54 protein-coding genes and 1 tRNA gene (2 of these 55 only partly in view) are annotated in these 57,671 nt (G+C 38.0%); 43 read left to right on the forward strand and 12 right to left on the reverse strand.

Annotated features, from left to right (window positions below; all coding sequences use genetic code 11):
• Both CSP5_RS01450 and xerA read left to right on the forward strand, forming a co-directional pair.
• Nucleotides 1-2,228 carry the 3' portion of a S41 family peptidase gene (locus tag CSP5_RS01450; RefSeq protein WP_148689522.1) on the forward strand. It extends 835 nt beyond the left edge of the window, so the window shows 2,228 of its 3,063 coding nt (coding positions 836-3,063); its start codon lies beyond the left edge, outside the window; the stop codon is at nt 2,226-2,228.
• Between the two features lie 91 nt (nt 2,229-2,319).
• The gene (gene xerA, locus CSP5_RS01455) at nt 2,320-3,192 is read left to right on the forward strand and encodes a site-specific tyrosine recombinase/integron integrase (RefSeq protein ID WP_021789222.1); all 873 of its coding nucleotides are present in this window, start codon (nt 2,320-2,322) and stop codon (nt 3,190-3,192) included.
• Between the two features lie 157 nt (nt 3,193-3,349).
• Here xerA and CSP5_RS01460 read toward each other — a convergent pair whose 3' ends face one another.
• On the reverse strand, nt 3,350-3,559 hold the full coding sequence (locus tag CSP5_RS01460; protein ID WP_021789221.1) for a CDGSH iron-sulfur domain-containing protein: 210 nt from the start codon (nt 3,557-3,559) through the stop codon (nt 3,350-3,352).
• A gap of 101 nt (nt 3,560-3,660) precedes the next feature.
• On the reverse strand, nt 3,661-4,728 hold the full coding sequence (locus CSP5_RS01465) for a polyprenyl synthetase family protein (protein ID WP_077075868.1): 1,068 nt from the start codon (nt 4,726-4,728) through the stop codon (nt 3,661-3,663).
• A 74-nt stretch (nt 4,729-4,802) separates the two neighbouring features.
• On the opposite strand from CSP5_RS01465, the gene rnhB reads away from it, so the two are divergent.
• The 5 genes from rnhB (at nt 4,803) to CSP5_RS01490 (ending at nt 9,275) form a co-directional block, all read left to right on the forward strand.
• Nucleotides 4,803-5,435: a ribonuclease HII gene (rnhB, locus tag CSP5_RS01470; RefSeq protein WP_083705175.1), complete on the forward strand. Its 633-nt coding sequence runs from the start codon at nt 4,803-4,805 to the stop codon at nt 5,433-5,435.
• 63 nt (nt 5,436-5,498) lie between these two features.
• Nucleotides 5,499-6,197, forward strand: a complete 699-nt coding sequence (locus CSP5_RS01475) for a tetratricopeptide repeat protein (protein ID WP_021789218.1) — start codon at nt 5,499-5,501, stop codon at nt 6,195-6,197.
• On the forward strand, nt 6,194-8,086 hold the full coding sequence (locus CSP5_RS01480; RefSeq protein WP_021789217.1) for an ATP-dependent DNA helicase: 1,893 nt from the start codon (nt 6,194-6,196) through the stop codon (nt 8,084-8,086). The genes CSP5_RS01475 and CSP5_RS01480 overlap by 4 nt, the downstream gene beginning before the upstream one ends.
• Before the next feature lie 39 nt (nt 8,087-8,125).
• On the forward strand, nt 8,126-8,767 hold the full coding sequence (locus CSP5_RS01485) for an MBL fold metallo-hydrolase (protein WP_021789216.1): 642 nt from the start codon (nt 8,126-8,128) through the stop codon (nt 8,765-8,767).
• Entirely contained in the window at nt 8,745-9,275 is a 531-nt protein-coding gene (locus CSP5_RS01490) for a GNAT family N-acetyltransferase (RefSeq protein WP_171970409.1), read from the forward strand. Before CSP5_RS01485 ends, CSP5_RS01490 begins: the two co-directional genes overlap by 23 nt.
• Here CSP5_RS01490 and CSP5_RS01495 read toward each other — a convergent pair.
• The 3 genes from CSP5_RS01495 to CSP5_RS01505 all read right to left on the reverse strand — a co-directional run bounded on the left by CSP5_RS01495 (nt 9,267) and on the right by CSP5_RS01505 (nt 12,252).
• Nucleotides 9,267-10,205 (reverse strand): nucleotidyltransferase family protein, encoded by a 939-nt coding sequence (locus CSP5_RS01495; RefSeq protein WP_148689523.1) that lies wholly within the window; start codon nt 10,203-10,205, stop codon nt 9,267-9,269. The two genes, CSP5_RS01490 and CSP5_RS01495, sit on opposite strands and share 9 nt — an antisense overlap.
• Nucleotides 10,206-10,301: 96 nt before the next feature.
• Nucleotides 10,302-11,483 carry a glycine C-acetyltransferase gene (locus CSP5_RS01500; protein ID WP_148689524.1) on the reverse strand — a complete coding sequence of 394 codons (1,182 nt, stop codon included), beginning with the start codon at nt 11,481-11,483 and terminating at the stop codon, nt 10,302-10,304.
• Nucleotides 11,484-11,523: 40 nt separating this feature from the next.
• On the reverse strand, nt 11,524-12,252 hold the full coding sequence (locus CSP5_RS01505) for an alanyl-tRNA editing protein (protein ID WP_083705177.1): 729 nt from the start codon (nt 12,250-12,252) through the stop codon (nt 11,524-11,526).
• Nucleotides 12,253-12,345: 93 nt separating this feature from the next.
• On the opposite strand from CSP5_RS01505, the gene CSP5_RS01510 reads away from it, so the two are divergent.
• Nucleotides 12,346-12,915 (forward strand): hypothetical protein, encoded by a 570-nt coding sequence (locus CSP5_RS01510; RefSeq protein WP_077075872.1) that lies wholly within the window; start codon nt 12,346-12,348, stop codon nt 12,913-12,915.
• A 59-nt stretch (nt 12,916-12,974) separates the two neighbouring features.
• Complete coding sequence (htpX, locus tag CSP5_RS01515; protein WP_077075873.1) at nt 12,975-13,919, forward strand: zinc metalloprotease HtpX; 945 nt, start codon at nt 12,975-12,977, stop codon at nt 13,917-13,919.
• Between the two features lie 73 nt (nt 13,920-13,992).
• On the opposite strand, the gene CSP5_RS01520 is transcribed toward htpX, so the two are convergent.
• A complete protein-coding gene (locus tag CSP5_RS01520; protein WP_148689525.1) occupies nt 13,993-14,604 on the reverse strand; it encodes a hypothetical protein in 612 nt (203 codons plus the stop codon).
• A 192-nt stretch (nt 14,605-14,796) separates the two neighbouring features.
• Between CSP5_RS01520 and carA the strand changes: the two genes are divergently transcribed.
• Nucleotides 14,797-15,843, forward strand: coding sequence for a glutamine-hydrolyzing carbamoyl-phosphate synthase small subunit (gene carA, locus CSP5_RS01525; RefSeq protein ID WP_021789206.1), 1,047 nt, complete (start codon nt 14,797-14,799; stop codon nt 15,841-15,843).
• Entirely contained in the window at nt 15,827-18,823 is a 2,997-nt protein-coding gene (gene carB, locus CSP5_RS01530; RefSeq protein WP_148689526.1) for a carbamoyl-phosphate synthase (glutamine-hydrolyzing) large subunit, read from the forward strand. Before carA ends, carB begins: the two co-directional genes overlap by 17 nt.
• A 14-nt stretch (nt 18,824-18,837) precedes the next feature.
• Here carB and CSP5_RS01535 read toward each other — a convergent pair whose 3' ends face one another.
• On the reverse strand, nt 18,838-20,283 hold the full coding sequence (locus CSP5_RS01535; RefSeq protein WP_148689527.1) for an NAD(P)/FAD-dependent oxidoreductase: 1,446 nt from the start codon (nt 20,281-20,283) through the stop codon (nt 18,838-18,840).
• A gap of 266 nt (nt 20,284-20,549) precedes the next feature.
• Nucleotides 20,550-21,239: a DNA/RNA nuclease SfsA gene (gene sfsA / locus CSP5_RS01540; protein ID WP_148689528.1), complete on the reverse strand. Its 690-nt coding sequence runs from the start codon at nt 21,237-21,239 to the stop codon at nt 20,550-20,552.
• 205 nt (nt 21,240-21,444) lie between these two features.
• On the opposite strand from sfsA, the gene CSP5_RS01545 reads away from it, so the two are divergent.
• The 8 genes from CSP5_RS01545 (at nt 21,445) to sepF (ending at nt 28,526) form a co-directional block, all read left to right on the forward strand.
• Nucleotides 21,445-22,290, forward strand: coding sequence for a CBS domain-containing protein (locus CSP5_RS01545; RefSeq protein ID WP_148689529.1), 846 nt, complete (start codon nt 21,445-21,447; stop codon nt 22,288-22,290).
• 30 nt (nt 22,291-22,320) lie between these two features.
• Nucleotides 22,321-23,790, forward strand: coding sequence for a glycine--tRNA ligase (locus CSP5_RS01550; protein WP_148689530.1), 1,470 nt, complete (start codon nt 22,321-22,323; stop codon nt 23,788-23,790).
• Nucleotides 23,791-23,978: 188 nt separating this feature from the next.
• Nucleotides 23,979-24,650, forward strand: coding sequence for a glycosyltransferase family 2 protein (locus CSP5_RS01555; protein ID WP_241810767.1), 672 nt, complete (start codon nt 23,979-23,981; stop codon nt 24,648-24,650).
• Nucleotides 24,651-24,840: 190 nt separating this feature from the next.
• On the forward strand, nt 24,841-25,590 hold the full coding sequence (locus tag CSP5_RS01560; protein WP_077075876.1) for a proteasome assembly chaperone family protein: 750 nt from the start codon (nt 24,841-24,843) through the stop codon (nt 25,588-25,590).
• Nucleotides 25,591-25,600: 10 nt separating this feature from the next.
• Nucleotides 25,601-26,614, forward strand: coding sequence for a type II glyceraldehyde-3-phosphate dehydrogenase (locus tag CSP5_RS01565; protein ID WP_077075877.1), 1,014 nt, complete (start codon nt 25,601-25,603; stop codon nt 26,612-26,614).
• Nucleotides 26,614-27,609 (forward strand): DNA repair and recombination protein RadA, encoded by a 996-nt coding sequence (gene radA, locus CSP5_RS01570; RefSeq protein ID WP_021789197.1) that lies wholly within the window; start codon nt 26,614-26,616, stop codon nt 27,607-27,609. Before CSP5_RS01565 ends, radA begins: the two co-directional genes overlap by 1 nt.
• A complete protein-coding gene (locus tag CSP5_RS01575; RefSeq protein ID WP_021789196.1) occupies nt 27,599-28,141 on the forward strand; it encodes a hypothetical protein in 543 nt (180 codons plus the stop codon). Before radA ends, CSP5_RS01575 begins: the two co-directional genes overlap by 11 nt.
• 52 nt (nt 28,142-28,193) lie before the next feature.
• Nucleotides 28,194-28,526 carry a cell division protein SepF gene (gene sepF / locus CSP5_RS01580; RefSeq protein WP_077075878.1) on the forward strand — a complete coding sequence of 111 codons (333 nt, stop codon included), beginning with the start codon at nt 28,194-28,196 and terminating at the stop codon, nt 28,524-28,526.
• 112 nt (nt 28,527-28,638) lie between these two features.
• On the opposite strand, the gene CSP5_RS01585 is transcribed toward sepF, so the two are convergent.
• Nucleotides 28,639-28,899 carry a hypothetical protein gene (locus CSP5_RS01585; RefSeq protein WP_021789194.1) on the reverse strand — a complete coding sequence of 87 codons (261 nt, stop codon included), beginning with the start codon at nt 28,897-28,899 and terminating at the stop codon, nt 28,639-28,641.
• A gap of 338 nt (nt 28,900-29,237) precedes the next feature.
• On the opposite strand from CSP5_RS01585, the gene CSP5_RS01590 reads away from it, so the two are divergent.
• From CSP5_RS01590 to CSP5_RS01675, 18 genes are all read left to right on the forward strand, one after another.
• Entirely contained in the window at nt 29,238-31,817 is a 2,580-nt protein-coding gene (locus CSP5_RS01590) for an ABC transporter substrate-binding protein (RefSeq protein ID WP_172399372.1), read from the forward strand.
• A gap of 59 nt (nt 31,818-31,876) precedes the next feature.
• Entirely contained in the window at nt 31,877-32,869 is a 993-nt protein-coding gene (locus tag CSP5_RS01595) for an ABC transporter permease (protein WP_021789192.1), read from the forward strand.
• A gap of 23 nt (nt 32,870-32,892) precedes the next feature.
• The gene (locus tag CSP5_RS01600) at nt 32,893-35,160 is read left to right on the forward strand and encodes an ABC transporter permease (protein WP_021789191.1); all 2,268 of its coding nucleotides are present in this window, start codon (nt 32,893-32,895) and stop codon (nt 35,158-35,160) included.
• 1 nt (nt 35,161) lies between these two features.
• Nucleotides 35,162-37,669: a dipeptide ABC transporter ATP-binding protein gene (locus CSP5_RS01605; RefSeq protein WP_148689532.1), complete on the forward strand. Its 2,508-nt coding sequence runs from the start codon at nt 35,162-35,164 to the stop codon at nt 37,667-37,669.
• Nucleotides 37,670-37,672: 3 nt separating this feature from the next.
• Nucleotides 37,673-38,059: a DUF3040 domain-containing protein gene (locus CSP5_RS01610; protein WP_148689533.1), complete on the forward strand. Its 387-nt coding sequence runs from the start codon at nt 37,673-37,675 to the stop codon at nt 38,057-38,059.
• Nucleotides 38,060-38,142: 83 nt separating this feature from the next.
• Entirely contained in the window at nt 38,143-40,638 is a 2,496-nt protein-coding gene (locus CSP5_RS01615) for a penicillin acylase family protein (protein WP_172399373.1), read from the forward strand.
• Nucleotides 40,628-41,011, forward strand: coding sequence for a hypothetical protein (locus tag CSP5_RS01620; protein WP_148689535.1), 384 nt, complete (start codon nt 40,628-40,630; stop codon nt 41,009-41,011). The genes CSP5_RS01615 and CSP5_RS01620 overlap by 11 nt, the downstream gene beginning before the upstream one ends.
• Before the next feature lie 132 nt (nt 41,012-41,143).
• The gene (locus CSP5_RS01625) at nt 41,144-44,761 is read left to right on the forward strand and encodes a hypothetical protein (protein WP_148689536.1); all 3,618 of its coding nucleotides are present in this window, start codon (nt 41,144-41,146) and stop codon (nt 44,759-44,761) included.
• A gap of 32 nt (nt 44,762-44,793) precedes the next feature.
• Nucleotides 44,794-45,408 (forward strand): hypothetical protein, encoded by a 615-nt coding sequence (locus CSP5_RS01630; protein ID WP_172399374.1) that lies wholly within the window; start codon nt 44,794-44,796, stop codon nt 45,406-45,408.
• Nucleotides 45,409-45,462: 54 nt separating this feature from the next.
• Nucleotides 45,463-46,020: a UbiX family flavin prenyltransferase gene (locus tag CSP5_RS01635; RefSeq protein ID WP_021789184.1), complete on the forward strand. Its 558-nt coding sequence runs from the start codon at nt 45,463-45,465 to the stop codon at nt 46,018-46,020.
• Complete coding sequence (locus CSP5_RS01640; protein ID WP_277868665.1) at nt 45,935-46,471, forward strand: Mut7-C RNAse domain-containing protein; 537 nt, start codon at nt 45,935-45,937, stop codon at nt 46,469-46,471. Before CSP5_RS01635 ends, CSP5_RS01640 begins: the two co-directional genes overlap by 86 nt.
• Complete coding sequence (locus tag CSP5_RS01645; protein ID WP_077075887.1) at nt 46,452-47,474, forward strand: mRNA surveillance protein pelota; 1,023 nt, start codon at nt 46,452-46,454, stop codon at nt 47,472-47,474. The genes CSP5_RS01640 and CSP5_RS01645 overlap by 20 nt, the downstream gene beginning before the upstream one ends.
• A 66-nt stretch (nt 47,475-47,540) precedes the next feature.
• Nucleotides 47,541-47,625, forward strand: a tRNA-Leu gene (locus tag CSP5_RS01650).
• 461 nt (nt 47,626-48,086) lie between these two features.
• The gene (locus CSP5_RS01655) at nt 48,087-48,311 is read left to right on the forward strand and encodes a hypothetical protein (protein WP_021789181.1); all 225 of its coding nucleotides are present in this window, start codon (nt 48,087-48,089) and stop codon (nt 48,309-48,311) included.
• 9 nt (nt 48,312-48,320) lie between these two features.
• On the forward strand, nt 48,321-48,662 hold the full coding sequence (locus CSP5_RS01660; protein WP_077075888.1) for a type II toxin-antitoxin system PemK/MazF family toxin: 342 nt from the start codon (nt 48,321-48,323) through the stop codon (nt 48,660-48,662).
• 450 nt (nt 48,663-49,112) lie between these two features.
• Nucleotides 49,113-49,724, forward strand: coding sequence for an MBL fold metallo-hydrolase (locus CSP5_RS01665; protein ID WP_148689537.1), 612 nt, complete (start codon nt 49,113-49,115; stop codon nt 49,722-49,724).
• Between the two features lie 110 nt (nt 49,725-49,834).
• Nucleotides 49,835-50,191 carry a glyoxalase superfamily protein gene (locus CSP5_RS01670; protein WP_148689538.1) on the forward strand — a complete coding sequence of 119 codons (357 nt, stop codon included), beginning with the start codon at nt 49,835-49,837 and terminating at the stop codon, nt 50,189-50,191.
• Nucleotides 50,192-50,299: 108 nt separating this feature from the next.
• Nucleotides 50,300-51,067 carry an SDR family oxidoreductase gene (locus CSP5_RS01675; RefSeq protein ID WP_021789177.1) on the forward strand — a complete coding sequence of 256 codons (768 nt, stop codon included), beginning with the start codon at nt 50,300-50,302 and terminating at the stop codon, nt 51,065-51,067.
• Nucleotide 51,068: 1 nt separating this feature from the next.
• Here CSP5_RS01675 and CSP5_RS01680 read toward each other — a convergent pair whose 3' ends face one another.
• Complete coding sequence (locus CSP5_RS01680; RefSeq protein WP_021789176.1) at nt 51,069-51,755, reverse strand: endonuclease III domain-containing protein; 687 nt, start codon at nt 51,753-51,755, stop codon at nt 51,069-51,071.
• A gap of 47 nt (nt 51,756-51,802) precedes the next feature.
• Here CSP5_RS01680 and CSP5_RS01685 point away from each other — a divergent pair, with 47 nt between their 5' ends.
• Nucleotides 51,803-52,738 (forward strand): FAD-dependent oxidoreductase, encoded by a 936-nt coding sequence (locus tag CSP5_RS01685; RefSeq protein WP_077075893.1) that lies wholly within the window; start codon nt 51,803-51,805, stop codon nt 52,736-52,738.
• On the opposite strand, the gene CSP5_RS01690 is transcribed toward CSP5_RS01685, so the two are convergent.
• Both CSP5_RS01690 and CSP5_RS01695 read right to left on the reverse strand, forming a co-directional pair.
• Entirely contained in the window at nt 52,735-54,096 is a 1,362-nt protein-coding gene (locus CSP5_RS01690; RefSeq protein WP_148689539.1) for a signal recognition particle protein Srp54, read from the reverse strand. The two genes, CSP5_RS01685 and CSP5_RS01690, sit on opposite strands and share 4 nt — an antisense overlap.
• Nucleotides 54,097-54,108: 12 nt before the next feature.
• The gene (locus CSP5_RS01695) at nt 54,109-54,414 is read right to left on the reverse strand and encodes a transcription factor S (protein ID WP_021789173.1); all 306 of its coding nucleotides are present in this window, start codon (nt 54,412-54,414) and stop codon (nt 54,109-54,111) included.
• A gap of 117 nt (nt 54,415-54,531) precedes the next feature.
• Between CSP5_RS01695 and CSP5_RS01700 the strand changes: the two genes are divergently transcribed.
• From CSP5_RS01700 to CSP5_RS01720, 5 genes are all read left to right on the forward strand, one after another.
• Complete coding sequence (locus CSP5_RS01700) at nt 54,532-55,221, forward strand: ribosome assembly factor SBDS (RefSeq protein WP_021789172.1); 690 nt, start codon at nt 54,532-54,534, stop codon at nt 55,219-55,221.
• 164 nt (nt 55,222-55,385) lie between these two features.
• The gene (gene rrp4 / locus CSP5_RS01705; protein ID WP_241869829.1) at nt 55,386-56,060 is read left to right on the forward strand and encodes an exosome complex RNA-binding protein Rrp4; all 675 of its coding nucleotides are present in this window, start codon (nt 55,386-55,388) and stop codon (nt 56,058-56,060) included.
• Entirely contained in the window at nt 56,044-56,796 is a 753-nt protein-coding gene (gene rrp41 / locus CSP5_RS01710; protein ID WP_148689541.1) for an exosome complex exonuclease Rrp41, read from the forward strand. Before rrp4 ends, rrp41 begins: the two co-directional genes overlap by 17 nt.
• Nucleotides 56,797-57,582, forward strand: coding sequence for an exosome complex protein Rrp42 (gene rrp42 / locus CSP5_RS01715; RefSeq protein ID WP_021789169.1), 786 nt, complete (start codon nt 56,797-56,799; stop codon nt 57,580-57,582).
• 1 nt (nt 57,583) lies between these two features.
• Nucleotides 57,584-57,671: the beginning of a 50S ribosomal protein L37ae gene (locus tag CSP5_RS01720; RefSeq protein ID WP_021789168.1), read on the forward strand. The gene runs 173 nt beyond the window's last position; only the first 88 of its 261 coding nucleotides appear in the window; the start codon lies at nt 57,584-57,586; the stop codon falls past the right edge of the window.

The following is a 57,671-nucleotide window of genomic DNA, read 5'->3' on the forward strand; positions in this document are numbered from 1 at the left end:
ACACTGTGGCCGAGAATATAGAAAGGATACACCTCTTCGATGAAGAAAATGTTTCTATAGTATCACGGGGAAGAGGTATTCTGAAGGGCAAATATATGAATGCTCCCGTAACTCTAAACTCAACTTTTCATGGAAGGATCAGAAACATAGATAGGCTAGATGGCGAAAGGTTTGCAGCCGTACAGGAGATAGACGGAGAAGATGGTGTAGTAATATACAGAAGGAATGGGAAAGAAGAAAAGTCAATTCCAATGGATATTGGAATTATTATGAATATGAGAGCAATAAAAGGATCAGAGAATGTTATAATATCTAATAACAGACATGAACTTTACATCATTGATCTGAAGTCAGGCTCAAAAACCCTTATTGATAAGAGTCCAGGAGGAAGGCTGAACGACTTTGACATTAGCAATGATTCTAAACTTGTAGCATATTCATTTGGACTTTCTTCAAATCGTTCACAAATTAGGATCTATAACATAGAGGAAAAGAAGATATACGAGGCAACATCAAAATCTGCATATGATTTTTCTCCGTCTTTTGACAGTTCAGGAGCATTTCTCAACTACCTCACGAACAGAGCTCTCGACCCAACCTATGATAATCTTATATTTGACCTTGGTTTCATGACAGTATTCAAACCATACTCAATTGCAATAAAGAAGGGAGGCAAAAATCCATTTCTTGGAATGCCTCCAAAGTTCTCCAAGGAGGACGAGGAACTGCCATATGACCTTGAAAACCTTAAGATGAAATCTCAGGCCTTCCCCATTGAACCAGATAATTATGTGGAGCTGAAGGCTGGAAATTCAGTCGTTTTCTACACAAGGTCTAAAATTGAAGGTTCAACCAGGCACTATAGTTTAGGAGGTCAAAATAAAAAGAAATCAACCTTACTATGTTATGATTTCACGAAGCGGGAAGAGAGAATGGTCATTGATGGTATCAACAGCTTCAGTCTATCCGAGGACAGAAAGAAGATTCTCATTGGACGAAACGGTGACTATTTCACCATAAACTCTGACTCGACGGCTGAAAATCAAAAGGACCTTGAAAAAGGAAAGTTAGATCTGTCAGGGCTGACAATCAGAAAAGATCGTATGGAAGAGTTCAGACAGATGTTTAATGAAACCTGGAAGCTTATGAGGGAAGGTTACTGGAGCAGTGAAAAATTATCCAGATGGGGAAAGGTGAAGCAAAAGTATGAAGGCCTTATTTCAATGATAAATACAAGAGCGGAATTATCTGATATTCTTAAGAAGATGCAGGGAGAACTTGGGACATCCCATTCCTATGAGATAGGTGGAGATCTTACAAATGTAGACTATTACTCATCAGCCAGACTGGGTGCATTCACAGAAGAAACTGAAAAGGGAGCGTATATACGTAAGATATACTCCGGTGATCCATCAAATGAAGGAGAAAAGTCACCATTACTAACAACAGGGCTTGAAATTCATGAGGGAGATCTTATAAAAAGAATTGACGGAATGGATATTAATCTTGATTACGGCGTGTTTGAGGCACTTCTAAATAAAAAAGAGGATACTGTTAATATTGTGGTTTCAGGTAAGGACAAGAAGGAAAGTGAATATGAGATAAAACTCCTAAGTAACCATAGAAATTTAATTTACCGGGACTGGGTTGAAAGCAAGAGGAGATATGTTCATGAGAAGAGTAGGGGTAAGGCTGGGTACATACATATTCCAGATATGGGTCCAGCAGGCTTTACAGAATTTTATAGATTATTCTCAGAAGAGACAACTTACGAGAATTTGGTGGTAGATGTCAGGTATAACGGAGGTGGACATGTTTCACAGCTTATTCTTGATAAACTAGGAAGAAAATTCCTCGGGAAAGATATCTCAAGATTTGGTGAACCAGAACCATATCCAAGCTACAGCATCAGGGGTAAGATGGTTTGCGTAACCAATGAGTATGCAGGATCTGATGGCGATATATTCAGCCACGCATTCAAGTTGATGAAGCTTGGAGAACTCGTGGGTACCAGAACATGGGGAGGCGTTATTGGTATTAACCCAATGACAAGACTCATAGATGGAACCGTTGTCACTCAACCGGAATATGCATTCAGCTTTATTGATGTGGGTATGGGTGTTGAAAATTACGGAACAGATCCAACAATAGAGGTTGAAGTTTCTCCAGAAGAATTTGCTTCAGGCAAGGATCCACAGCTGGACAGGGCACTAAAAGCACTTCTGTAGATAAAATTCAACATTTTATTATTTCAAATGTAAATGTTTCTAATCTCTCGTATAGGATAATCTTTTATTCCTCAGATAACATAATGTTTCTATGATATCAGATCAGAGGGCCCAAGACACAGTGAACCAAATCAGGAACATAATGATATCTGAAAGAAGAAGTCCAAGAACTGTTAAGCAGTACTCATTTCTTCTAGAAGTCTTTTTAGAATTTATTAAAAAACCTCTTGAACAATGTGATTCCAGTGATATAGAAAAGTACAAATTCTATCTGGCGACGGAGAGAAATTATTCAAAAAATAGCCAGTATCTGGCAGTTCAGGCACTAAAGTATGCAATGAAGGTGAAGGATATTAAAATTCCAAAGAATCTGACGCCACCCAAGAGATCCAGAAAAATGCCCGTTTATCTAAGCGAAAATGAATCATCACGTCTTCTAAGGGCAAGCAGTAAAAACCCCAGGGATTATAACATAGTAAATTTACTTTTAAATTCAGGTCTGAGGGTCAGTGAACTGTGCAATCTGAAAAGTGAAGATGTAGAGTTTGACACAGGAAAAATAATGATTCACGGTGGAAAGGGAGATAAGGAAAGGATTGCACTGGTTTCTGATAAGGTAATGGAATCTTTGAAGTCATATTATAAATCAAAATTGGAAAGAAAGGTTAATTCTCCCTATTTCTTCACAAGCAACAAGGGCAGTATGTTCCATACTTCAACAATAGAGAAGATAATAAGGACTATTGCTAAGGAAGCAGGTATCACAAGAAAAGTAACACCTCACACACTGAGGCATACTTTTGCAACAAATATTCTTAAAAACGGAGGTGATATAAGATTCATTCAAACACTTCTTGGGCATTCCAGCATAAGTACCACTGAAATATATACCCATCTTGACAGTGATACTATGAGAGAAATGTATAAAAAGTTCGGACCTAAATATAATGAGGAATTAAAATAATCTCCTAACTTACTTTATTTAAAAACTCAACGAAGATTACCAGAAATAACTGGAAATATATTCCGAGCCAGTCACTATTGAAACATTAATATTTAATTCTCTAAAAAAATAAACTATTTTAAAAGAAATTTATTTTTTAAAAAGTCTGGGAAAAAATTTACTGTTTTGGATAGAAGGATTCTACCTTTGTCCTGTTTCCTTCATGGTCATACATGAAAACTCCTTCTTTTTCGTCCAGTGTTTTCTTGTGAGAACCATCACAATAAGGCTTATTTCCCGACAACCCACAAGCACATATATGTAGTTCCTGATCTCCAGCCTTTATCACATAGGGTCTATCTTTTTCATGTAATATTATTCTTGACATAGTTACCAATTTATCATATCAATTGATTACTAAAGGATTTTCCTTTTTTTAAACTGAGATATCTTATGGAAGTATTTCTGCAATTCTAATAATAGTATTTCCTAGTATTTTCTGGAAACTAGGTAATCTGCAAACCACTTAAGGAAGTCTTTCTGTTCCTGATTTCCATCTATTCTATCTGCATATCTTTTTCCCGCTTCTATAAATCTATCGATCAGCCATCTTGAGTAATCGAATGATGTAGTTTGTTTCACAATATTCTTCAATCTTTCAAAATCTTCATCGCTTATATCTCCAGAGTTCAGGCAACCATTTATGAAATTGCGGTCATTTTCATGGGATTTCTCTATTGCCTTTATCATCAGTAGGGTCTGTTTTCCTTCATTTACATCACTTTTAGGTGGTTTTCCAATTTCCTCCTGTGTTCCGAATAGGCCAATTACATCATCATGGAGCTGAAATGCCAGTCCAACCAAATTACCATAGGCCTTAAGCGCATTCAAATTCTCACTTTTACCTGCAAGGTATGAGCCCAGTAAAAGTGGTCCTTCAAGGGTGTATTTTGCCGTTTTTCTGAGGTGAAGTCTTATGAGGTCATTCATCTTCAGTTTCACTCCTGCACTCGAAAACATGTCAAGTCCTTCACCATATCCGGTAGTTTTTATTATTTCTATAAGTTCACCCATTGCTCTGTACTTAATGTCCAGAGGAAAGTCACTTCTGTTTAATGCATCAAAGGAATAGTCCACTGCGAGATCTCCTGCAACAATGGCCAGTGATTCAGCCATATGTTCCTTATCTTTTATATCTCCAAGCATTTCCTCAACCTTCCTGTGAAAACTCTTGAAGCCCCTTCTCAAATCACTTCTGTCCATTATATCGTCATGAATCAGAAAGAATGATTGGGAAAGCTCAATGCTGATCGCCGCTTTGTATATTTCATCCCCTTTTCCACCAAACATTCTGTAGGCAGTAGCTATCAATATTGGCCTGACTCTCTTGCCCCCATTCATTGTGTAGTTTCTGAGTTCCCTTACTATTTTGATCATTTCGTTATCTTTCACATCATTCAGGACAAATTGAAAATACTCTTCAAGGGCATCATTTATCCTGTTTTTTTCTGCGTTCATGTATTTTTTGAATTTTTCTGTTGAATCAGCATCAACCATGGCATGTGATTTCTTTTAACCATAAAAGCGTAAAGCTTTCCCTTTATAATCATTGAATTAATGACACTTTACTTATGCCCGAGATATGCTGTGGTATTGATGAGGCAGGAAGAGGACCAGTTATAGGTCCCATGGTCATGGCAATAGTCTGTTCTGATGAGGAAACAATGTCAGTAATTGGTGCCAGGGACTCAAAGACTCTTTCTCCTAATTCGAGAGAGAATTTATTCGTAAAGATCAAAGAAAGAGCATTAAGCGTTAACTTTAGAATAGTAAACCCATCTGAAATAAACGAAATGATGAATATAATGACACTCAACGAAATAGAGGAAAAAGTTTCCATAGACCTGATTAAAGAATATGGAAGAAATAGGATTTACGTTGATGCATTTGATGTTAACGAGCAAAGATTGTCCATGAAACTAACCAGCGCAACGGGTATAAATGTAATATGCAAGCATAAGGGAGACGTGCTATTTCCTGTGGTATCGGCAGCCTCAATTATAGCCAAGGTCATAAGGGACAGGGAAATTAGGGAAATAACAAGAACTTATGGTGACGTTGGTTCAGGATATCCATCCGATCCAAAAACCATTCAGTTCCTTAAAACATCTATCAGGGAAGGCAGAGACCTTACTCCCATAATCCGAAATAAATGGAGTACTTACCTAAGGATAATGAAAGAAGAAAAACAGAGAAGGCTATAATGAAACAAGTTAATAGAGAAAAATAAAACATTAGATTAAAGTATTATTCTGAATTGTTGAACTGTGCCAGAAGAAATAAAAAACCCGGATGAACTGAGGGATAGAGATGAAATTGCAGATGATTATAACGAGAGAGGAATTGCATTCTTCAACCTCAAGAAATATCCTGATGCAATAAAGGAGTTCACCAAGGCCATAAAGATACTGTCCAACGATCCAGATTACCACTTCAACAGAGGTCTTGCTTATTATTCAATGAGAATGTATGAGCAGGCAGTTAAGGACTACAGGAACGCCATATCAATTATACCTGAAAACGCTGACTATCATAATGCACTTGGAGCAGCATTGGAAGATTCAGGAATGGCAAAGGAAGCCGTTGAAGAGTTTAACAAGGCCATAGAACTTGAATCAGATATTCCCGATTTCTTTTACAACAGAGGAAATGCTCTTTTCAAAATTGGAAAGAAGGAAGAAGCATTAAAAGATTACTCTGAAGCTATAAGGCTAAATAGCATGGATCAAATCTTTGTTTACAAGAGATACGAAACACTGATGGAAATGGGAAGATTTGAGGAAGCGTTAAAAGATATTGAAAAGGCAATCGAAATATCGCCAGAAAACGGAAGTTACTACCTTTTAAAATCTGATACACTGGTTGAACTTGGCAGAAAAGAAGAAGCCAAGAAAATACTGGATGAAGCATCAAGATTCAGTGTAGATATTAACGAAATAGAAGAAAGGAAGCGAAAGCTTGAGTGAATGAATCTAATGGTGAAAGTTTCGCAAAATCCAGTTATGGATCTATCAGCCTTAAACCATATCAGATTGATGCAATAAATTTCGCTGTTGAATGCCTGTTGAAACAGGTTGTACCCATAATCGAATCTCCAACAGGGTCAGGAAAAACAATAATATCAATTATTTCCTCAATTATATACGCAAAGAAAACAGGTAAAAAGGTACTTTACCTTACGAGGACAAATTCTCAGCAAGAACAGATTCTGAAAGAACTTAAGATTCTTTCCAAAGCAATGGATTTCAGAGCAATTGCAATGCAGGGAAGGGTAAATATGTGCCCGCTTTACATGGAACTTGAAAAAGAATCAGACTTCACAACAGAATCTTTATCGAAAATGTGTTCATCAAGAAAGAAGAGAACCAAGGAAAGGAAGGAGGGCGGATGCTACTATTACAACAGTGGTATCTCTTCAGATGAAACTAGGGAATATATTCTTGAAAATATCCAATCACCAGAGGACATTTTCGAAACACTAAGATCAAGGAAAATATGTCCATATGAATCTCTAAAATTTGCAATGAGAGATGCAGACCTTGTTGTAATGCCTTACTCATATTTTGTAAATTCAAATATGGCAATTACAACCATCTATAACTGGAGAACTTCGAGAGAAAACCTTGTTATAATAATTGATGAAGCTCATAACCTTCCTGATATAGCACGAGAATCGAACTCACTGGAAATATCCATGAATACTGTAAACATCTCAGAGAAGGAGGCGGTCGACTTCGGAGACCCAGAACTTCAGCCTTCTGTACATGTATCTGATTTCATGGAGGCGATACGGGTATCCATGATTGAATTGACCCGTGAAATGGTTGAAAAACAGAAGGAAAAGCGGATCATGTTCAGGGATATATATGAGGAAATGAGTATCTACATGAAGCGAAAATCGGACGAGATAGAATACATGGTTGATGCTCTCATAGCATTTGGATCTCAAATAGAAGATCAGAAGGAAAATCTTGGAAAGGTTCCCATGTCGCACATTAAAATTCTTGGAGAGAAGCTGAAGTTCCTCAGATTTGCTGAGTATGACAGATTCATATGTATAGTCTCAAGGGATGAAGAGGAAAAGCTTGAGGCATACTGTCTGGATCCATCAATTGTTCTTGAACCACTGTTCCGGTCTTCCACCATTCACGTCTCTGCAACTCTTGATCCTGTGTGGCTTTACACCAACATGACTGGGATAGTAAATTTTGAATTTAAATCCATTAAAAATATATTCCCTGCATCAAATCTACTGGTTCTCTACAGGGATGATCTTACAACAAAATATTCAGAATTCGGAGCCGAGATGGCTGATAAATATGTTAAGGTGATAAGTGATATCGTAACAGGTCTTGACCGGAAGTCAATGGTATTCTTCCCCTCATTTAATACTATGCAGTATATAGAAACAAAGGTAAAATTTCCCCACCTGTCAGAATCAAGATCCATGACACAGCGTGATTTTCAACATCTTATATCTCTTTACAGAAAGGAAAATCGACCATTGTTTGGTGTTATGGGTGGAAGATTATCCGAAGGAATAAATCTACCGGGAAATCTTCTCGAAGTTGAAATAATAGCAGGCATTCCATTCCCGAAACCCACAATAAAACAGAGGGCTCTATCTTCATATTACGATCTGTTATTCGGGTCAGGATGGCAGTATGCTTTTCTATTTCCAGCAATTATTAAGATAAGGCAAACAATGGGCAGGGTAATAAGATCTGAAGAGGATATTGGAGTGATAATAATTTTAGATGGAAGGGTCCAAATGCTGGAGCCATACATAAATGCAAGGTTAAGTAACAATATCAGAGATGATATCAATTCCTTTTTCAGTAGTCACATTAAATAATACCTACAAGTTTAATTAACGGTATTACATTTTATTATTATGGAAGTCGTGAACTCATTCACACTTATCCCTGGAACCATGGCAAACTGTTATGACGTTTCTTACAATGGAAAACGGTTCCTCATTGACGCTGGAACCAAGGGCTCAGGAAAAAAGATTGTGGAATATTATAATGCACTGAAGACAAAACCAAATATAGTACTCATAACCCATTATCATCCCGATCATATTGGTGGGCTGTCACTGGTAAAAGAAACCTTTAATCCTGTTATATATGTGCCAGATGGTGAAATAGACGTTGTTAAGGGACAGAAGAAGATGACCCCTGCCAGTAGTTTAATGTCCAAATTTGTGGCAACTGTAATGAAATCAAAACCTGTAAAGGATGTAAGGCCTGTCTCGGAATTGAAATATGATGGAATAAAGGTTATAAAATCAAACGGGCACACACCAGATAGCACATCATATCTTTTCACCAGTCTCAAGGCACTTTTTGTTGGTGATGCAGCAATGAAAAACGGTGAGACAGTAACCGTCAACAGGGGTTTTACTCTCGATTATAACAAAGCGTTATCATCCATTCAGACCCTGAGTGAAGAAAAGGAAGCCACAGTATTTCCGGGACACGGTAAGCCATTCAGATTTGATGGAGGAAATCATGAGGCTATTCGGGAGGAATAATTCTAAAAAAGGGTTATTAAATACCAATACATATTCAAGCATAGAAATGCAGAGAGAGGAACTACAGGAACATGTGGTCCGAAGAATAGAGCCATATGAGATTAAGAGAGCGATGGAGATTTCACAGAAATCTCTGTCGGAAAGGTATTCCAGAGACCTTATGATGGAAATTTACCAGGGCTGGCCAGATGGGTTTATTGTATACTCAGTAAGGGACAGAATATTTGGTTTCCTCGCAGGAAAGAAGGTGACACAAAGTGAAGCAAGAATACTTATGCTTGCAACAGAAGAAAAATATCGAAGCCTGGGTATTGGTGGGGAAATCATTGAAAACTTTATTCAGACATGCCAGATTTACGGTTTTATAACTGTAAGGCTTGAAGTGAGGACAGACAATAGGAGGGGAATAGAATTTTACCAGAGACATGGGTTTATGGTTACCTCCATATTGAGAAATTATTACAGTGATGGCTCAGATGCTTATGTAATGTGGAAGCAGCTAGTTTGAGAACACTTCCAATCTTGTAGTCTGTTGGGCTTTTACTGTTACTGGGTTTTCAATTTTTATTACGGTGCCATGGGTGTAAGACTCCTTCAGGCTGCCATTGATTATCCCACTTCCACTCAGTATTCTTAGCAGATTTCCATCTTCTGGTGTTATGGTTGCAGAATAATCATCTTTCACAAGATATTCTGTTATACCCAATCTGTCATTTTCAAAGATATCCTTCTTGTATCCAAAGCTGGTATCTTCCCTGCCCTTATATTCGGATCTTGCCTGTTCAAGCTCTTTCTCACTATCCACCCCGATCCACAAAGAATCCTCCTTGTATGCTCCAAGGAGTCTCCTCTTGGCTATTTCAGGAAATACAGTTATCTCAACATCCTTTCCATTGTATTCATTGAAAAAAATCTCCCTTATCGAACTCTTAATATAATAAAGACCAGAGTTTATGTAATGTTCCAGAACTGGTTTTTCCCTGAAAGAAGTAACCTGGTCTCCATTCATTTCCACTATGCCGTAAGGGCTTCTCATTCTTGTCACTAGCATTGTCATTCCAAAAGCGGATTCTTTTGAGAACTTTCTGAAGTGTTCGAAGTTAATATCTGTAATGGTATCACCATTCCTCAACATTACGTCTTCATCACCAACAGTTTCAAGGAGATTCCTTATGGAATAAAGTGTACCCATAGGTTTCTCTTCCTTTAGATAATGGAATCTTATTCCATCGTGGACTTTCCCATATCTATCCTCTATTTTTTCACCAAGATGTCCTGATAGTACGTAAATATCTTCAATTCCAAGATATTTAAAATCCAGTATCTGTCTGTCCATTATGGTATAGTTTGGTTTTATTTCAACTAAAACTTTTGGAATCTCATCAGTAATCGGTTTCAATCTCTTGCCGTATCCTCCGGACAAAATTGCTCCTATCATTCATTCACACTTATTCCAAGTAGTAAAAGGAGATATTTTATAATTTGTCAACAAAACGACGCTTCACTGGCTATATTTAAAAAATATTGAAATTATTTACATAATCTTCAAGGCTTTCGCTCCGTTCTCAAAAGCCTCTAGCGTTCTCTTCAGGTCATCTTTGGAATGTACAGCCGAAGGCATGACACGTATCCTGGCAACTCCCTTTGCGACCGTGGGAAAAACAATTGGTGAGGCAAAAACTCCCTCATTTTTATATAGATAATTGCTGAGTTCAAGAGTCTTTTTCTCATCTCCTATGACAACAGGAGTAATCGGTGTCTTTGTGGAGGTGAGTCTGAAACCCGCATCTCTAAATCCTTTCTGAAGGAAGTTTGCGTTTTCCCACAGTTTCTTGACCAGTGAATCATCTCTTTCCATTATTTCTATGGACTTCAAAACTCCTGCAGTATCTCCTGGATTCAACGCACTGCTGAATAGAAATGGTCTTGCCCTCTGTTTAAGCAGATCTATTAATTTCTGACTTCCTGCGACAAAGCCCCCCATAGAACCCAGAGCCTTGGAAAAAGTACCCATTTCAATTTCTACCTTACCCTGAAGACCGAAGTGATCAACTATTCCTCTTCCATTCTTTCCAAGTACACCTTCACCGTGGGCATCATCAACATAGAACATTGTATCATACTTATCCTTTAATTCCTGTATCTCCTTCACAGGTGCTATATCCCCATCCATGCTGAAGACACCATCTGTGACTATTAGTGATCTTTTTCCCTCCTTTCTATGTTCTTTAAGGTTTTTTTCAAGATTTTCAACTGACATGTGATCGTACACATATCTCTTTGCCGAACTCAACCTCATGCCATCAATTATACTTGCATGATTTAATTCTTCACTGAAAATCACATCCTCCTTGCCCACAAGAACAGGTATTGTTCCAAGATTTGCAAGCAACCCTCCCTGATATACGAGCGCTGATTCCATGTGCTTGAAGGATGCTACTTTTTCCTCTAATTTCATGTGTATTTCCATTGTCCCGGCTATGGATCTTACAGCTCCTGCTCCTATCCCATATTCATCAATAGCTTCAACAACTGCTTTCTTTACCTCTGGATTATTTGCGAGTCCAAGATAATTATTGGAACACATATTGAGAACTTCCTTTCCCTCAATCTTCACGTGAGCTCCCTGAGAAGTTTCAAGAATTCTTATAGGCACATATCTGCCCTCATTTTTCAAATTTTCCAGTTCCTGGTCAACCCATTCTAAACTTGTCATGATTAAGAATGGCTTACTTAAAGAAAAAATTAACTATGTATTAAAAAGGTACCAGTGTAAAATATAACCTCTTATTCTTTTTTCCCTTGTTCTCTATCTTCTGCAATTTTATCTGGCCAAGCTCTCTGGTATTCGAAACGTGTGTTCCCCCATCAGCCTGTTCATCTATCCCGACTATCTCAATGATCCTTACAATAGAAAGGTTCTTTATAAGTTCTCTACCTGGTGCTGTTCTTGAAATATTTGGTATTTTCACTGCTTCTTCCCCTGATATATATTTTACCCTGATATCGTGATTTTCCATTATGGCTCCATTAACTCTGTTTATTATTTCCTGGGCCATATCCTGAGAAAAATCCTCAATGGAAAAGTCCACTCTCGCCCTATCCTCATATATCTGACTACCGGTGATCAGACCTTCATAATCAGGCATTTTATTTACAATTCCATCTATGAGATGAATAGAGGTATGAAACTTCATGTAACTGTATCTTTTATGCCAGTCTATGGTTCCATGAAAGTGATCTCCTTCCTTTAAATCATCAAAAGGACCGTCGATAAGAAGAAGTACCTCTTCTCCCTCTTTTACGGTGTTACCAACCCTGTACTCTTTTCCATTTACCGTAAGAATTCCTGAATCTCCTGGCTGCCCCCCTCCTGAAGGATAGAAAACTGTTCGATCAGGAATAACCCCTTTATCGTTAATCCTGTTAATTCTGCCATCACATTCCTTCAAATATGAATCGTTGAAATATAATTTCTCCGTCATTATTTTTCTATTCTAACATTGTATATATCTCTATGCAATCGTGTCAGTTATATCAACTCCTACTGTTATCTCATTTCCAAAAAATTAAGAGTATTGAAGATATGCGCAACAACGAGAAGTTTCTGGGATAAGTCATTTGAATACATAATGGGCATTTTTGCGTTCATTGCTCCACTCATTTCAACCTACATAATAGTGAGGCTACTTTCAAGAAAAAACACTGCATGGTTATTTGTAATAATTAATGTCATAGTTATTTCCATTATCCCCTTCATTTTTGGATTGTTTTTCAGACTTTCATCAATTCTGGATATAGCAATACTGATGATTATTTACTCTCTCATATTCGTTCCAGTGACAACATCTATATTAAGATCAAGAAGAAAGAGGTTAAATTTCCAGGGAAAATGGAATATTATAACAGCATTTAGAAAACACTGGGTAATTTACGCAGCTTCAATGGTTTTTTATACATTCAGCCTAGTATTCATATGGTCCTTTGCCTTTGATGTTCCATCGTCCTTAAGCAACCTTATTTTCTATGTTTTCACTGGGTTTCTCACATTTTATTATCTTATACTTGGATTTGGCATAGCCAGAGTGGGCATGGAAGAAAAAAGGAAAAGAAAGAGGGAGATGGAGCAGAACAGAACAATTCAATAATTGTATTCTTTCAATATTTTTTCCAGAAATATTCTTAAGCTGATTTTTAATATCAGAGTATGGATAGCACTGGTATTAGAATACGATTGGCAACAATACTGGCAGGGATAGGCATCGCAGTTATTGCTGGTCTTATAATTTCAGTGGTGGCAAATTATTTCTTTAACCTATCATATTCTTTTTCATTTCTTGGAATAATACTTGTGATTGTGCTCATAATGGACATTGCTCAATATCTTCTTTCTCCATATATTATAGGAAGAATGTATCATCTGAGAAAGGTAAATCCACAGGATCCATCAACCGCATGGCTGTATGCTTCCTTACAGCAGGTATGCAGCTATAATAACCAGAGGGTTCCGGAACTTTTCATTGCCGAAACTCCAGTAGCAAATGCATTTGCATACGGTTCCCTTCTTTCAGGAAGAAGAATGGCAGTGACAAGAGGTCTCCTTAACATTCTCAATAGAGATGAGGTTGAAGCTGTAATGGGTCACGAAATTGGGCATCTTAAGCATCATGATGTTGCGCTCTTACTGGCAATAGGTTTGATACCAACCATAATCTTCTACTTTGGATATTCCATGTTATTTGGAGGAGGAAGAAAGGGTGGTAACGGTTCAATATTCATAATAGCACTGGTAATGATGGGTGTGAGTTTTGTATTCAATATCATGATCCTTGGGGTTAACAGGATGAGGGAGTCATATGCCGATGTAAATTCAGCCCAAACAATACCCGGTGGAGCCGAAAACCTACAGACTGCTCTCGCTAAAATTGTAGCCTCAACACCCCAGAAAAAGCATCTTAGAAAAAGTGCAGGAAGTTCAACAAGCAGTATGCTGATGTTTTCAGGGCTTGATCAGGGAGAAATGAAAGATCACAGGAGACTTTTAGAGGAATGGAAGCATATGAAAATATCACTTTCGCAGTCAATTTTTAGTGATCATCCTCATCCTGCAAAGAGGATACAAATGCTTGAAAAACTAAAGAAAGTTCAATAGTTAAATATAACAAAAAAGGTCTATAAGAGAGGGTTTTGTGATCTTACCAATTAGGAGAATAATTTCAATGCTCTTACTCCGGATTCTCTTTCATTCTGGGAGGTATCCTTCTTAGTATAAATGCACCAATGAGGATCAGAACTGTTAGCGCAAGACCTCCATAAACACCACCTATATATTTCGTGTTAAGAAAAATAAACACTAGAATTGCTGCCACAATCATTACATTAGAAATAACGTCGTTTCTTCTGGAAAATGGACTGGGCATTTTTGGAATGCTTTTCTCAAAATAACCTGTTAGTGCGAGATATATCATCGCCAGAAGAGTGTATTTACTGTCGTTTATTTCTGCTACAACATCATTATCTTCTCTCCTGATTGTAAGAACACTGACATTAGAATCACCTATGACTGTTTCAGAATTTTTATTTGAAACAATTGAACCAAGTTCATTCAATTTGACGAAATATTCTTCATTTCCAATAACAACGTTAAGGTTTCTTTTTATAATTCCTGCTCTCCCATTTGAATCGTAAATTACAAGTCCGGCAGTGTTTCTTTTTATTATTGCATTGAAGTTACCTGAAATATTTATTGACAGATTTCCGGCAAATCCTGACCTGGTGATCGATGCAAATTCTCCCGTGCCAGAATCTACCTTGCCACTTGCATAGGTGAATTTCATCGGTTGCAATCGTAACAATCAATTATTATCTTTTCCCTGTTTGATTAACAATACCTGATCCAGTCGTGCCAATATTTTTATACCAAAGAATAATCAGTCTTTTTAGGGTCTAATGAAACAGAGAAACTACAACAAATTTTGCAGGGATTTCTCTGGATATGTCCGCGTCATGAATAAAGGAGGTTGCCTGAAGTGAGAAGATACCTTCTTCTCGAGGATGGCTCGTCCTTTGAGGGGAAGGCATTTGGTTCATGTGAAAACTCAACAGGTGAACTGGTCTTCAATACATCTTTCACAGGATATTATGAAATAATGACTGATCCATCATACGGAGGTCAGATCATAGTTTTCAACTTTCCCTCAATGTTTTACTATGACTATATGAAGGATGTAGCCCAGAGTGATGGGATAAGCGCAAGTGGAATAGTAGTCAAGGATGGAATCATTCCAGGAAACGGTACTTTTAAAATTCTGGATGATCTATTAAAATTGAAACATGTTCCAGGAATATATGGTATTGATACCAGAAAGTTAACCCAAAAAATAAGGGATTCTGGTAATCTTAAGGGGATCATAAGCTCTACAGATAGGATGCCAGATAATTTTTCAGAAATGGATACTGAGGATTTAATAAAAAAATTTTCAACAGGAAAATCGTATAACATTAAGGGCGAAGGTAATAAGAAAATTCTCTTTATTGACATGGGCACAAAGACATCACTCCTAAGGGAAGTTTCACAGCTAGGCGATCTTGAAGTTGTGAATATCTTCAATCTTCCAAAAAACTATGAAGATTATGATGGAATCTTTCTCTCAAACGGTCCCGGCGATCCAGGTAACAAAGTATTCAGTGAACTCAAGGGAGAACTGAAAAATGTGATAGGTAAGGTACCAGTCTTTGGTGTTTGTTTAGGACACCAGATAATTGGTGAGGTTATTGGAGGCAGGATAGAAAAGATGAAATTCGGTCATCATGGTTCAAATCATTCTGTTGGGAATGGACAAAGATCGTTTATTACATCACATAACCATAATTTCAGAATAGCAGAAGATTCACTGTATATTAAAGGAGTGGATATAATGTACAGGGACCTGAATGACGGCACTCCTGAAATGATGGGAATAGAGGACAAAATGCTTCTAAGCGCACAGTTTCATCCCGAAGGCTCGCCTGGACCAAGGGATAGCACCGGATTTTTTAATTTAATGAGGAGTGTAATGGATGGTATCAGAAACTAGTGAAGAGGTTATGAGGGTACTTGTGATTGGTTCAGGTCCTGTGGTTATAGGGCAATCTGCAGAATTTGATTATGCAGGAACTCAGGCATGCAGGATATTAAGGGAAAGAAGCATTTACACAATCCTCCTTAATTCTAATCCAGCAACAATTCAGACTGATAATTACAACGCAGATAGGGTATATATTGAACCCATAAACGTGGAAAATGCAGAACGTATAATTGAAACCGAGGGAGTGACCCACATAATAGGATCAATGGGAGGACAGACAGCTCTGAATCTTGTAATGGAACTTCATAACAGTGGTTATCTTAGGGGAAAAAATGTAAAAATTTTAGGAACGCAGCCAGAATCCATAAGAATAGCAGAAGACAGGGAATTATTCCATTCAGTAATGGAAAAAAATGGCATAACAATACCATGGTCTGTTTCCCTCAAAAGGAGCAACTACAGGGAAGTTGCAACAGAAATTGATTACTTTCCGGTTATTCTCAGAACATCCTTTTCTCTGGGAGGACTTTCAGGAAAAATCATTAATGATAGTTCAGAGCTGATCTCGGTTCTAGATGAAATATTTTCAGATTCAACTCAGAAATCTGTGGAAATAGAGAAATCCCTGTTGGGACTCATTGAAATGGAGTATGAAGTCATCAGAGATCATAGAGGAAATAGCATCATGGTATGCAACATGGAAAATCTTGATCCTATGGGAGTACATACAGGGGAGAGCATAGTCGTTACACCATCCCTTACGATTCCAGATAATATCCATCAGAAAATGAGGAAAACAGCACTGGATATAGCTGAAATAGTCGGTATAGTTGGAGCATGCAATGTTCAGTTTGCAATAGATCTGGAAAGTGAAATTTTCTTCGTTGTTGAAATTAACCCCCGTACATCCAGATCTTCTGCTCTTGCTTCCAAGGCAAGTGGTTATCCTATAGCCAAGGTTGCAACAATGGTAATCTTAGGTGATTCCCTCTTTTCTATTTCTAATCCCATAACTGAAAACACATCCGCTTCCTTTGAACCTTCAATGGATTATGTAATAGTGAAAATTCCCATATGGCCAGTTGGAAAATTCTCTGATTCAGGTACCATCGGAATATCCATGAAATCCACAGGAGAGGCTATGGGCATAGGAAGATCCTTCGAGGAAGCTTTTCTTAAGGCTTTAGTATCGACAGAGCTTGATTTCAGCAAATACTTCTCAAAAGTAGGAAGGGATGAGATATTTAATAATTTAAAGACAGCAAACTGGGAGAGGCTTGGATATATAATATCTGCAATGAATATGGAGATTGATTCTGAAAAGATTGCTGAATTAACAGGCTGGCAAATAAATATAGTCAATAGACTATCTAATATGTTCAAATTTCTTGGAAAGTGTGCAGAAAATATTGAGGAATATCTGCCGGAACTTAAAAGATATGGCTATCCTGATAGAGTAATCTCCTGGAGATCTGGAATAAGCGAGTATGAAATCCTATTAATGAGAAAGAGAGTTTCTCTTTTTCCAAGCTTCAGGATGATCGATTCATCTTCATCTGAATTCAGTTCAAGGACAAAATATCTCTATTCTACATATTATGAGGATGATGAGTGTGGTCCCTGGAAGAAGGATTCTGTACTAATTCTTGGATCAGGTCCAAACAGGATTGGACAGGGGCTTGAATTTGATTACAGTTCCGTAAAAGCAATTCAGGCACTAAAAAAATTTGGTTACAGATCACTGATGATAAATTCTAATCCGGAAACTGTATCCACTGATTTTAACACATCTGACGAACTATATTTTGATCCTATTTCACTCGAATATGTGAGCGGAATAATCGAAAAAAGGAAGCCATATGGAATAATCATCCAGTTCTCAGGTCAGACTGGGCAAAACATGGCATATGAGATTGGAAAAATATACGGTGAAGATATAATTATGGGAACAAAGCCTTCTTCCATAGCCAGAATTGAAAACAGGTCAGTATTCTCAAGGGACCTCGATCAGCTGGGTATAACACAGGCCAGGTGGCATGAGGCATTCAGTATTAATGAAATAGTTGAAAAATCAAGATTGTTACAGAATAGGGTAATTATTAGGGGCAGCTTCATAATAGGAGGCTCTTCAATGTTCGTGAGCCGAACCTCAGCCGATATTGAAATATTCGTAAATAAAATGAAAAACAGTGCTGTTAAATTCCCATTATTAATTTCTGAGCTAATCGAACAGGCCACTGAATATGATATGGATTTCGTAAGCAATAATAATCAGCTTCTGGTTGCAGGAATATTAAAACAAATTGAACCGGCTGGAATTCACTCAGGAGATTCAATGGCAATTTGTGGTCCAGATATACCCAATAAGGAACTTGAAGAAAGGATGAGAGACATTGCTGCAAAATTTCTGAACTTTTACGCCATAACTGGATTTACAAACATTCAGTTCATGGAAAAGGATGGTCAGCTATATGTCATCGAACTCAATGCAAGAGCAAGCAGGACCGTTCCATTTATCAGTAAGTGGTCAGGTGTAAACTGGGTTGAAAATGGGATCGCAATGCTCCTTGGTAAGGACTGTATCATCAAAGAGGAAAATGTTAAGGACTATGCGGTTAAGATACCGGTATTCCCTTTTAATAGATTTCACGATAGTGACTACCTTCTCTCCGCAGAGATGAGATCTACAGGGGAAGCTATGGTAAGGGCACCAACATTTGATTTATTAAAGGAGAAGATCAAATCATTTTTAAGAATTCGTTCTGAGAGATACATATTTTACGGAAAAGATCACATCTTGCTCTTTGATGATAATGGAAAAATGGAAATAAAAGAGGAGGATGCCATTAAAATTATAAATTCATCTGATAACATAAATGTGATTTGCAGTACTGACAGTCATCTAAGGAAAGAAATATCGCATATGGCAGATGTTAAAAAAATACCACTAATAAACAACCAGTATATATGGGAATTCATAGTAAAATAATAATATTATTAATTTTAGAGTGGTGAAGTTGGAAATCTCTTCTTTGTATTCTCTATTTCCTCAACGACTCTCTTCTTGAATGAATCAAATTCCTTTGGAGTTTTGGGGTAGTTCTCGTATATCTTGTTCATTTCATTCATCTTCCTCACCGTATATACAAGATTTGAGAACGCATTCATGTTTTTCATCCCTTTTATTATCATCTTAGCTTTTCCTGCAAGAGAAAGCTCTGGAATCATTCCGACAGTCAGATCACTGGCTTCCTTTTTAGTCAGGAACGTTTTCATACCATAATTCAGAATATCGTTGTTTACTGATTGCAGATAAATCCTGAAAACTTCCATTCCAGCCATTTTCATTCCGTATTTTTCATTAAAGTCAAGATTATACTTCCAGAGACCTGATATGGACACGTCTCCCTTTGATATGGATTGTGCTGCATTTCTTCCTGCAATAACTCCTGCAATAAGTGCTGGTCCAATGCCTCCTGCACTGATTGGATTAGGCATGGTCATGCTATCGCCTGCACCCATATATCCATTGTAAACAAGGCTCTCCATCTGTCTTCTAACTGGAACAGACCATATACCCTTTCCATTATTGTCAGTTTCATCAACACTTAGATTTTTGAAATTTGGAAGCCACTTTACGTAGTTGTCTATGAGGGTCTGCAGATTGTCATTTCTTCCCATTTTCTTGTTTCTTATATCAAGAGCCTTTTTCTGAACACCCAGTCCTATATTCACCTTTCCGTTAGACTTGGGAAAAACCCAGCCATAACCCCCAGGAGCAAGTTCATTGTTGAGATGGATTAATGCATATCTGCTATCATAATAATTTGAGTCCTCTTTCTCAAGCTCAAAATTATAAATATATCTGCCAGTGCTCTCAATATCATCAATATCAACCATTCTATCCACAAAGTTATTTTCAGGTAGTTTTCTCCTCAGAACTGTTGATACACCAAGTGAATCAATAACTATTTTTGATCTGAATTCTACATTCTTTCCATCCTGATCTCTACCTGTTATACCCTTAATAAAACCGTCCTCAACTATGGGTCCAGTAACCTCGAATTTGGACATGTAATCAATCTTTTCGCTTCTTGCAATGGATAGAAGCTTTCTTTCAAAGACTGGCCTGTTAAGTGAAAAACCCTTCCCATCGAAAGGGTAGCGGGAATTAAGATCTGGAGATAGAGCCATAACTCCGTCTACCGGAAGATCTAGTTCAGGACTTGAAAACTTCACTCCAAGGCTCTCCTCTATATAGTCTATATGGGATGCTGCAACCGCATCACCACATGTCCAGCCCCAGTTAGTTTTTCTACCAACATTTTTCTCCTCGTTCCTATCAACAAGCAGAACTGATACTCCTCCTCTTGCGGCCATCGTTGCTGCCAGAGTTCCAGCCAGACCAGCACCAGCCACAATTAAATCATAATCGTTTTTAACCGACATACTAATTCCTTTTAAACTGTATATTTGATAACTTTTAAATATTTTTTAATTCAGGCAGTTACATATATTTTAAAAGGTGAATGACAATGAATTGAGGATGGTTAGAGATTATAATAAAATACATTATTAAAGATCAAAGGTCAGGTAAAATATTGTCAACTTCTTAGCTCATAAAGACACGTTTATCGTGATATATCTGTAAAGAGCGTATCAATGACATTAAAAAAACTCAAACGTTTTCATTCTAAAGGTTAAATTATGTAAAATCAATTGAACGGATTCTCGCCAATAGTGTTCATACCCTCAAAGAATATACTATCTCCCTTCATAGAAAATCTAGGGAATATCATGCCAACACCTGATGAAACAGCTTCAAAAAAAGCCTCTGCAAATATAGGATCCGTTACTATATTCGGGTAAAAGTATTTTGTATTTCTGCGAAAAAGTAGAAAAATAAGGTTTGTGTCCATACCTTCATTTCTCATTTTTGTCAGATTACGAATATGTTTTGCTCCCCTGGATGTTGGCGCGTCCGGAAAAATGACATATTCTCCTAATTGCATGGAACAGCCCTTTACCTCAACATATCCATCCTCTATTCCGAAGTCATATCTCGAATCGCCGTGAGTTACTTCCCTTCGGAAACTCCCATTAATAAATATTTCTGCAATTCTATTGTGAAATCTTGTATCAATTAATATTTCTTCACCATTGTGAATCACGGAGGTAATTGAAAACGATGTCTTTTCTCCCTTAGTCTTCCTTATATTAACTTTAGAGCCTGGAAAGATAAGCTCTTTTAGTCTCCCAGGATCATGAAGGTGAACATTCAAAGTTCTACCTGAAGATTCGACCTCTACTAGAAAACGGTTTTTTCTTTCTATAACAGTTGCTTCCGTAAGCTCAGAGTCAATTTTCATTACTCTGTGTCCATATTCTATTTTTCTAAATTCCACAGTTTAGAATGATATAAATGTTATTTATTATGTCGCTGATATCTTAAGAGAAACCCTTCAGGATCAAGAAGATACCTGATAAGTGCATTTAGGATTTGCCAAATGGAATACTAAATTTAAATTTGAATGTGATATTTTGTTATTTAAAAAGCACATAGAGGGAACCATACATAGGATTTTTAATCCAGTCCTTATTAACTGATTCATGGAAAGTGTCCAGTCGATCATGACTCCAGACCCTGTAATATTTAAACTACCCTCCACAGTCGCACAGGCAGTTTCAGTTTTGATTAAGAATAACATTACGGGAATGCCAGTTGTTAATTCTAACGGAAAATACGTTGGAATAATATCAAGAAGAGACGTTTTCGCAAATCCCGAAGAAACTCAGGCAACCAGAATTACAAGAAGCGAACCATCCATTAGGGAAGACACAGAAATAAGAGAAGCAGCCATATTGATGGTTAAGGAAAAGAGAAGACATGCCGCAATTGTTAACAGCAAAGAAGAAGTAATTGGAATTCTTACACCGCAGGACTTTCTGAAAACGATTGAAAAATCCTATGGAAATATCATAGTTAAGGAGATAATGAAAAGTCTTGCCTTCCCGATATGGGAAAAAACTCCCCTTCCAGTCGTTTATAGATCTATGAGACTTACTGGCATATTCACATATCCAGTAACAGATTCCCACGGGAATTTCAAGGGATTGATCACGGACAGGGACCTTTTCGACAAAATCGATGTAAGTACTGTAAGAGTTGATGACGTTGAAACAATGTCAGAAGACGATCCCTGGTCATGGGATTCTGTTAGAAACGTGGTCTCGTATTTTATAGAACGAAATCACCTGAAGATTCCCGAGGATCCAGCGGAGTCCATAGCTATTAGAAAGCCAGTCGTGGCAAATCTTAACGAAAGACTTGCTCTTGTAGCAAGAAAGATGAGGGATGGCAATTTTAATCAGCTCCCCGTCACATCGAGCGTCAATGGTCTTGAAGGAATATTGACCGATCTTGATATTCTTTCTGTATTCATGAAAGAAAAATAATAATCAAATAGGAGTCAGAGATGGGGTAGAATGAACGGAGTGGACGAACTGGAAGTCATGATTGAATTATCAAAAAGGAGAGGGTTCTTCTGGCCATCATTTTCTATTTATGGCGGCTCTGCTGGATTTAATGATTACGGCCCACTTGGTTCAATACTGAAATCTAGAATATATCAGGAATGGAAAAATGAGTTTACAAGAATAGGTGCAATCGAGATAGACTCACCAAACCTCACACCGGAAGCAGTTCTGAAAGCTTCAGGTCACGTGGATAAGTTTATAGATATGGCCATAACCTGTTCTAAATGTAAAACAAGATACAAGCTTGAAAATATAATAGAGAGTAACGGTGGCTCTAAAATACCTGAGACACTGGAAGAGGCTAAAGCTATTGTAGAAAATGGCAACTTCAAATGCCAGAAATGTGGCACGGTCTTAACAGACCCATACGAATTTCATCTGATGTTTGAAACAAGATCCGGTAATGAAACAATGTATCTAAGACCTGAAACAGCCCAGGGAATATTTGTCAATTTCAAGTTACTTCTAAATTACAACAGGGGAAAACTTCCCATGATAGTAATACAGCAGGGAAAAGGGTTCAGGAATGAAATTTCACCAAGGCAGGGAATAATAAGACAGAAGGAGTTCAACATGGCTGAGGCAGAAGTTTTCCTTGAACCAGACAGTCAGGATAATTTCATCCCCAGAGACGAAAACCAGATTACACTTCATGATATGTATTCTAGGGAGCATAAAATTACACTGCTAAATGCAGTTAAGTCGCATATTATAGGCTCCAATGATCATGCTTTCTTTATGGAAACTGTCTACAGATTAGCCATAAAAATAGGTATTTCCAAAGAACGGCTTAGATTCAGGCAGCACAGGAAGGATGAACTTGCACACTACTCGAAGGAGTGCTGGGATTTAGAGGTTAGGATTAACGATTCCTGGCTCGAGATAGCCGGTATAGCCGATAGGGGGACGTATGATCTTTCCAGGCACATCCGGGAATCAGGTCAAAACCTGTTTTATGAAGGAGAAAAAATAGCAAGGGTACTGGAGCCCTCAATAGGCATGGACAGGATGATAGCGGCAGCAATAATATCAAACATGAAGAAAAGAGAAAATGAATACTCGTACCTTACTTTTCCGTCAGAGATGGCACCATACAGGGTAGCCATCCTTCCATTACAGAAAAAGGATGGATTACTGGAAAAGGCGAAAGAGATATTTGCAAAAATCCAGGAAATTGAGCCATATTCAGTATTTGATGAATCAGGGGCCATAGGAAGAAGATATGCCAGACAGGATGAAATAGGAACACCCTTCTGCATAACAGTAGATTATGACACGCTTGAAAGGGATGTGGTAACCATAAGGGAGAGAAACTCAATGAAACAGATAAGAGAAGTTAAGGTGGATACTATTGTGAACTATCCAGTATTCCTTAAGAATCCTGTTTTGGACGAATTTAAAAAAATGAATTTAAATTAATGAAAATCTAAAATTTCATATCTGTTTTTAGAATTGGTTCCCACTCATCAATTTCTCTATACTTCGTGAATGTTGATGTAATCTGTTTTTTCATTCTAAATTTTTTCCAAACGAAAGGATCATGTAAATTCTGAAAATGAGGACATATTAACAAATATATTAATAATTAATTAATTATGCACCTTCAAGTGACTGTCAACTGCAAAATATCCATAGTGATTCCAACAATGAATGAAGGAAGAACAATTGGTAAGGTCATAGATGATCTCCAGTATCTTAATCCTTTTGAGATCATAGTTGTGGACACAAACTCTACGGATAAAACCAGAGAGATTGCCTCAAAAAAGGGTGCAAAAGTCCTGGAAGAACCACGTAGAGGATATGGTAGAGCTTATAAAACAGGCATCAGGGAAGCAAATGGGGAAATTATTGTTTGCCTCGATGGCGATGGAACTTATCCGGCAGAGGCAATTGGCCCCCTAATAGAGCTATTATTCATTGATAAGGTTGACTTCATCTCATGTGACAGGATGACACTGAGAACAACGTACACTTACACCACATTACACCTTATAGGAAATAAGATTCTTAACAAAACTCTGGCAATTCTATATGGTTTCAGATTATACGATTCTCAAAGTGGTATGTGGATTTTTCGGAAAGATTTATATGCTAAAATGAAAAATCTCAGTGATGGAATGTCATATTCACAGGATATAAAAATTGAGGCTATGCGAAATGGCAGATTGATTGAAGTGCCAATTGTTTACGGTGTAAGAATAACGAAACCGAAGCTTAATACATGGGAGGATGGTTTTCACAATCTCTTTGAACTTTTCATTAAATACGTGAATAAGTAATAGATAAGGTGATCTTAGGCGTCGTTGAGAACTATATATAACAATCACTTGAAGATTGCATTCCTTAAGATATTTTTATCAAACGATAACCTTTAAGCAAAAAGGTTTGATTTAGCTCTAAAAGTGCAGATATGAGAACATATTGAGATTTTTCCAAACTTTAAAATATAAAGTTTGTCTATATCTATTCATGGAAAATAACCAGACAAAGGTTGGCGTCATATGCAATGAAGATATACACTTCAACAACCCTATTGTTATAGGAGGCTTCATCGGACAGACTACATTGGGTGTAACAACAACAAGTTATATCATAGAACAGTTTGGTTTGCACGAAGTTGCAAAGTTGAAATCTCACCAAATAGCTCCGGTTACAGTATTTGTTGGTGGAAAGATGAGAAGCCCTTTCAGAATATATTCCAACGATAAGGGAACGTTAATGGTTATCCAGTGTGAGGTTCCAGTAGATATTGAGGGTCTATACGAAATTACAGAAACATTAATGGAGTGGATCAAGCCATTCAACCCCAAAGAATTTGTAATCATAGACGGTGTTCCAGTAGAAGATCTTCCTGAGGAGAGACAGGCTTATCTGGTAGCCGGTCTAGATAGAATTGAAAGTCTGAAGAGTAGTGGAATAACCATTGCAGAAGCCGCTTTAATCGGTGGAATGGGTGGTGCCATCCTTAATGAGAGCATCCTCACAGGACAGAATGCAATTGCTCTTTTAACAAATGTATCGGTTGCAATTCCCGATCACGACGCCGTACTATCTGTTATTAAGGCTTTGAACATTATTTACAAGTTAGGAATAAAAACAACTGTGCTTGAGGAAAGTGTGAAAAAGATACATGAGGAAATATCAAAGGTAGCCAGTGAATATAAAACTGCAACAGCTGATCAGGATTCTTTAACAGGCCCAGACTCAATATACAGGTGAAAATTTAAAAATGATAAAAGTTGCTATTAACGGGTATGGAACCATTGGTAGGAGAGTGGCAGATGCAGTCAGGGCTCAGAAAGATATGTCTGTGGCCGGTATAGTGAAAAGGAAGCCAGATTATGTGGCAAGGGAGGCATCAAGAAATTATCGTATATTCTCAAGTGATAAAGAATCATTGAAAGCCTTCTCACAATCAAGCATAGAAGCCGAAGGTACGATGGAGGAACTTCTGGATGATGTGGATATTGTTGTTGACGCAACTCCAGAGGGACAGGGAGAGAAAAATATACAGGTATACAAAACAGCAAGAAAAAAGGCCATATTTCAGGGAGGAGAATCAGCTGCACTTGTAGAAGCAAGCTTTAATGCCTATGGTAATTTTGTGGATTCATGGGGTAAGGATTACGTAAGGGTTGTTTCATGCAACACAACTGCAATGGCAAGGACAGTATCAGCATGCATGGAAAAGTTCGGAGTAAGAAAGGTAGAAGCAACTATAATAAGAAGGGCAACCGATCCAAATGATAGTAAGAAAGGGCCCATTAATGCAATTGAGCCGTCTCTGGGTTTTCCATCACACCACGGTCCAGATTTGAAGACAGTCCTGAAAATAGGAGAAGCCAATACAGTAGCAATAAAGGTACCAACAACACTCATGCATGTGCATGTGGTAAATCTAACCCTAGAAAAAAGTATTACACAGGACGATACTCTGGATCTGTTTAAGGAATATGGAAGAATAATAACGGTATCAGGGAAAGAAGGACTCATATCAACTGCCCAGTTGATGGATCTTGGGAAGGAAATGGGCAGAAAGAGGGGGGACTTATTCGAAATACCTGTTTGGAAGGAATCTATATTTGCGAACAATGATAATTTAAGATATATACAGGCAGTACATCAGGAGAGTGATGTAGTTCCAGAAAACGTTGATGCTATTAGATCAATGCTTCAGGAAAAGGATAAGGAAACATCCATAGAGGAAACAGATAGGGCAATGGAAATCAGGGGGAAAAATTAATGGAAAAAAATGAAAAGATGAAAAAAGAAGAAGATGTAAAGGACGAAGGCAAGAAACTGACAATAGAGGACATTCCAGGTGTAGGTGAAGCTACAGCAGAAAAACTCAGGGAAAATGGCCTTGATGATATAATGGCCATTGCGACTGCCTCACCCAAGGATGTTTCTGAGCTTACTGGAATTGGAGAAGGGTCAGTTGCAAAGATTATTTCAGCAGCAAGAAAAATCGCTGATATAGGAAACTTTGAAACAGGAGAAGAGATATTCCAGAAAAGAAAGGATGTTTTAAGACTAACAACTGGGAGCAACAACCTGGATTCACTGCTTGGGGGAGGCCTTGAAACTCAGTCAATTACAGAATTCTTTGGGGAATTTGGTTCAGGTAAGACTCAAATTATGCATCAGCTTGCTGTAAACTGCACCATGCCTGAGGAAAAAGGTGGATTCAATTCAGATGTCCTGATCATAGACACTGAAAATACATTCAGACCAGAAAGAATCATACAGATGTCCAAATACAGAGAACTAGACTCTGACGAGGTACTGAGAAGAATTCACGTTGCCAGGGCATATAATTCACATCATCAGATACTGCTTGGTGAAAAAGCCAGCGAAATGGCGAAGGAATACAACGCTAAGCTCCTGATCGTTGATTCACTAACATCACATTTTCGTTCAGAATATATGGGAAGGGGATCACTGTCAGAAAGGCAACAATTGCTCAACAGGCATATGCATGACCTGCTAAGATTTGGAACCCTCCAGAATGCAGTCATAGCGGTCACAAATCAGGTAGCCGCAAGACCGGATGTATTCTTTGGCGATCCAACAGCACCGATCGGCGGAAATATAGTAGGGCATACAGCAACATTCAGAATATACCTTAGAAAGGGAAAGGCCGGGAAGAGAATTGCAAGATTAATAGACTCCCCCTATCTGCCGGAGGGAGAAGCTGTTATTCAGGTATCAGAAGATGGTATAATAGATGGAACATAGGAGGGAAATGAACATGTGGGATTTGATAAACAATGCCTTCGGTAAATACCCTTCTCAGATGAAGATAATAAAATATCTGATGAACTACGGGTTTTCTGTGAATGAGAAATTTGATGGTGAGTACTCTCTATACAGTGGTAAGGTAGAGGTGAGACCCAGCTCTCTTGCAGAGGCGATCGACGTGGATAAAAGGGTTGTAATACAGGTCATAAAGAAAATAAGAGAGGATCCAAAGTTGTTTGAATTCTTTAAAAAACTTAGACCAATAGCGGATATGAGCAGTGCTAGTTCTAAGCTTCTGGATCTTGGGATAGTAGAAATAAGGGCGGAAGACCCCTCAAAGCCAGGAATAATAAGTTCCGTAATTAATCTAATTTCCAGCAGAGGTATTGGAATTAGGCAGGTAATGGTAAGCGATCCCATAATCAGTGATGAACCAGTTGCAAGAATAGTAACAGAAACCCCTATAACAACAGACCTCCTGAGTGAAATCAAGAAAATTAAGGGAATGGATTCCGTTGTAATGTTATGAGAGAGGTGATAATACGGCACTAATTGGAAAGAAAGGGCAAAAGGAACAGGATATGGACGATACTATAGAGTATCTCGATCTTCAGGACTACAGATTTGACACTTCTCAGGAAGGTGGAAGCCTGAAGTCTATAAAGGTGGTTGATGTAGAAAGAGCTGATCATGTATCAAGAGCAGCAAAACTTGCCTACCAGAAAAATATTGTAATCATTGATATAAGTAACGCAAATAAGGATCCAAATAACACAAATCAGATTGACGTATCCATAAGGAAGCTTGTAAAAGATATCAATGGTGATTTTGGAAAACTTGGCGAGTTCTATTACATAATAACGCCATCGGATGTATTCCTTGATAAGAAAAAGGTAAGGGACGATTACATCTAAGTCTTGAATTGGAAAGAGCGTTTTTTATCAATAGATAAAACCTTACTTCAATCTGCTTCCTTTAGTAACAAAATATTTTAGAAAATGAAGAAAAATTCACTTCTTCAGAAAATCACTGGCGATTCTCCAAGCCAATAAAAATTGCGAGTTTCCTTAACAGGAATATTATGATCTGCATTATCAATGCAACAGAGGAAAATACGAAAGCTATGTAAGACATTGATCCTTCCCACTGAATCGCCGACCCAAAAGCTGTGAGGTCAGCAGGCGTGATCGATGCTAATATATCCAGATACAGCAGGTAAAACAACACTACGGCCAAAACATTAATTAAAAGACCTAAATACACCTTGTTTAACTTAAATCTTGCCATGAACTCTACTTAATGAAAATGTACATCTTATATTTTTCCATTAGCCATGTAAAACAACGTAATAACCAAGTATTTAGAATTACATTCGGTAGTATTGCAATAAAATGATTATCATATGGGGGATGATGATTTATTTCTGAATTCTAAAAAAACTGGATGCATAATATACAAGAAAATAATCTGGCAAATTCAAATAAAAAATATTGCAACTCTGATCATTAATTTCTAATCAAGCAATCAAAAAAAATTAAAAAATAAATAGGGTTAATTCTTTAGATATATAAACGTTCATAATCTAAGGAAATGATTTATATAGGATGATAAACATACGCACGATAATGAATAAAAAGAAGTTTGTCATAGCGATGGTCTTCTCGTTGCTCATGCTGGGTTCGGCTTTTGCCATATCCGCATTGGCATCTGGTGGATCACAGCCTGTTTTGACCGGTAACCAAAGTGGACCAGTTCTTAATAGTGAACCGAGCACTGCTACAAGCAATACTCCTTGGAGCATGCCAACAACTACAATGCAAGAACCAAGTTACACTAATGGGACATTCAAAATGGGTATAGATTGTAATGTGAATTCGTTGAATCCATTCCAGGAGACAACATATTGTGATGCTTATGTAGTGGAAGAACTTTATGATGGTTTATTTAACACCTTACCAAATGGCCAAGTTGTTCCATGGCTAGCATCTAACTATTCTGTAGCACACGTAACAGCAAACAACCAAACGTACGATTTATTGACTAACAAAACTGAAAATTACTCATATGTATATACAATACACCTAAGACCATATGTTCAGTGGACTGACTGGACTCCAGCAAATGCCTCACAAACGTATACATTCTCAAACGTACTTCATTACTACTTTAATGGAAACATGACAACTCACGTTTTTAAATCCTATAAAAACACAACAATGAAGAAATACTACCTGCAGTCAGGTGACGTAGTTCAATCCTTTAGAATGCAACAATCCTGTGGTGACTGGCCAAATGTTGTGAGTGTTGTACCAAACGGAAACCTAAGCGTTAAGGTGTACGTTTCAAAGCCAACTCTACTGTTATTCACAGCGGACTTTGAGAATAATGTACTACCATATCACATATGGATAAAACACGACTTCACATCTGTTGACGGTCTTTATAACTACACACCAGGAATATCCTCAGGAAATGGATGGTATGACTGGAATATGGGATGGAACACAGCCACTGGAAGATCACCAGGATCAGTTGGAACTGGGCCATTCATGGTACAGAACAGCTACGGCATGCCAGAAGGAGCCATAATACCAAGCCATGTCGAAACTATGTATGTCAACCCACACTACTTTGTACAGTATGCAAACAAGTCAAGTGGACTTAGACAGTACACTCCAAAGATATATGAAATAAATGAACCATTCTTTAGCTCAGAGTCCTCAATGATAGCTGCATATCAAAAAGGTCAAATTGACACAACTTCCCTGGCTCCAACTCCAAACTTCCTGCCACAGATCCAATCCACGCCTGGCTCGTACATATATCATAAAACATCAAGTCAATATGGTTATCTAAGGTTAAATACAAGAGTAGCGCCTATGAACGTAACTGCATTCAGACAAGCACTCAACTATGCCACGCCGACAGCATACATAGCAAGCGCAATTAGCGATGGTTATGCAGTTCTCTCATCTGACCCAGTAAACCCTGGGAACACATTGTATTACAACTCATCTGCACCTCAGTACACGCTAAATATGGCAAAAGCTAAAAGCCTCATAAAAAGCATACCTGGTATGGTCAACGTATCTGGAACTCTTGAATATTACGGAAAACCAGTTTCATTAACCATACAAACAACCGTTGGTTCTGTTGCGCCAGACAACATAGAAGGGATCGATGCCACAGAAAAATACTGGAACGAACTTGGTATAACAGTAAACTTAAAGGAAGAAGCATTTACAACACTCATATCAAACATTGACGGAACAATATCCTCTAACAGCAACCTATACCAAATAGGTGATCTAGGAATCAGTACTCCCATAGGAGATCCAGCTCTTGATTGTCGTGATTCGCTTAACCCCAAATATGGTATACCAACTGACAGCTATGTAGGTCCATTTTCTAGTATGGTATTTAACGGAAAGACACTGAATGGCACACAGGTGCAGGATCTGTTTAACAACATAACAGCAAAAATGGTCAACTCAAACTCACTTTCAAGTAATGTACACGAAGCTAAACAACTTCAGAGTTTGATGATACAACAGGCAACAATGGTTAACCTTGGTTACTTCGTCGATCTCATACCAGAACAAACAAACACATTCACTAACTATTCGCATACAAACCCTGATGCAGTATACATATACTGGTACTGGCAGTTCTTCTCATTAGAAAAGACAAAAGCAACAGCAGTAAAATACCCATATCACCTCACAGTCAGTGCTGCCTTAAGCTCTAGTACTACTCAGTACGATAATGAGACATCTACAATCACGTTTACTGTAACAAATGGGACCGCGCCAGTATCTGGTGCTACTGTTCTGGTTGGAATATCAGCTACATACGGAGGTATATTCAACATAACTTCAACAACACTAACCACAAATTCCAACGGAGTGGCGCAATTTAAATATGAAGTAAAAGATTTGAATACTCTCCTTGAAACCACAAATAGTACTGGAGCTGTGGTTCATGTTAGTTCAGAGGATGTAAACATAACTGGTATAGCAGAACTTAAAGGTTCGACATCAGTTGGACCTGGAAACGCTACAGTTGAGCTAACATTGATGCCTAATAAACCAGTAAGTACAGCGAATTACACAACAGACTACATCGTAGCTGGTGTAGTGGTTGCTGTTGTTGTGGTAGCTGGAGCAGCTTTTGTGGTAATGAGAAAACCAAAAATAAAATCTTAATTTTTAAAATAAATTTTTAAATACCTTTTTTTTTATACAGTCTCAAATGGGGGAAATAAATGAATATTTATCTATTAACTAGAAAAATCATACAGGCATTTGCTCTTGTAGTTATAATGACTCTTATAATATTTGTAGTCTTCAGACTTATGCCAGGAAACCCAGGTTTACTACTTCTAAAATCAGCAAATAAGACTGGGACACCTCTATCTACGAAGCAGAAGGATGCAATATTAAGTACTCTTGGTTTACAGGATGGCAAGTTTTCACTTGTGGATTTCGAAACTTATCTTTATCAAATGTTTACATTTCATTGGGGAAAGGATTTTAATTCGCCCGGTCAATATGTATATAACGAAATTGCAAATGCCCTGCCCTACACATTAGTTCTTATAGTCTCATCGGCTCTTCTATCCTTTGCAATTGGGATACCTCTGGGAATAGTAGTATCAAAAATGAGAGGGGGAAAAAAAGAGGGAGTGTTGTTGACAACTAGCTTGATATTAAATTCAATTCCATATTTCATTCTGGGGGTCATATTGTTTCTTTATCTGGCAGTTTATTCGAGCGTACTACCTCTGAAATCAAGTGTTCCACTTACATACATCACACACCCATCGCTTAGCACTTTTCCGATATTGTTGTATCATATCGCTCTCCCATTTAGTACATTATTGATCATAGAATCAATGGGCCATATGATTACCATGAGGGCGGCGATGGTATCGACACTTGGAGAAGATCATATAACAACTGCAAGGGCGAAAGGAGTTCCTGAAAAATCCATATTAAGAAAACATGCTGCTAGAATAGCTGTTATACCAGTTACGACAAGGTTGGCCTTACAGTTATCATTTTTAATTAGTGGGTCCTTAATCGTTGCTATTATTTTTAACTGGCCAGGCATGGGTCCATTACTTTATCATGCAGTTTTGAATGAAGATTACCCTCTCAGCGAAGCCTCCACTTTCATCATCTCTCTTTTAACCATAGTAGCATACTCACTGATTGACTATATACACGCATGGCTCGATCCAAGAATTAAAGTATGATAATTATGTTTAGGTGAACTAATATGGAAAAAACTGATGAAAAGAGGAGGAGGAAATATGAACCCTCTGTATACTGGAGAAGACTTTATAGGCAGTTCAAGGTCTTCTACAAAAGTACTTACGGTAAGGTAGGATTCTATATATTGCTGGCGTTTGCAGTAATAACCTTGGTAACGCCATTCGTAGTTGAGCACCCTAACTATACATACATCGCACCTGAAGTCGATACTCACGTTGCAAGTGAAATAGTGCAGACTCACCTCACAAACATATCAAAAGGGAACTCTGGAGTGGAGTTATATTCCCCCATGTCAACCACTCTTCAGAATGAGGGAACGTCAGCTATTTACCTTGGGACTTCAAATGGGGATATTTATTGCTATGGATTAGGGGCAACAAAAGACTCTAAATTAGGAAACTATAACTTAATTTATAACAGTCATTTGAAGGGAAAGGAAAAAATGCTCCAACCAACTATGTTTTCGCTCATAAACTGCGCTGAGGAAATTACTGGGTATGCGGGTCCCGGGTTATTTCAGAGGTTTGTCGCACTTCCAATTGCCAATGGGTCAAATGGAAATGTGGTTATAGGAACAATAGCATTTCAAACTGCGGGACTAAACAAGCCAAGTTTCACTGAGATGACTTCATTTACGTATAACGGAACAATTGTTGGAAATATAACATCTGATTCGATAGCATTTACTGGTACAGTATCTACAAGTATCCCATCTTGTAATTATGCCAACGACAGTCTTAACCCCAGTGGTCAGGTGTACTTGTTATCTAAAAATGCAACTGGGGATTATCTTTACAGGTATCAGATTTCACCGGGAGCAATTTTGGGAATAGAAAAATTAAGCATGAAAAACCCCGAAGGAATAAGCTTTTACGGGTCATCATTTTCCGCGAGTAGATTTGATAAAAATGCCCTAATACTAATTTGGAACAATACTTCCATAAATGCTTATTCTGCATCAAATGGAGGTTTAGTATGGAGTAAAGTAGTTGGAAATACATACAATGCAAGAGTTGGGCCTGTAATTCCAAAATTCTATCAGGTGAGTTATGCAGCAAACAACTCTGCATATTACCTCGTCGGAAGTTCTGTAGATAGTATAAATCTTCTCACTGGTTTGAATCAAACAGTAAGGAACACTGGTGTAGATCTTGTAGGTTTATCTACAACACCTGGACATTCAGGCTTGCCCAGTGATATCATTGCAACTTCAAGTCTAAATGCTTATGTATTGACCTATAACAGCACGGGATCTGTTAAAACCAAGGTTGTAGCTTTACCTGTAAATTCTGGTATATTCTCAAAAACAGCAACCTACGATAGCGTCGCTGATTCCCTTATACTCGTCTCTAGTAAAGGATCTATCCTGTCATTCAATTTAAACTTCGGAACAAAGTATCCATTCTCATGGAGTGCCGGTTTATCTCCAGTACCTACCAGCACCTCAGTAGTTCAGTATTTCAAGGATGCAACAACTGGAGTTGGGGCAATCGCAGTTACTGCTAGTAATGATTATATCTACCTGTATAGTTCAACCGCTAAGGAATGCACACCGATACCTCCAATGGCAAAATTACCTTCCGGATCAAATCTAATACTCGGGAGCACACAGTACGGTAATGATGTGTGGGCCAGATTCATGGAAAGTTTCGGAAACGATTGGATTTTCGGAATTTCAATTGGTTTCTTTACCATAATAATATCTCTAGCTGTCGCTATGTATGTTGGATATAAAGGAGGTTTCGGAGGAGAGGCCGTTGAAACATTATCACTTGCTCTGTTTCTAGTACCTAGCCTTGCCTTGCTAATTGCCTTATCTTCGGTTATCAACAGTGCAAACTTTATCACATTAATTCTTATAGTCAGTCTTACAGGTTGGCCATTTGCGGCATTCACACTCATAGGTGTGGTAAGAGGGGTTTCAGCAAGGTCATTCGTGGAGGCATCAAAACTCTTCGGTTCAAAGGGAGGCTCCATCATGAGGAGACATATAATGCCAAATATAGGACCGTTATTGCTCTATCTACTTGCATTGTCCATAGGAGGAGGAATTGGTGCAGTATCTGGTCTTGAGTTTCTGGGTCTTGCTCCATTAACTACTGCAACATGGGGAGGAATGCTAAATGCAGCATATACGGACTACTTTGTGGTTATAACACAACCACAGTGGATATTGCCACCAGCCATAGCACTCACGATGTTCATATTCTCACTCATATTTGTGTCAAGGGGAATGGACGAGGTAGTAAATCCAAGACTAAGGAGGAGGTAAAATGTTAGAAGAAGAAATTACGAATTCTAAAACACTTATAAAGATAGACAATTTGTCAGTTCATTTCCGAACGTTTGAAGGAAGAGTACAGGCCCTTGATGGAATCAACTTGGATCTCAATGAGGGAGAAATTCTCGGAATAATAGGGGAAAGTGGTTCTGGCAAATCTACTACAGCGCTATCTCTTCTTGGTCTGCTACCAGATAACGCTGAAATCACAGGTTCAGTGGTCTATCTAGATAAGGATATCATAAATTCCAACGACACGGTATCAGATAAAAAGATGAGGATAAAAGCTAGAAGAATGCTGGATCAGCGTCTTGCGGAAATAAGATGGAAAGAAATATCAATGATATTCCAGGGGGCTATGAATGCCTTTAATCCAGTTCATACCATAAGGAACCAGATCAAGGAGGTATTCGAAATCCACAACACATTTTCAGATATTTCCAATTTGACCGATGAAGACTTCATAGATGAAGGAAATCTAAGAGCAAGAGCTAATGAAATGGCTTTAGAAGATATAAAAGATAAGGAAAGTGCCGAATTTAAAATCATAGAAAATAAAATTTATGAAGAGATGGTAGAAAAGCTGAAAAATGATCTTAAAACCATGCCTGTAAAGGACAAGAAAAGACTTCTTGAGAATAACAGGATGGAGAGCAGTTGTAGGAAGGCTGGTTTCAACCCAAAGTTCCTTGATGCTTATCCACATGAATTGAGCGGTGGGATGAAGCAGAGGGGAATTATCGCAATGGCACTTGCTCTTAATCCAAAGGTAGTAATTGCTGATGAACCAACAACTGGTCTAGATGTTATCACTCAGGCAAAGATCATAAAAGAGCTAAAAGGACTGAAAGACAGTAAAATCATTAGGTCCATGATAGTTATTTCACATGACGTAGGTGTTGTTTCGCAACTGGCCAATTATGTTGCTGTTATGTACGCCGGGAGGGTAATGGAGTATGGGGAACCCAAGGATATATTCGTGAACCCAAGAAATCCATATACATACGCACTAATGCACAGTTACCCATCAATTGATGCAACGAAACAGAGAATACATGGTATTCCCGGTTCAGTTCCAGATCTAATTGATCCCCCAAAGGGATGTTATTTCGCAAGCAGATGTTTCATGGCGGAAGACATCTGTCACAAGGAAAAACCACCTCTAAAAAGCCTGAGCAATGACCATAAATCTTTATGTCATTTTGATCAGATAGATGAGAAAAGGTACCTGAGTGCGCAGAGATACGCTGATGAACTGTTGCCCGATCCTAATGCTGGTAACCAGCCTGTATTACTCGAGGCAAAGGATCTGAGTAAGTATTTTTCGGTTCATTCAAACCTAACAACAAATCTGTTTGGAGGTGCCAACAAACCAGTGGTACACGCTGTTGACATGGTAAATCTACTTATACGGAAAAGGGTAATTATAGGAGTTGTAGGTGAAAGTGGATCTGGAAAGACAACTCTTGGTAAGCTACTTGTAAACGCTATCGATCCAACCAGTGGTAAACTCATATTCAAGTTCGACCAGGTTCCAAGCGGAGCTGAGCTGGAAAATGAAGAAATGCCAATGGATATTGATCCTCAAGATGAGCAAGCTCAGGAAGAATTAAAGAAGCTAAAGGAAAGAAGAAATGATATAGCCTTGATGAGCAAGAACAGTCAGAGATATAGCATATACAGGAAGGAAAGTCAGTTAATCTTTCAGGATCCATATGATTCCATAAACCCTAAAATGTCAATCTTTGATATTGTAGCTGAGCCTCTTGTAATTCAGAAAAAAGATTTAATTAAAAGAAGGCAGCGGGATGTAAATGACGGAAATGGTACGTCTGAAAATGAGTTTGATCTTGAAAAAGAGGTTCTAAGTGCTCTAGATATCGCTAACCTAAGACCACCGGAGAATTATGTGGAGAGATACCCTCACGAACTTTCAGGTGGAGAGAGGCAGAGGGTTTCTATCGCCCGATCAATAACACTTAATCCATCATTCCTCGTGGCTGATGAACCTATTTCAATGCTTGATGTTTCCATAAGAGCAAACATAATGAATCTTTTACTGGATTTGAAGGATAAGAGGGATATATCTGTTCTTTACATCTCTCACGATATTGCATCTGCCAGATATGTTTCTGATTTCATAGTTGTTATGTACCTTGGACAAATTGTGGAATTTGGAAAATCCGAAGAGACTATCAGAGATCCGCTTCACCCATATACCAAAGCACTAATTTCAGCAGTGCCAAGTCTGAATCCAGATTGGGTGAATAAGGGACTTGACATAGTGGGAGAAATTGGAAGTGCGATTAATCCACCGAAGGGATGCAGGTTCTACGGAAGATGTGTATACCATAAGGATATATGCAAAGCAGAAGACCCACCACTGCAACAAACTGGATACAGATATTATAGCTGCCATTTTGCACAGGATGAACTGACAAGAGAGGAAGTAATGGAAGAAGTAGAGAGTGGAGAGGAAGGAGAATACATGACGGAGTAGTAAATGGAGATCCCATCACCAGAGGAGGAGATTAGAAGGAAAGAGAAGATACGAACAAGGTTTAAACTAACTGTTCCTCCAATGGTTCTTCTTTTTATTCTATTTCTATCCGGGATTGTGCTTCTTATTGCTGGTGCTTTATCCATAGCCAACGTATTTCCACTTATCCTCGTAATGGTGGGATTTGTAATTATTTTCTTTGGTGCATTTTATGATTTTGGTGCAAATAGATATGTTAATAATATGTTTCAGTCAAAAGCTTCATTGAGAGAAAAAGACGTAGTGCAGATTAACAGAGAGCAGCTAATAATGACAGTGATATTTGTCGGTGTTGGTGGATTATATATATTGCTTGGCGTAGCATTATTTTACGTTATTGCTTTTTTTTAAATTAGGATACATTTGATCTGATATAATAAAAATAAATTACTACAAACAGAAGTTAAAAATATGCACTACTGATCTCCATGAATATGGGTAAAAAACTACTTGTCATAATTGTTGTGTTATCATTTATAATTGTAGGATCAATGTCATATGTTTCTAATTCCCTGAATATTCTCAATCCATCCACAGGGGTATTCAGAAGTGCAGATGGAACGAACTTTACCTCTTGTAATTTTATTGTACCAGGACTGGAAAATGAAGTTAACATTACAATTGATAATTCGGGAATGGCACATATAACAGCCAAAAATAATCATGATCTATTCTATGCACAGGGATATTACTCAGCGTGTCAGAGATTGTTTCAGATGGAACTTCAGGCAACTGTGGCAGCAGGTAATCTCAGCAATTTTGTGGGTAAATCTGGATTACAGTCCGATTACACAATGAGACTTATAGGGCTCTCAAGAGATGCGTACAATCTTGAGAGAGACCTAAAGGCAAACTATACGGGCTATTTCAATTATATCAAATGGTATACTGAGGGTGTTGATGCGTACATAAATAACACTAACTCAGTTTCTACTCATCTTGGATTTCATCTCCTGGGGATAAAGCCATTCAGGTGGACAGTCTTCGACAGCCTTGTCTGGCAGGAGTATATGTCATGGTCTCTTGCGACAGGATCTACCAATGTTCTGCAGTCTGATCTCTTTGTTAATTCTTTGGGATTTGCAAATTACAGTGAAATATGGCCATATTATCCATACTATACGGAAAACATAACAATGATTCCAGGAAGTGGAACGGTAAATGGTTTTAGTCTATCTGAACAGGGTATCAGTCCTTCTTATTTGTGGAAACAGGATTTTTTCCAGGAATGGGCAACAGGAATATCAACCAACCTTTTAAGTAATCTTTCAAAGCTAATCAAAGATTCCTGCGATAATATTTCCGATCCATATAATCTACCAGGCTCACATCTTACGGGTTCACCAATAGGAAGTAACAGCTGGGTGATCACATCCTCGCATTCATCAGATAGCGATCCTATGATGGCCAACGATCCACATCTTCCACTTCTTGCTCCTTCACTATGGATAGAGTTCCAGCTAAAGGACCCCGGATTTAATATAACAGGTTGGGGACTTGCAGGATTACCTGGTATACTAATAGGGCACACAAAAAATACTTCATTTGGACTAACGACACCAGAGGGAAATTCAGCCAATGATTATGTGGAATTCCTTAAGGGAGACTCATATCTTTACAATGGAACCTATATACCCATGAAGAGCTGCAGTTACACACAGGCTGGAATTGATTATAAAATATATATGACAAATAATGGGCCACTAATAGGACGAATAGGCAACATAGGAATAAGCATGAACTGGGATGCAAGTTCACCAAGCACTGATCTTATAGCGGAGATTCTACTGGATCAGGCTTCAAATTACTCCCAGATGTTGAATGCACTGAAGTACTGGGGGCCAGCACCACCTCAGAATTTTGCTCTTGTTTCACTGCATCATGCAGGGTATATTACCGCCGGAGGGTATCCTCTTATAAGGGAGACCCTACCTGACGGTAAAACGTTGAAAGTTGTAGGTTCAGTATCTCTTCTAAATGGTTCAAACCCTCAGTATAGAGAAAATGGATATGTTCCTTTTAATTATCTTCCGCAGGCTGTTAACCCTTCCAGGGGATACATGTTTGCCCCAAATCAGCCCACTGTAGGTAAGAATTATCCATTTCCTTTCATTGGTTCATACTGGTCTACAGGAGGAAGGGCTGAAACAATAGATCATTATCTTCAAAATCATTCCAAAATGGATATTTCCAACATGATGGCTCTTCAGTCTAATGTGACAGATTACTGGGCATCACAGTTTAATCCAATCATTCTAAAAGCAATTTCTGGAATGAAATCAATGAATAGTTCAGAGGAAGAAGCTTACAGTTTACTTTTGAGCTGGAATTATTCTTTTTATGAGCCAATGAAAAATCCAACAGTCTACCAGTATGTAACTGCTGCATTCTACAATATCACCTATGATAAGGTCCTGAAGGAAAAAGGTATTTACAATTACACACCCTGTGTCTATATTAACACAGCTATATTCATGGCGAGAAATGACCCCACATCATCCTGGTTCAACGGAAACTTTACTCTGACTATGCAGAAAGCATTCGTAATGGCGATCGCTTTCATGGATTCAAAGCTCGGTGGGGAAAATAACTGGGACTGGGGCAACATACATAAGCTGGAAATCGCAAGTCTTACGGGAATCAGCTCTCTAGGCATAGGACCCATGCCGATCTGGGGTGGGAGACACACAGTTAGTGTAGGTAGCATACCAAGACTGCTTGAATATCCACTGCCATGTGTTTCTATAGGTTCATCGTTGAGAACTATCGCAAGACCAGGTTCCGGAACCTTCTACGGTGTATTTCCAGGAGGTCCAAGTGAAAATATTCTGAGCCACTGGTTCGATAACCAGCTTCCAAAATGGTTAAATCATCAATATTACCCTATGCAGGGATTACCAGTGGAGGTGAGAATAACATATGAACCTTAAATATTCTGTATTGGCCATAGCAATTTCAGCAATTCTTTCGATCCTTTTAGCATTTTTCCTGAAGGATGCATTTTATGTGGTAATTTCAGCAGTTCCACTGGCTATTTTAAAAAAGAAATGGGCAGCCATATACGGTTTCCTCATAGGTTTTCTGTCCTTCATGTCTGTCTACCTGCTTTATCCCTTTTCAAGCTCTGTCAGGATATCCACGGTGGTAGGCTCAGTTACTTCAATTCCCTCAGTTCTTGTTTTAATTCTTTATCCTCTGCTTGGTGGCATAATATGTGGATTCTCCGCGCTCCTATTTTCCTCTTTATATGAATTATCTGGAAAAAAAGATATTAAAAAACTTGCAAAGGTAAAAAACATATAAGTACGTACAACATTGTTTTACCAATCATTTTAAAACGTAATTTCTAAATTTCTAATTCTTTTCAACTACTTTTCTTCAATGAAATTTATGCAGATATACTATTAATTAAATGAATGAAGTTTTTACCCAAATGTGAAAAAAATTGCACTTATTACACTTATTATATTTATTACCTTAATTGCAAGTTTACCAATAGCCAATTCAGGAAGTCCAAAAATTATACGGTCTTATGAAAATTATAACTTAAACGAAACAGGTTATTCATCAAATAGTACAGTAAAGATAGGTCTTCTAAACAGGGACACAGAATTCTTTAATTCGAACTACAATGCAACTTCGGACAAATATCCTTTTTACATTAGTGGCAGCAACTATTACAACACCAGTGGGATCTATTTTTCTACTGATGCTGATAATCAGTCTATAAATCTATCATGGAATGAAAATGAGAGTTATTCAATGACTGAATCTTACTTCAAGGCTTCCTATGAAGGTCAATCTATTTCGGGTTGCTTCGGATTAAAGTATGGTTCTTATATCTCAATTATACAGGGTAAAAATGTTGATAAATTAGTGAAGCTAAGTCAGAATACCTTTTACAAGCTATCCTTTATTTTCAGTGGAAAATATGTAATATTTATGATCAACAGAATGAACATGTTATGCTACTCTAATTCATTTATGTCAAATTCTGATCAGAATATGTCAAAAAATATTAATTTAACAATTCAGGGGTATTATTACAACCTACTTTTCCAGAAACCTGCACTTCAGCATAGTAGAGTAACTATTTACCAGCCAATAAATAAACCCGATGCGGTTCAATTGAAACATCAAACACTCAATACCGTAGTGGGGAAGGATAAAGATTTATTATACGATGAAGAAACAGGCATATATTTCTTCGTTAGAGACAATAATTCAATAGTAGAATACAACACAGAATCAAACATGACGAAGTTAATCTACAGATCCAGTGAAAATTATATTATGACTGCAGTTTCTGACTCAAAGGATACGTACTGGCTACTAAGAAATGAAACTGGTTCAGAATACTGTATCGCAGAACTGAACAATTCAGATCTTTTTATAAATTTTGAAAAGGTTCCTGAGACTCCACCAGGAAAATTTGGTACTGTAATTATAAATAACGTTCTATCATTCTATAACCAAACAGAAGTAACCGATGCATTCAATCATCAAGTAGAGTTAAGTTACAGCAATCATATAATTGGATCCTTAACCGTAGTGGGTATTTCCCAGTACGAAGACACAACATACATATACTACAGAAATAAAACCACCCTATTATTACTGGACCAAAACGATAGTAAGATTTTAGAATTTGGAAATTTTCATTCAATATCAAATTTCACTGAGGAAAATGGGCAGTTGATATGTGGAGTTAGTTTTACCTCAAACCCTGAAAGTTATTATTATCCTGAACTTAACGTGATTTCCAGAAAGGCAATAAATTTCATGGATAAGGATGAGGTTGGATTAACCTATGAGGGATCTATGGATATACTGAACCTTTCTACTTATACCCAGAGCTTTTATCAGTACAGTGGAAATTTATCATATGTTTTCAGTGGTTCTTACATAAGCAATTCATACAACTCATTCTGTTTTTATATATATAATAATTCAGGCCATGTAAATTTAAAAATCAATGTTCCAAAAAATCAGTTATTCTCTCCAGATGGATATTTCAATTTTACAGTAACCGGTACATGTTCATTCGAATCAAACGTCTCAATAAGTGGAATTAGCATGGAAGGAAAAAACAAATCATCGTACAATATGAATCTTTCTTCGCTCAATTCTGGATCTTATATCTATACACTACAGATTCTTACTGGATCATTATACTATTTAGTTTATACGGGAACAGTAAAAGTAGATAGTTCATTTCCAACTTTAACATTTTTACAGAGCATCAAAAATGGTGTGTTTTCCGGAGAAATATTATGGTCTAAATATTACGATTCAGCAGGTATTACCCGCATATCAGTAGATGGCGTAAATAGCACCATAAACTACCTTAACTCAACAGTCTCATTCTTCATACCACTTTATTTTAAATCAGAATATATTCAATTTGAGATAAGCTTCAGGGACAAATACAACGTTTCGCGATCGATTAAAATTAAATTGGAGTATTATAATGAAAGGGGATCTGGTCTATTCCCAGACATATCCCAAAACCAAATATTCAGCAGTAACAAATTTAACATAACACTCTATGGGAATGGAAATAATGTATCCCATATTTTACTGGTGGTGAGGAATGGGTCATTTAGTAAGACCCTTAACTTTACATCAGATAGAAAATCAATCCATCTAAATCTGTCAAATGGTGATTATAGTTTATCCACATACGATCTATTCGTTGCTGGAAACACCGTATTTGAGGGCACAGTGAATTTCACCGTGTTATCAGAGAACCTCAGGGTAAAGGACAATAACACTGTAAAGAATTTCTATTCATTCTATGGTAATTCAAAAAACGATTCATTCCATTTTCATTTCTCTGCCAATATCGAGGGTATCTGGACGGTTAAAGGGTACCATGATGCTACAAATGTCTTCAGTGAGATGGTACATGAGGAAAATTTATGGCTGAACTCTTCAGGGATAAGGAATATCTTCAGGTACAATGGAACTACTGTGTTCTATCTCAACTACAGTTCAATCAATAATCATAATTATTCATCGAAGTTGAATATAAATGTTAATAATTCTATCCCATATTTCATAACAAAGTCCTACTACTATACCAACACATCCATTCTCAATTTGTCTAAGGCATTCAGCTCAAATGGCAGAATTTATTACTACCAGAATGGAAAAATGAGGGAGTTCAACGGTTCAATATATCTAAACCACAGCGGAAATTTCAGTTTTAAATTTACAATCTGGTCAAGTTCAATGAATCATATTTCACATTTCATATGGATTAAATTCAATACATCCACACCTGAATTCAGACTCAATGGCTTCAGTGGTGTCCTGCTAAAATCTCCCAGTTTGAAGCTAAGAGTTGCACCAGATGGAAATAGCCATATATCTAAAGTCTTCCTGATTCTAAATGATCGCGAGATTATTGAAAAAAATCTAAGCTTTACAATTCATTTCACACAGGATGGAGCTTACAATTTCACTCTTAAAATCATGGATAGATGCGGTAATATTAACACAACTGCATATTTTCTAAATGTAACCTATTATCCACTAATCAGGAGCATAGGCGTGTCATACCGCATGTTCTTCCAGAGTTTGGTAGCACAATCAGTCATTTCTGGAGATAACACATCAGCAATGGGGATAAGATGGTACATAAATGGGAACTATGTATCCTCAGGTGTGTATGAGAATACGTCTCTGCCAGTGGGCCTGGACCACGTTTCAATTAAGGTCAGATACGGCAACATCACAAAATATTATGGATTCACAGTTATCAGCCTTAGCAGTTACTTTTTCATACCTTTGCCAATTGCAGTTTTCGCCATATATGCGTTGAGGAATTTCCCTGTCAATACAAATTCTGAAGCCCTACTTAATACCATATTTTCGGAGGACGATAGTCCATTGAAAGAGGTAATCAGAAGGTTGAGAAGGAAGCATTTTTCCAGGAAGTTAATAAGAAAGAGTTTCAATCTGCTTCTTGAAAGAAATTTAATAAAGATTTCCCCAGATCCTGATGGTAAACCGAGGTTGGAGATATTGACTAATAATAAGAAAAAGTGATATACGACATTTCATTTATCCATCCTGTAAGGATGAAATCTATCTATCTGGTAATCGCTGTAATAATAATCGCATTAATGGTATCACCCATAATGAGTAATGCAGGAACGGTAAACGCAGGAACCTCAAATCACGGATCAGCAATCTCCGTGAATAATTATGTTAACAAACTGCAAAATGTGACAACGCCACCTTCAACTTTTCCAACAGTTAAATATTATTATGGAAACGATAAGTCATGCACAATTACAACAAGTCAATGGACAAGTATTTTCACAAATGTCTTTGACGATAGATCCATAATAGCATATAACTTTTCTTCCAATTCAACGCAATACCTGATAGTTTTTGATATCACATATCAGGGTTTGAATCCATACGGCGTTGAATATGTTAACGCACTATCTCACACAGGAAATCTGTCCAAGACCAATGAATTAAAAGCATTCTGGAAAACAGCGAATGAAACATCCCTAGTGAGTGGATATACAAACTGGAAAGCCCTGAGCGCAGGAGCATTCCCTGGCTTCAGCTGGTCAAAACCAAAGATTCTTCCTAATTACCTAACTGAGGAATATGTAGGAGCAATGGTTGCCGTTGTTGTATCAGTGTTTGTGCTATATTTTGTTTTCAACAGGAGAAAATAAAATTTTTTATCATAAAAGAATTTAATACACTCGATTATTACCAATAGATAATAAATGAAAGTTATTCTAGGTATCACTGGAGCCTCTGGCAGCATACTGGCCCAAAGGTTTCTTGAAACTGCAGATGCAGAAATACATCTGGTTATTTCATCAAACTCAGATCAGGTAATCCAGTATGAAACAGGGCATGACTCTTCATCGTTCAGAAAAATGGCATCATTTTCATATGATGATAAGGATGTAGCTGCAAGAATCAGTTCAGGAAGCTTTATCTTCAACGCCATGGTTGTAATGCCATGCTCAATGAATACGCTGGCAAAAATAGCAGCAGGAATATCTGATTCCCTCATAACAAGGGCTGCTGCAGTGGCACTTAAGGAAAGGAGAAGGCTAATACTTGTTCCAAGGGAAATGCCGCTGAGCGAGATAGCACTTGAGAACATGATACGAATCACAAGGGCAGGTGGAATTATAGCTGCAGCCATGCCAGCATTTTATACTAAACCCAGAAGTGTAGAAGACATGGTTGATTTCATGGTCGGGAGGGTTATGGATCTGTGCGGCATGGACAACACCCTGGTTAAGAGATGGAAGGAGGAAGAGAGAGATTAGGTATCTTGCAGACAACATGCTTGGAAGATTAGCGAGATACATGCGAATAATGGGTTATGATACATCATATCCAAACCTTGAAATATCAGACAGTGAATTAATTGAGATTAGCAGGGCTGATGATAGGGTTCTATTATCGAGGGATAAACAGCTTTGCAGTAGATATAAACAATCTATTTACATAATTTCAGACAGGATAGATGAACAGATAATACAGATTACAAATTTAGAAAGACCAAGAAAAGAATTTCTGTTTTCAAGATGCACCATATGCAATGGTGTTCTTGTGAAGGGTGATCATAATTGCGAAGAGGAATATGACCCCAGGAAAATAGATACAGTCTACCACTGTCCAAACTGTGGAAAATGTTACTGGGAAGGAACTCATTCCCATAATATACTGGCAAAACTGGAGTCACTGAAGGTGTACAATGAAACTCAGACAGAATGAAGAAGGATGGAGAGAAATCCTCATTGAGAACCTGGACGATCTATGGTATTTAAAAAATATTATAGACTCCGGTACAGTAATAAGAAAAACAGTTCTTAGAAGAGAAGAGAAAAGTGAGGATATGGAAAGGAGTAAGGAGACTTCCAGAAAGCCAGTCACCCTGGAGATAAGGCCAGAAGAGGTATATTTCCAGCCATTCACTGATAGACTGAGAATTCAGGGAATAATAACAAAAGGACCAGAGGGAACACTGGGACAGCATCAGTCACTTTACATATCTGAGGGAGAAAATGTGGAGATTCTTAAGGACAAATGGGACAGATCCAGCGAGAATCTAATCAGGGATGCAATGCTGAAAGCATCGAACAATGCTCTTTTCATAGTTATGGATGATGAAACTGCAATATTCTGTATACTTAGGGATTATGGGCTTCAGACACAGGCGAAGATATACTCAGGAAAATCTGGAAAGGAATATGCTGGGAATTATTCAAGAAAAAACTACTTCGAGGAGATATTAAGGACTCTTAATTCAATAAAATTCGCAGGTCCAGTTGTAATAACCGGTCCAGGTTTTGAAGGGGAAATGTTTGAAAAGTTCCTGAAGGAAAACAGCAGTGGTATGAAGATTAATTTCGTGCCATCAACGAGAGAGGATGAAAACGCAGTCTTTGAAATAATAAACACTGAGGCAGTCAGGAAAATAATAGGTGACTCCAGATCAGCCAGGGAGAGAAAATACATGGAGCAATTCATGGAAGGGTTGGCAAGGAATTCGATGGTAGCCTATGGAAGGGAAGAAATATTAAGACTTTCATCAACTGGAGCCATTGATAAATTGCTTGTTCTGGAGGATAGTTTTAGAAATGAGGACTTTCAGAAAATAATAGAAAATGTCAGTTTATCAGGGGGAGAGGTGATAATAATGAGTTCGGATGGGGAATATGGCAAAACACTGAAGAACTTTGGTAATATTGTCGCGCTTCTAAGGTATAATGCATAATAGATATTGGGACAACCGTTGGGAAATTCTCAATTTTAATATACTTTCTAGATATTCAGAGACGCTGCGGAGGTTGTCGAGCTAGGTTAAAGGCGATGGATTTAGGGTCCATTCCCGTAGGGGTTCGCCGGTTCGAATCCGGCCCTCCGCATTTTATCTCTTAATCTGATACGTCATCATATTTACATTTCTATAGCGTCATCCTCGTTGTTTTAAGAGGAGAAAGAACCGTGGCCGATTTTTATTTAGAAGTTCCTTGTGAAATTTCTTTACATCTATTATGACACACATCCAAATTAGATACCACTGCTTCGCTTCTGATGAAGTAAAGGGGTAAGTTGTATTAGTTCTGAACTTGTTCTGCTAGGAGTGATTGGACTTCGCAGGAAAACCATTAAAATTTAAATTTGTAATAATAGTAGATATACTTATCAACAATTCTTAAACTAGCATAAGTCATTGAAATAAAAGTGCAAATTAATGAAAAATTTGCACTTTCAATTTATAGAATAGGCTCCTCTCAAATTATAATTCAAGTGTACTCCATCAATGACGGGTTGGTGAATTTTATAAACACCAAAAAGTATGTATAATTAATGCACATAATTATATGTGTCAACCCACAGACTTAATGTAACTATTCCTGATGATGTATCAGATATTCTCAAGACCAAGAAGAATAAGTCAAAGTTTCTTACTGAAGCAGTTAGAGAGAAAGTAATCAACGACAAGAAAAAGGAAATTGTTGAGAAAGCAAGAAAATTAAAGAAATATTACGAGATTGATGAGGATCTAACATCTCTGAATTCTATGGATTCTGAGGATTTCGTCAATTGAGGGAAAAAGTTGAAACAGGGAGAAATTTGGTTGGTTAATCTCACACCAACAGTTGGTGCTGAAATTACGAAAACAAGACCTTGTGTTATTACAAGCAGCAATGAGATTGGAATTCTTCCTTTGAAGGTAATCGCACCCATAACAGATTATAAGACACATTATGATGGGTTACCCTGGATGTTAGAGATATCTCCTAATGGGTTCAACAACTTATCCAGGAGATCTGTTGTAGATTTATTTCAATTGAGAACAGTTTCAAACGTAAGATTGATTAGAAACATAGGTAAGATAACGGAAGAGGAATTTCAAAAAATCCTTTACGCCATAAAGATAGTTTTTGGAATTTATTGAAATATTAGTTTTAGTCTAACTAATTTTAGCAGTTTTTTTATATATTGCCTATCATCCTATTATAACAGAGAGCAGGTTGTCGAGCCAGATTAAGGGGTGTGAATTTATGGTTCATTTCTGCATGGATACTCCTGTTAAAACAGCCCCTCCATATTATCAATTCTTAAATTATTACAGATTCGCAGATAAATGAAATTATGGGCTTTATAATAATATTAAATAAATCCATAAGATGTGAATGTAGGGGATGAAATCATTATAAGTAAATTAATGATAGTTGTTGAGAGGAGGAAACTTTTCATCATCTACGTGATGAAATATTTGTGTAAATTTATACGAATACACATCTTCTCATACTTTGTCATTCATTTTCAAAAATCACCACACAAACCCAAGGAAAGATTTCGTAGATACGAATAATTTATAACCATTATTAGCAATTATGAATTTATGTTAATACCTGTTTCAAGGAACATATTTAGATGGAGATCAAATGATCCAGAGCTGGGAATAGATCAATATGGCACGATGCTTCTGAAAGGAGATTCTATTGTTATAATAGATCCGCCAATGGTTCCAGGATTAGTTGAGGCAATCAAGACACTGGGAAAACCTGAGTGCGTAATAATGACCAGTCCTGCGCATTCAAGGGGAAGTAACATTCTTGCCAGGCGACTGGGCATTGAATTATACATTCCAGAAATCACAGAGAATGATGAAAAAGAGAGGGAAATAAAATCTCTTCATCTGGACTGGGCAAAAAGATACAATGAACATACGAAATTACCAATTGGAATAAAGGCTCACCATATGAGACCAATGACAGAAAACGGCGATATTGTAGTTGATGAAATGGAACTTGAGTTTGAAAACTTCCTAATTCTTGGAGATTCCGCATGGGGCGTCAATGGAAAGATAAACTACTTTCCTGCCAATATTATGCCAGACGAGGGAAGAACAAAGGAAACTGCCAACAGAAAAGCTCTTGAAGCCCTCATAAAAAAGACTGCAGCAAAAAGCCTCATTTCCGGCCATGGAGAAGTAATCCATGGCTTATCCTGATTGTCCCTTATGAAGCATAAACATAAAATCGGGAACTGAAAAAAGTCAATTACAACAAAATTATTGACAAAATTATTACTATGTGAGTAATTTATACACGGGATATACGTATGATAAATAAGATTGAACCAATTATATTGTTTGTTAAAAATTTCGGCGAATGTAAGAGCTTCTACAGGGATAAGCTTGGCCTTAAGGAACAAAGTCCCTCCAACGACGAAAATTCTAATTTTGTAACATTTAGGCTCGCAAACATCACATTTTCCCTTCATGGTGGTTTCAAAGGCACACAAACAGGACCACTAAATATCCATTTCGTTACAGAAGATATTGAAGAAGAAGTAAGAAGATTAAAAAATTCAGGAGTAAGGTTCGTCAGAGAAATAGAGAATGTTCCATGGGGTGGAAAGGAGGCAGCGTTTATAGATCCTGATGGAAACGAAATGGATCTATATGAGCCCGCATAGTTTTATCAGTAATAGGAGTTATAAATAAAACAATATCACTTTAGTAGATTTAGATTATTTTTCCACAATTGATCCAAAATATTGAATTTCCATTTAGCATTATGAATTATGACAGATAAGAGCGAAAAAATAATACTTGTAACTGGAGGTTCTAAGGGAATAGGAAGGGCTATTGCAATTAAATTAGCAGAATCAGGATATACTGTTGCAATAACATATAACAAATCAGAAAAACAGGCTAAAGAATTATCAAATGCTTACAGTAACATCCACCCATTCCATGTTGATGTAACTGATCGGGAGCAGATAAGAATGATGGTGAAAGATATCCACGAGAAAATTGGCACACTGAGTGGAATTGTAAATGATGCTGGCATCTGGCATCTATTTCCCTTCGAGAAATTTGAGGAAGAAAAATATCAACAGATCATGGACACAAACCTTAAAGGTCCTGTATATGTGGTTCTGGAAACACTTAATGACCTGAAGATGAACAGGGGAACTATAGTTAATATAGCCTCCAATGCAGGTGTTGGAACCGCAGCAATGAATACAACATTCTACTCTGTATCAAAGGCTGCTCTCATTATGCTGACAAAAAGAATGGCCCTAGAGTTTGAATCATATGGAATCCGTGCAAATGCTGTTGCCCCAGGATGGATCAAAACGGATCTTACAGTAGGAGGAAAGACAGGCGAAGAGGTAAAAGAACTTGAGGAAAGCTTCATTTCCAGGTCAACAGTAAAAAGAACCGGAAAGCCAGAAGATGTGGCGGAGCTTGTTGCATATCTTTTATCAGATGTATCAGAATTCATGAATGGACAGGTTCTTGTGATAGATGGGGGTAGAAAGGATAATCTTACCCATTCTATCTAAATCAGTTTTTTCCAGTTTGTGACTTTTTCATTTCATCTTTCTTCTTTTTTTGAGTTTTAAAAAACTTACAGTATTCTGAAACATTACACTGTTCGCATTTTGGTCCTACCGGCCTGCATATTTTCTTGCCGAACTCTACCATCATGGGATTCAGACCTAACCAAAGTTTTTCTGGAATAAGAGACCTCAATTTCATTTCAGTAACATCTGGGTCACTGGAATCAGACCATCCAATCCTCGTGCTTATTCTCTGCACATGGGTATCAACCGCGATTGCCGGTATTCCAAAGCCATCAGATAAAACCACATTCGCAGTCTTCCTACCAACACCCTTAATCTCGGTAAGTTCTTCAATTGATCTTGGAACCTGACAGTTATACCTATTCTTAAGATACTTTGCCGCCTCTATAACTCTTGCAGCCTTTACAGTTTTAAAGCCGACCTTATTAATGATGGTTAAAACATCATCATACTCAGCTTTTGATAATCCATTACAGTCATGATACCTTTCATACAGACCTCTTGCTGCCTTATCCGTAACCTCGTCTTTCGTTCTGTGGGACATTATGGTGGTAATAAGAACCCAGAAGGGATCAGAGAACTCAAAGTGGTGTGGTGGGCTTTGCTGTTCCATAAGTTCAATAATTCTGGAAACGTTTGCCTTATCATCTCCTCTATTGGAAACCATGGAAATGTAAATATAAACTATTTATTAAGTTAAGTGCATACAGACCCATGGAAGGTTATGATTTCCTGATTATAGGTTCTGGAATAACAGGAATCAACATTGGAATGGAGCTCACAAAAAAAGGTTTCAAAACACTTAACATAGACAGGTCTATGGATCTTGGATATCCTGTTTCTGGAAGTTGTTTCATTTCCCTCAGTGTATTCAACCAATATTTCAGGAGTTATGAAGAACATGTAAACGGAATTTTCTCATCCATAATTATCAAAGATGAGAATTCTGAGGAAGAAATTTCTCTTTCCGCTGAAAAAAAAATAGTAAGCATGGACAGGGAAAAGATTGTGCGTCAGATGGCAACCGATCTCTCTCAGATTGGTGGAAAAATCAGCATAGCATCAACAATGAATACATATAATCTTGCTGAAAACGGCAGGCTGAGGGTAAATCTGAAAAGGGAAGGAAAGGATACATCTGCTGAAATAGGAAAGATAATCCTTGCAACTGGAAATCCTGAGGAGAGTTCCATCAGGCATGATAAAAATTGTAAATTTACCAGATCGCGTTCAGTTTATTCAAGGGGAAAACTTGGGAAATTTCCTGTGGAAAGTTTCAGGGTTGCCATAAATAAGGATATGGTTTCCATAGAGGCAATATATATGGGCTCTAGAGAAGTACTTCAGATAAATCAGGAACAGGAGGCTGTAGCCGGGGCAGAGGCTACATTCAGGTACGGTACACTGAAACATAGTTGCTTTCCGCAAACTGATCCTGATATTATTGCATCAGGAAATATGCTTGGAACGGCAAATCTCACAGGTACAGGAATAGGATTTTCCATGGATTATAACCAGTTCCTGATTGACAGAATTTCAGGAGACAGGGAAGAACTACTGGAAAAATATAACTCAATGAATCTAAAAAATGACTTCACAAGAATGGATCTGGTTGACTCTATACTTCACAGGATACCCGTATATTCCTAATCCTCGAACTCCTTTAGCAGATCAGGATTACCCTTCATTTGCCCCCTCATCATTTTCTTAAGGGCACGGTTACCCTTCATCATTTTGGCATTTTCCTTCATGGCCCTGAACTCCTTCAGGAGGTTTCTGACGTCCTGCTCCTGAGTTCCAGAACCTCTGGACACTCTTCTGATAACCTTTGCATTTATTATTTCAGGGTTCTCAAGTTCTTTGTAGGTCATAGAATCAAGGATGACTGTATATTTACCTATTTTTTCCTGTGCTGCATCAAGATCAAGCATATTACTCGCTCCCTTTGGCATCTTTCCAACGGGAATTGAATCAAAAAGTCTCTTCATCAGTGAAGGTTTCGCGAACTTTTCCCATATATCGTACATATCCATGAGGTTAAATTTTCCACTCATGATCTTTGTCATGGTCTCTTCAGCTTTTTCGTCACTTATGTCTGCCTCCTGTGCAACATCAAGTAAGGCTTCTGGGTCTCCCATGCCAAGAAGTCTTCCAAGGAATTTCTTCGGGCTGAATATTTCAAAATCCTCCAGATGTTCTCCAGTTCCGATCATGTAGACAGGCACTCCAGTCTGTGCAACGGCGCTAAGCGCTCCTCCTGCCTTTCCCGTTCCATCCATTTTAGTAATAATTACACCAGTGAGACCTGTTGCATCCATTAGGGATTTAGCCTGCGGTCCAGCCTGCTGACCGACTGTTGCATCAATCACCAGGAGAACTTCGTCAGGGTTAACAGTTTTCTTTAGCTTAGTGATTTCATCCAAAAGGTCGCTATCCAGTGAATCTCGTCCACTGGTATCAACAATCTTTACCTGAATATCCTTTAATTCCTCAATGGATTGATTGAATATCTTTACTGGATTCTTCTCTCCCTTTATACCAAAGAACTTGGCTCCTGTTTGCTCTGACAGGGTCCTTAACTGCTCAAATGCAGCCGGCCTGTGTACATCACAGGCAACAAATCCTGTAGAGAGACCCTTCTTTATAAAGAATCTTGCAAGCTTTCCAGCAGTGGTTGTTTTTCCCTGACCATACAGACCAACAAGCATTATTGTCTGGGGCTGTATCTTCAGGTTTGATGATTTTCCCAGGATAGCGAGCAGTTCCTCATAAACAATTTTTAAAATGTAGTCCTGTGGAGTCATTCCCGCTGGTGGTTTCTCATTTTCTGATCGTTCTTCTATCTTCCTGCTGAGATCAAGCGTAAGTTTGACATTCACGTCTGCTTTAAGAAGAGCCCTCTGAATATCCCTTATCATCTCCTTAATTACATTTTTGTCAATGTAACTGGAGCCAGTTATCTTCCTGAAAGTTTCTCTCAGTGAGCTTGATAAATTATCCAGGGCCAATGCATGTCACCCCTAATACTCTCTCCACCTGTGGCCACATTTAGCGCAGGTATATATTGCCGTCTCGGGTTCATCTGCCGCCCTTGTCTGCTTCAGAACATAGTAGGCACCTTTATTTCCACACTTTGGGCATACTGCCTCCGAATCAAGAGGTTCAATATGAACCTCCTCTTTAATCATCACAACATCCTTTTCAGTACTCTTTGCAACAACCTTTCCATCCATTTTTCTGTTACCCTTTTCCTCATGTCCACAAACGGGGCATATATTCTTGTCTCTTCCTGGTATTATAAGTGATCCGCATTTTGAGCAAAACATAATCACATATATCCTGTCCTGATATTTGTCAATTGCTACATGATTTTGCTTTTCACATGATCATCTGCCACCTATTCAACTATGAAAATTTATTTTAATAGTTTAGCATGTGCATGCATGGTAAAACTTGATGATGCCATCATAGCAAGGCTTGAGCATGCTGGGCATAAGTTTGAGATTCTGGTGGATCCGGATGCAGTAGAAAGAATCAGGGAGGGAAAACTGGACGTGGAAAATGATCTTGCCTCTGAGGACATATTCAAGGATGCCAGAAAGGGAGAAAAGGCTGGAGAAGAAGCCATAAAGGAGGTATTCAAGACAGATGATATCTTAAAAATAGTACCTGAAATAATAAAACGTGGACAGATACAGCTCACAACAGAACAGAAGCATAAAATGGTGGAGACCAAGAGAAAGATCATTATAAATACAATATCAAGGGAAAGCATAAATCCACAAACAAATGCTCCTAACCCGCCGGCAAGGATTGAAGCTGCAATGGAAGAGGCAAAGATCCATATAGATCCATTTAAACCAGTGAACGAACAGATAAACATGGTACTGAAAGAATTAAAGCCAATCATACCAATAAGAATGGAGAAAGTAAAGCTTGCAATAAAGGTCAAGGGTGATGCCTACGGGAGAATGTATGGCGATATAAGCCATGAAGGGCAAATACTTAAGGAAGAGTGGGGTAAGGATGGTAACTGGATGTGTGTTATTGAAGTGCCTGCGGGTATGTATGGAGATATAATATCATCTCTGGGGAGAAAGGGTAAGGACGATATAGATATAAGAAAAATATAAGGGAAATAAATTTCTTTATAGTTCAGTTGAAAAAATTAAAGAAACAATATATAAGAAGTTTTCATTGCCCTGTTAAAGAGAGATGAAATAGACAAAATGCAAAACGTATTAATTACGATGAGAAATAAAGGATGTGATTTAAGACGAGAGAGATAAAAGAGATTGTGTTTCCAGGAGATGATATTGATCCAGGAAACCTTAAACCAAGAAATGGCGTGCACAGATGTGCTGACGGGAAGTTAACTTCACAGTATTTTGGAGTGATTCAGAAAGGGGAGGAGTATATAGACATAGTACCGTTTAATGGCAGCTATTTCCCAAGGCGTGGTGACAAGGTAATAGGAAAGATAATGGAAGTAGGTCCATCAATGTGGACAGTGGACATAAAATCGCCTTACATGACAATGCTTCACATGAATGATACACCTTGGAGAACCATATCTGGAGACCTGAAGAAATTCCTAACAACTGGTGACTATGTGTATGCCAAGGTAATGAATGTAAACGAAATAAAGGAAAGCTGGATTACGCTGAAGGAACCTGGAATTGGATTAAGAAAGCTGGAAGGGGGCCACATAATGGCAATTCCAGCTCCAAAGGTACCAAGAATCATAGGAAAGAACGGTTCTATGGTCAATATGGTCAAGGATGCAACATTCACAAGGATTGTCATAGGACAGAATGGGCTCATTTGGATAGATGGACTCCCAGAAAATGTGATTGTCGCTTCAGAGGCAATAGCTCTAATAGAAAGTGAGGCACACGCAACAGGACTTACTGACAGAATTACGGAATTTTTGAAAAGTAAAAAAGGTGAAATAAATGGGAACACCCAGTGATAAGAAACTGATAAATGAAAATGGATTGAGGCTTGATGGAAGAGGAGACGAAGAACTGAGGCCAATCAAAATATCGACGGATATTCTTGAAAGAGCAGATGGAAGTGCCTTTATGGAATGGGGTGGAAATAAGATACTGGTAGCGGTTTATGGTCCAAGAGAAGCATACCCTAAGCACACGCAGGACATTGAAAAGAGTGTTGTAAAAGCAAGATACAATATGGCAGCATTTTCAGTGGACGAAAGAAAAAGACCAGGACCTGACAGGAGATCAACTGAAATTTCCAAGGTAATTTCAGAAGCGTTAAGTGCAGCTGTTATGGTGGAACAGTTTCCGAGAACACAGATTGATGTATTTATAGAGGTTATACAGGCAGATGCCGGTACAAGAATTGCGAGCCTTACAGCTGCTTCAGTTGCTCTTGCCTCGGCAGGCATACCCATGAGGGACATGGTTGTAGGTTGTTCAGCAGGAAAGGTAGAAGACAGAATCGTTCTTGATCTTTCTAAGGACGAGGACAACTTTGGGCAGGCAGATCTTCCCATGGCGGTGCTTTCAAAGAACAAACAGGTTGTTCTAATTCAGATGGATGGAGACCTGTCTAAGGAAGAATTCGTCAGGGCTACTGATATGATAATGAAGGCCACAGATAGAATAGCCGAGATTCAGAGAAAGGCACTTTCTGAAAAATATAAAATAGAGAATCTATCAGAATCACAGAACGGAGGTGAATAAATGCCTAAAGATGCAAGTGGAATCTTGTCAGAGATAAAGAAGGGTTACATAAGTAAAAAGTTGAAAGAAGGAACAAGGGCAGATCAGAGAAAGCTCGATGAATTTAGAACAATAAGGATAGAGCCAAATTTCATTCCAAGAGCTCAGGGTTCAGCATTTGTGAACCTCGGAAAAACGAAAGTTCTGGTAGGTGTCAAGGTAGAATCAGGCGAGCCATTTCCAGATACGCCAAATCAGGGAGTTCTGACAACTAATGTTGAAATGTTGCCAATGGCATTCCCCACATTTGAACCTGGACCACCAAATGAGGAATCCATAGAGATTGCCAGAGTTGTGGACAGGGGTATAAGGGAAAGCAAAATGATAGATCTCGAAAAGCTTTGCGTTGAGCCGGGTAAGAAAGTCATGATTGTTTTCGTGGATATTGATGTTCTGGATTATGATGGAAATCTGATAGATGCATGCACAATGGGCGTAGTGACTGCTCTGCACACCGCCACATACAGGGTTGATGAAGCATCACCGGAAACAAAGTTGCCAGTCAGGTCAATGCCAGTATCAGTTACAATGGCAAAAATCGATGATGAACTTGTATGCGATCCTGACGTTGAAGAAGAACAGATGTCTGATGCAAGATTAACCGTAACATTTACAGAAGATGGGCACATAAGAGCGATGCAAAAGGGTAACTCTGGTTCATTTTCCATGGATCAGATTAAAAAGGGTATTGACATGTCGGAAGTAGTCGGGAATAAAATAAGGGAATACATCAAACAGGTGATTTAAAATGTCAAGAAGAACTCTGAAAGTTGGACCAGCGGGCAGATTCGGCCCAAGATACGGTGTCACAGTAAGGAAGGTATGGAGCGAGATAT

The sequence above is a fragment of the Cuniculiplasma divulgatum genome (assembly GCF_900083515.1).
Taxonomy (GTDB): Archaea; Thermoplasmatota; Thermoplasmata; order Thermoplasmatales; family Thermoplasmataceae; genus Cuniculiplasma; species Cuniculiplasma divulgatum.

Bases quoted from the DNA above. Each gene is read 5' to 3' on its own strand.
- xerA (WP_021789222.1), top strand. From the start codon at position 2,320: ATGATATCAGATCAGAGGGCCCAAGACACAGTGAACCAAATCAGGAAC.
- CSP5_RS01460 (WP_021789221.1), bottom strand. From the start codon at position 3,559: ATGTCAAGAATAATATTACATGAAAAAGATAGACCCTATGTGATAAAG.
- CSP5_RS01465 (WP_077075868.1), bottom strand. From the start codon at position 4,728: ATGGTTGATGCTGATTCAACAGAAAAATTCAAAAAATACATGAACGCA.
- rnhB (WP_083705175.1), top strand. From the start codon at position 4,803: ATGCCCGAGATATGCTGTGGTATTGATGAGGCAGGAAGAGGACCAGTT.
- CSP5_RS01485 (WP_021789216.1), top strand. From the start codon at position 8,126: ATGGAAGTCGTGAACTCATTCACACTTATCCCTGGAACCATGGCAAAC.
- CSP5_RS01490 (WP_171970409.1), top strand. From the start codon at position 8,745: ATGAGGCTATTCGGGAGGAATAATTCTAAAAAAGGGTTATTAAATACC.
- CSP5_RS01495 (WP_148689523.1), bottom strand. From the start codon at position 10,205: ATGATAGGAGCAATTTTGTCCGGAGGATACGGCAAGAGATTGAAACCG.
- CSP5_RS01500 (WP_148689524.1), bottom strand. From the start codon at position 11,483: ATGACAAGTTTAGAATGGGTTGACCAGGAACTGGAAAATTTGAAAAAT.
- CSP5_RS01505 (WP_083705177.1), bottom strand. From the start codon at position 12,252: ATGACGGAGAAATTATATTTCAACGATTCATATTTGAAGGAATGTGAT.
- htpX (WP_077075873.1), top strand. From the start codon at position 12,975: ATGGATAGCACTGGTATTAGAATACGATTGGCAACAATACTGGCAGGG.
- CSP5_RS01520 (WP_148689525.1), bottom strand. From the start codon at position 14,604: ATGAAATTCACCTATGCAAGTGGCAAGGTAGATTCTGGCACGGGAGAA.
- carB (WP_148689526.1), top strand. From the start codon at position 15,827: ATGGTATCAGAAACTAGTGAAGAGGTTATGAGGGTACTTGTGATTGGT.
- CSP5_RS01535 (WP_148689527.1), bottom strand. From the start codon at position 20,283: ATGTCGGTTAAAAACGATTATGATTTAATTGTGGCTGGTGCTGGTCTG.
- CSP5_RS01545 (WP_148689529.1), top strand. From the start codon at position 21,445: ATGGAAAGTGTCCAGTCGATCATGACTCCAGACCCTGTAATATTTAAA.
- CSP5_RS01550 (WP_148689530.1), top strand. From the start codon at position 22,321: ATGAACGGAGTGGACGAACTGGAAGTCATGATTGAATTATCAAAAAGG.
- CSP5_RS01560 (WP_077075876.1), top strand. From the start codon at position 24,841: ATGGAAAATAACCAGACAAAGGTTGGCGTCATATGCAATGAAGATATA.
- CSP5_RS01565 (WP_077075877.1), top strand. From the start codon at position 25,601: ATGATAAAAGTTGCTATTAACGGGTATGGAACCATTGGTAGGAGAGTG.
- radA (WP_021789197.1), top strand. From the start codon at position 26,614: ATGGAAAAAAATGAAAAGATGAAAAAAGAAGAAGATGTAAAGGACGAA.
- CSP5_RS01575 (WP_021789196.1), top strand. From the start codon at position 27,599: ATGGAACATAGGAGGGAAATGAACATGTGGGATTTGATAAACAATGCC.
- sepF (WP_077075878.1), top strand. From the start codon at position 28,194: ATGGACGATACTATAGAGTATCTCGATCTTCAGGACTACAGATTTGAC.
- CSP5_RS01585 (WP_021789194.1), bottom strand. From the start codon at position 28,899: ATGGCAAGATTTAAGTTAAACAAGGTGTATTTAGGTCTTTTAATTAAT.
- CSP5_RS01590 (WP_172399372.1), top strand. From the start codon at position 29,238: ATGAATAAAAAGAAGTTTGTCATAGCGATGGTCTTCTCGTTGCTCATG.
- CSP5_RS01595 (WP_021789192.1), top strand. From the start codon at position 31,877: ATGAATATTTATCTATTAACTAGAAAAATCATACAGGCATTTGCTCTT.
- CSP5_RS01600 (WP_021789191.1), top strand. From the start codon at position 32,893: ATGGAAAAAACTGATGAAAAGAGGAGGAGGAAATATGAACCCTCTGTA.
- CSP5_RS01605 (WP_148689532.1), top strand. From the start codon at position 35,162: ATGTTAGAAGAAGAAATTACGAATTCTAAAACACTTATAAAGATAGAC.
- CSP5_RS01610 (WP_148689533.1), top strand. From the start codon at position 37,673: ATGGAGATCCCATCACCAGAGGAGGAGATTAGAAGGAAAGAGAAGATA.
- CSP5_RS01615 (WP_172399373.1), top strand. From the start codon at position 38,143: ATGGGTAAAAAACTACTTGTCATAATTGTTGTGTTATCATTTATAATT.
- CSP5_RS01620 (WP_148689535.1), top strand. From the start codon at position 40,628: ATGAACCTTAAATATTCTGTATTGGCCATAGCAATTTCAGCAATTCTT.
- CSP5_RS01630 (WP_172399374.1), top strand. From the start codon at position 44,794: ATGAAATCTATCTATCTGGTAATCGCTGTAATAATAATCGCATTAATG.
- CSP5_RS01635 (WP_021789184.1), top strand. From the start codon at position 45,463: ATGAAAGTTATTCTAGGTATCACTGGAGCCTCTGGCAGCATACTGGCC.
- CSP5_RS01645 (WP_077075887.1), top strand. From the start codon at position 46,452: ATGAAACTCAGACAGAATGAAGAAGGATGGAGAGAAATCCTCATTGAG.
- CSP5_RS01665 (WP_148689537.1), top strand. From the start codon at position 49,113: ATGTTAATACCTGTTTCAAGGAACATATTTAGATGGAGATCAAATGAT.
- CSP5_RS01670 (WP_148689538.1), top strand. From the start codon at position 49,835: ATGATAAATAAGATTGAACCAATTATATTGTTTGTTAAAAATTTCGGC.
- CSP5_RS01675 (WP_021789177.1), top strand. From the start codon at position 50,300: ATGACAGATAAGAGCGAAAAAATAATACTTGTAACTGGAGGTTCTAAG.
- CSP5_RS01680 (WP_021789176.1), bottom strand. From the start codon at position 51,755: ATGGTTTCCAATAGAGGAGATGATAAGGCAAACGTTTCCAGAATTATT.
- CSP5_RS01685 (WP_077075893.1), top strand. From the start codon at position 51,803: ATGGAAGGTTATGATTTCCTGATTATAGGTTCTGGAATAACAGGAATC.
- CSP5_RS01695 (WP_021789173.1), bottom strand. From the start codon at position 54,414: ATGTTTTGCTCAAAATGCGGATCACTTATAATACCAGGAAGAGACAAG.
- CSP5_RS01700 (WP_021789172.1), top strand. From the start codon at position 54,532: ATGGTAAAACTTGATGATGCCATCATAGCAAGGCTTGAGCATGCTGGG.
- rrp41 (WP_148689541.1), top strand. From the start codon at position 56,044: ATGGGAACACCCAGTGATAAGAAACTGATAAATGAAAATGGATTGAGG.
- rrp42 (WP_021789169.1), top strand. From the start codon at position 56,797: ATGCCTAAAGATGCAAGTGGAATCTTGTCAGAGATAAAGAAGGGTTAC.